This is a genomic window from uncultured Pseudomonas sp. (assembly GCF_913777995.1).
GTDB lineage: Bacteria > Pseudomonadota > Gammaproteobacteria > Pseudomonadales > Pseudomonadaceae > Aquipseudomonas.
Genome location: NZ_CAJYVE010000018.1, coordinates 1 through 57544, shown reverse-complemented (window position 1 = coordinate 57544; position 57544 = coordinate 1). Strand labels below are relative to the sequence as shown.

Genomic DNA, 57544 nt, shown 5'->3' with positions numbered 1-57544 from the left:
TGTACATCGCATTGGCCAGGCGCAGCGAGGGTGGTTGCTCGGTGTAGTTGCCGTTGTTCCAGGCCGGGTCTTGCTTGATCGACTCGACCAACAAGCGGCGCATCATCCAGTTGCGCGAGGACATGGCGGTGGGTTGCGACGCCATGGGCACCAAGGCGTCCATCATCTGCGGCCAGTTCTGGCCCCACATCCAGGTTTGCATGCCGCCCATTGAGTTACCGATGACCAGCCTCAGATGCTTGACCCCAAGCCCTTCGGTCACCAGACGGTATTGGGCTTGCACCATGTCGGCGTAGTTGTACGCCGGAAACTTCATGCGCAGGCCGTCAGAGGGCTTGCTGGATTTGCCGACGCCAATGCCATCGGTGGAAATGATGTAGTACTTGCTCGCATCCAGCGGCTGCCCCGGGCCGAACAACTCCCCGCCAAAATCCTTGCTCAGCACATCGCTGCCGGGCCGGTAAGTGCCGTGCAAGTAAAGAATGGCAGGGTTCTTCGGGTTGCCGAGGGTGGTGTAGTGCAGTTTGAGATTGTCGAGCTTTTCACCGGTATGGAAGGTGAACTGAGGGGCAACCCAGTCGCCTTCGGTCGCGGCTGGCAAGGAGGCGGCGCTGACGGCGGAACCCGTAAAGGCCAGCGCTAACGACAGCCCGAGCGCGGGCTTTGAACTGAATCTTTGCATGCGTAGGTCCTGTTTTTTGTTTTTCTAGCCTGACGCCAGGGTAGGCAGGCTTGGGTCATTGCAGGCAGATCGTCATACCTGTGGGTCGATCATGCTCTAATGAACAGGTTATGTGAAGATGCTTGCTCGTATAACATTATTTAACATCGCGCGGGGGGGCATCGCCGTATGTTCCTGCGTGAGGATGTTCAGTAGGGGACCTGCAAATCGGCGTCGCCCACTAATATCGGGGTCTCTGGTCAGGCTCAGGTATGGCGGGTCGGTACGAGCGGGTAGGTAAGGCATGTCGGCAACCCAGTCTTGCTCCGGCCTGGTCGCAACGGCCTGGCGCGGGCCGGGGTTGAGTAACTCGGGATGGCGGCAAAAGCGGTGAAAGCTTTGTGTTGTCTTGTGATAGGCCCGCTTGGGCAGCGCGAGCAAAGGGCGTTCTCCCAAGACCTGGAACAAGCTGTCTCGGCCGGCCTGGTTGGCACTGCTTGGCACTCTTTGCCATCAGCCGCTCGGTTGCGCCTGTAGTAATTGGACGCGGCAGACAGACGGCCGGATCCGTGACGCCTCGATCGAGCGCGAGGTCGAGAGCGGCACGAACCAAGAGCGGTACCAGAGCCACGCCCTGGACGTGGCCAACCACTCAACTGAGCAAGTCGGGGGGATTAAGCGCATCGACGCCCTGGGCGCGCTCAAGCTCAACTCTGCCGGCAGCGCGAGCCTGGCCGCGCTGGGTGACCAGGTCGTCACTGTCGGTGGAGACATGGCAGAGAAGATAGCAGGCCTGCGCGAGAGCGTGACCCAGGGTAGCCAGCGGTTGGTCGCTTCGAAGAACCACGTAGGTTCCGGCAACGTGAATATCTTCCAGGTCGTAGTCGACCTACTCGACTTGGTGCAGGAGATGAACACGCAGATCGCGGCGCATGTTCACCCGGCGCCGGGGCAGGTGCTGGTCAATGCTGCAGCGTTCACGGCAAATGCGGCCAAGGCTGCAGTGCTGTCGGCTATGTTGGGAAGCATAACGCTTTAATGCGAGCGACCTTAGCAACGCTACCGGTTGTCAGATATTTTCTGGCTGCCTGAGGCCAAACTGCCGCAGAGCCATAACAGGAAATCTACTTTTCCTGCATGACATTGTTCGGTGGGTGCCGAGGAAACTTGCCTTGACCATAGCACAAAAACGAAAAAACCCGCACGGGGCGGGCTTTTCGGCGGGGCTAGAGAGCAACTACTTTCTCCTTTCAAAAGCAGGATCATAGTCGTATTCTTCAAGCCACCACATCACAGCGGCATTACTTTGTTTCGGCAAATTCAGAGTATGCCGTTAATAACGGCACGTCAAACCCCTAGGGGTTCTGCCAGTGGTGTGGACGGTCGCCTACACGTAAGTAGGTAATCTCTAGCCATTGAGGCCGACTCCATGATTGCAATTCTAAATCGATTCATACCGGAAGAGCTGATTAGGGCGCTGCAAGCCGCTTACTGGTCGTTAAGACTTGCAAGGCTCGTCCAGCTGCTGTAGCAAGAACAGGGGCTTCGGCCCCTGTTTTCATATGGTCAACCACACTTGGCTCCGCGATATAGCTACCTGCAGTCTTTGGGATTGAATTACACATAAGTCAGCCTCAACGTGGGGATTGTTGCTCTCAAGGCTCCCCGTGTAGACAGGAAAACCAGCCGCACACACACGGGCCGTTGATTGAGCCTTTGTCAGTATCAGAATGCGGTTTTCTCTGAAAGATGGCGGACTTACGTTGCTCAGTGGTTGATACCTTCGTTTTTCCGGCCAAGATCCGGGCTCGACATTGGCCGATCAATGAGCTTGCGGCTACGTTTCGTTCCCTTATCCCCACCAGGGAAGCGGCTCATCACCCACGCTATCAAGAAGGGCCTACTCACCGAGGAAAATCGCTTCGGGTTGCATGACATGAAGCGGAGGGGTATCACGGATATGGCCGGGGAATCGGGCCGACGAGCAGGAGGCAAGCTGGTATAAAAATGCGTGCATTCTCGACGCCTATGACTTGAGCTTACCAGTTGTAGGCCTGTCGGGGTCATGAAGCCGGAGGGTTGAGGCCCTCTACTTCACCACTTGGGGTAACAAGAGTAAGGCTCAAGGCATTCGATAGCTGGCGGCTCAACCCTCGAGACACCTCCTTGTTAGGAAGAGCTTGGGCCGCGGAGTCGTACGGAAAAATTTCAGCGTGGTTGGGATTATTATTTGTGGGCTTCTCCCAAACCTCGAAGTGCACAGGCTTCTGATTAGCTCGGCCAATCTCCTTGATCTCATCCACAGTGATGACACCAACTGCCCGAACTACAACGTCGGATCCTGGCCTTTCAACATCACCTTTAAGGCGGGCAAGAAGCTGGGCGAAGCTCATATTTTTACTACGAGTCACGGACGTATTATTGCGCTTGAAGCATCCTGGAGATCCGCGGCGCACATTCTCATCCCATTCTGGAGGATAAAGCGCGCGCGCCACGGTCTCAGAGCCATCAACTGCGACAAGAACTGTCAAGCTCGGCGGATTCCCTTCACTCAAACGATCACCTAAACTCAGCCGAAATACTTGCTCGACAGCAAGGCGTATAGCTCAGGATCGTCGATGCCGAACTCAAGCTCTTCAGAATCGCTACACAGCTCAGCACGACCATCGAAGAAAGCCATATCAATCAGTTCGCCAGCCTTGGAGGTCCAGTTAATGAGGATTTCTCCCTCATAGCCCAGAAAAAAACCAAAGTCGCCTGCAAATTGGCCTGCGCGCTGGAAGAATGTTTGCAGAGACGCCAAGGAGTCGATTGACATCGCCTCTGCACCACTGCCGTCCCAGCCGTAGTCAGATTCAGCGAGGATGCGTAAACGATCGGCAGCCTGTTCATGTACAGCGCGGCCAATACTTTCGATGTAAACCTCTCTCGCTACAGCCTCATGAAGCTCAGCGATACCAAGCGTAGCTGCGGGTGATGCCATCCCGTAGGTTGGTCGGAAATAGAGATCGACACATTTTCCTTTCAGATGCTCAATCAAATCCTGAACATTTCGGAACGCCTCGGCACTACACGATGCGATCCATTCGATCAATGCTCTGTAATCAAATACAGACGCATTCACCGAGGTCCGTGAGGAGCTACTGAGTGACTGATACTTGGGGCTAAAGCTTGATGCTAGAGTCGCCATTTATGTACCCTCCGAAAGGCCCATCGCAGCATGGATGGGTCGCGTCAAATCTACAAAACTCTTATGAACTACAGCGCGAGCCTCATCCAGCGCTGCAAGCATCTGCTCAACATTCGCTTCGTGACTGGCAGCTATGGTAACCGCATTATCCATTAGGAAAACTGGCTCCCCTTGCAATTCGCCTTCGGCAATCTGGATCTGTAACGACCCAAAATCAAGCGGAATCACCATATGTATTAGCGGAATGATCGCCGACCCGTCCTTGGACAAATTCGTCAAGGCCTCTGGCACTTGTACCTGAATCCCCATCACCTCAGCGAGGAACTCCCTCAGAGATCTTCCGCCAGTAAGATGATCCTTGAAGGCATCAACGTACCTCAGAGCCAAATCGAAGCCGCCGCTCGTTGGGGGCTGCGCGGTGATTAAGGCTTCTAGCCCTTTTTGAACTACTGGCCGGAACTGCTCCCAACTCTTATATGGCTGGACTGCATTGATTGTGAATAGGCCCGCACCGGCCTGGAACAGGGTTGAGGCGCTATGGTCAAGAGATGATGCTTGCGACCCGCTTTTTTTATAGCGAAGCGCGGGAGCCTGCTTCATCAAAGGGAAGCCCGGTGGCGTCAATCGTTCAGAAGCACCATAACCAACTATAGCCAGCTCTGTCTGAAGGCGGCTGAAGAACTCTTCGGAGGTCTGGGCATTAGGACCTTGATAAAAAGGCATGCCAGGATCCATGGCAGCATCTACCGTCCAACGCACTTCAGCGATGAGCTCTATCAGTGGCGACGAATCGAAACGTTCAATCATCCTTGGACCCAGTCAAACCAGCCAAAAAGGGGTGCAAATTCTTTCACATCCATGTGACATGCGCCAGATGGCAAACGTTCGTACCACCAGCTTTTTCAGTCATGTAGCCACTATAGTGCACCGTCGGGATGCTCGCCTAGCACCACGTTCAAAAAGGACGCGGAGCCTGCGGGAGCTCTTCGCTCAGGATCTTGAGGCAAGCCCCGTTGTCGGCCTTTTGGCAATGAACCTGCAAGTTAGCAGTCCAGCGGAAAAAGAAACGGTGACCAAAACGGCGACCAAAAACCCCATAAACGAAAAAGGCCCACCTTGCGGTGAGCCTAAGTCGTTGTTTTGTATGGTGCCGGCACCAGGAGTCGAACCCGGGACCTACTGATTACAAGTCAGTTGCTCTACCAACTGAGCTATACCGGCAATGGCGGCTGAGTATATAGACTCTGGCGCGCTTGTAAAGCCTAGCTGCCTGATTCGCCTGGATAAATGGGCGGGGTGGGCCGTCCGTCGAGCGGTCGGGGCGGTGGGGCGTTCGGGGGGCTGAAGGTCTGGCGTTTCGGGCCGATACAGTGGGGTTGGCATGCGGCCATGGACCACAGGTGCAATGCAGAAGACCCTCACCCATTACGAGCAATTGAACGTTGCCCGCGATGCGTCGCCCGAGCAGATCAAGCAGGCGTATCGCAAGCTGGCGCAGCGGCTGCACCCTGACCGCAATCCGGCGGCGAATGCCGCGGAGCTGATGAGCCTGGTCAATGCTTCGCACTCGGTGCTGGCGAACCCGGAGAAACGCGCGCGCTATGACGCCGAGCTGGCCGATCAGGAGCGGCGTCAGCGCCAGGCCCAGGCTCAAGGCCAGGCAGTGGCCGGGCAGGCGCGTCAGGGGGCGGCGGTGTATGCGGCGGCGGCACGTCCGGCGCAGCCGGCAGCACAGCCGAAGCCCCAGCCTCAACCTCGCGCGGCCCAGGCGCGTGCGGCGTCGCGGCCCCAGGCCAAGGGCACTGCGCGGCGTCGGCGGCGTGGGCTGGTGCGCTGGGCGCTGCTGTTCATGACCTTCTGTGCGGCGGGTGCCTGGATGGGCTACGACCGCAATGCCAGCCTGTCCTACATGCCCACCGATGCCTTGCCGGCGCAGGCCCGCATCAAGGCCGAGCCGCCCTTGGTGCAGGCGGCGCTGCCGGCAGCGCAGCCCACTCCGGTAGAGGCGGAATGCAGTGTCCCGGCGCTGGACCCGACCGGCGCGCCGTGGCCCAGCGCGGCGGGGTATTTGTCGGGTATGCCGCTGCTGCGCCAGAACGGCTGGTCGCAGATCATCATCGACAACTCCGGTGGCGACTCGGCGGTGTACGCCAAGGTCACCGATGCGGTGGGGCGCAACGCCTACCGGCATGCCTACATCCCGCCCGGCGGGCAGTTCAGCTTCTCGCGCATGGACGCCGGTTACTACCTGCTCAAGTACCAGATGCTCAAGACCGGCTGTGCCTTCGCCTCCAGCCGCATCCTGCTGGAAGAAACGCCCATGGGCAGCCAGATCAAGTCCAGCGTCTACAAGCTCACCCTGCGCAAGTTGCAGAGCCAGGGCGTGCCGCCGGGGCGCCTCAAGCTCGATCAGTTCTGAGCCGCGCCGGGCCTTCTGCGCAGGCATGTTTGCGGCTTTATTCACAAGTTCCGTGAATCTGTATTTTTTCTGACGTGCGGAGGCCCGGCGGCCAGGCGGTCGCACGTAAATACGCGATCTAGAAGCTTATTGACTTTGCCGGCAGCGCGTTGCGGCGGCCCATTGGGGCGATTTCAGCGGGTGTTTTCCCCAGGCTGCGGATTTTCATCAACAGAGTTATCCACAGGTTGTGGATGCCTTTTGTCGGGCAATCAGCAGCAGGTTGCGGGGGGTTAGAGCGGTGGCGCAGAAGCTGCCCAGTTGCACGTCGTAGCCTCGTTCTTGCAGGTAAAGGGCGCGGTCGAGGACCAGCCACACTTCCAGCGGGCGGCGGAACAGGTTGCGCAATAGCTCGAGATTGCGGACTTCCGCCAGACGTTGCCATCCTTTTGCCTCTAGCTCGGGCCAGTCCTGCTCACCGAGGGCGGGCAGGTGCTTCAGCCGTGCCAGTTCCTGGCAGTAGTCGGCGTAGGGGCGGGCCAGCCAGGCGACGGGCAGCGAAGGGGTCGGCAGATAGTTGTCCACATTGCGCACGCGGCGTTGCAGCAGGTCGAAGCCCAGGCGCCGGGCCATGGACTGATCGCGCTGGCGACGCACCCGTGCCGGGGCGGTGACGGTTTCGCTGAGCGGCAGGCCCAGGTCGTCCTTGGTCAGTTGCAAGGCCGAGGCCTGCCCGGCGCGGGACAGCGCCTGGTAGTGCGCGGCGGTGGTGCGGTTGTAGCAGCACGGCGCGATGGCCAGCTGTGCACAACCCGCCTGGCTGGCCAGTTGCAGCAGCCGCACGTGCAGGTCGCCGCAGGCATGCAGCGCCACCGGGGTGTGCGAGGGAAGCAGTTGCCCGGCGCAATCGGCGGCCATCACGTCCTGCAGGTGGTGTTCGGCATCGATAGCATGGCGAGCGCTGAGGGCCTGGCCGGCCTCGACCAGCGCCGGGTCGTATTCCAGGCAGGTCAGGTGCTGGCCGGGTTGGGTCAGGCGGCGGCCCAGGTGGCCTTTGCCGGCACACCAGTCCAGCCAGTGGCTGGGGGCGGGCGTGAAGGCCAGGCGGCTGGCGAAGGCTTCGATCTGCTGCCACTTGCGGCCCGGCACGTCGACGCTCAGGCGCGGGGGCACCGGGGCCAGGGGCTGGGCGGGGAGTTCGTCGACCTGCGCCAGCGCCACGGCTTGCGCGGCCAGTTGTGGAAAAGGCGCGGGGGCGGCCAGCTGCTCGGGGTGGTTATGCGCGGCTTCGGCCTGTTCCAGGCTGCGGTTGCGCAGCCAGGTGGCGAGCTGTGGGTGCTGCTGCTCCCAGGCCAGTTCACGCTCGGTGAAGGGCTTGGGCCGCCACAGGTCCTGGTGCTCGCTCAGGAAGCGGTCCAGGGCCTGGAAGCGGCCGAGCAGGTCGCGGCTCACGGGGTGCCGTTCAGCGGCCTTGGGTCATGTCGACCCGCAGGGCTTTTTCCAGCAGCTTGAAGCCCTGCACCAGCACGAACGACATGAGCAGGTAGAACAGCCCGGCGGCGAAGAAGATCTCTACCGGCAGGTAGGTGCGGGCGATGATGGTGCGTGCCATGCCGGTCAGTTCCAGCAGGGTGATGGTGCTGGCCAGGGCGCTGGCCTTGAGCATCAGGATCACTTCGTTGCTGTACGCCGGCAGGCCGATGCGCACCGCGCGGGGCAGGATGATGTGCAGCAGCGCCTTGCGCTTGGACATGCCCAGCGCGCGGGCCGCTTCGATCTCGCCGGTGGGCACCGCCTGGATGGCGCCGCGCAGAATCTCGGCGATGTAGGCGGCGGTGTGCAGGGTCATGGTGATCACCGCACACCAGAACGGGTTGCGCAGGTAGGGCCACAGCACGCTCTGGCGCACGGCTTCGAACTGCGCCATGCCGTAGTACACCAGAAACAACTGCACCAGCAGCGGCGTGCCACGGAAGAAGAAGATGTAGGCGTAGGGCAGGGCGCGTACTGCCAGCAGCTTCGAGGCGCGGGCAATCCCTAAGGGAATGGCCAGGATCAGCCCGGCGATGACGGATATGGCCACCAGCTCCAGGGTCAGGGTCGCGCCCTGGGCCAGGCGCGGCAGCCATTTGATGATCACTTCCCAGTTCATCAGGCGCTCCTCGTCAGGCCGCGGGCGGCGCGTTTTTCCAGAAAGTACATCGCGGTCATGGCCACTACGGTCAGGCCCAGGTACATGAAGGCCGCCACCAGGTAGAAGGTGAAAGGCTCTTTGGTGAAGCCGACGGCGATCTGCGCGTGGCGCATGATTTCTTCCAGGCCGATCACCGACACCAGCGCGGTGTCCTTCATCAGGATCATGAACAGGTTGCCCAGGCCGGGCAGGGCGATGCGCCACATCTGCGGCATCACCACGCGGAAGAAGATCCGCGCGCGCGACAAGCCCAGGGCCAGGCCGGCTTCGCGATGGCCCTTGGGCACCGCCAGCAGGGCGCCGCGAAACACTTCGGTGGCGTAGGCGCCGAAGCACAGGCCCAGGGCGATGACCCCGGCGGCGAAGGCGTTGAGTTCCAGGTCGGGCATGCCCAACCAGCCACCCAGGGCGCGCATGCCGTTGACGGTGCCGAAGTAGATCAGCAGCACCCAGAGCAGTTCGGGTACGCCGCGCACCAGGGTCGAATAAGTACCGCCGAGCCATTGCAGGGCTCGGTTGGACGAGGTCTTGGCCAGGGCGCCGAGCAGGCCCAGCACCAGGCCGAGGCACAGCGCCGCAAGGGCCAGCTGCACCGTCATCAGCATGCCGGCAGCGAGCGCCGGGCCGAATCCGTGGAGTTCGATGTTCATGGGCAGGTGGTTTCAGGCAGCCGTCCGGCCAGCGCCGCCCCTCGGGGAGCGCTGGCCGGAGGGTGGATCAGAGAATGCTGAACGGGAAGTACTTGTCGTTGATCTTCTTGTAGGTGCCGTCAGCGATGATTTCCTTCAGGGCGGCGTTGAGCTTTTCACGCAGCGGGTCGTCGCCCTTGCGTACGGCGATGCCGACCTTGTCGTTCTCTTCGACCGGCTTGCCCTTGAACTCGAAGTTCTTGCCCGCGTCGCTCTTCAGCCACTCGTAGGAAACGTACTTGTCGGCCAGCAGGGCGTCGGTGCGGCCGGCAGAGAGGTCAAGGTAGGCGTTTTCCTGGGTGTCATAGAGGCTGACGTTGGCGTCGCTGCCCATGTTGTCTTCCAGCCAGGTGCTGGCCAGGGTTGCGCGCTGGGCACCGATGGTCTTGCCCTTCAGGGCTTCCTTCAGCTCTGCGGCGCTCTCGCCCTTCACCTCGGTGGTCTTCGGCGCGATGAACTGCAGCTTGTTGGAGTAGTAGGGGTCGGTGAAATCCACGGCCTGCTTGCGCTCGTCGGTGATCGACAGCGAAGAGATCAGGAAGTCGAACTTCTTGGCGTTCAGCGCCGGGATGATGCCGTCCCAGTCGGAGGTCACCGGCTGGCACTCGACTTTCATCTTGGCGCACAGGGCCTGGGCGATTTCATAGTCGAAGCCCACCACCTGGCCGCTGGCATCCTTGTTGTTGAACGGTGGGTAGGCAGCCTCGATCCCGAACTTCAGGGTCTCGGCGAACGCGTTGCCGGTGATTGCCAGAGTGGCGGCGGCGGCCAGCAGTAACTTCTTGTACGTCTGCATGGGTGTTGCTCCGTTAGCGATTGCTCGACATGAATTGTTGACACCGTACCGAACGCGGGGCCTCGAAGACTTGCTGGGGAGTGCCCTGTTCTTCGATCTGCCCCTGGTGCAGGAAGACTACTTCACTGGATACCTGCCGGGCGAAATTCATTTCATGGGTGACCAGCAGCATGGTCCGGCCTTCCTCGGCCAGGCCGCGAATGACGTTGAGCACTTCCTGGACCATTTCCGGGTCCAGGGCCGAGGTCGGCTCGTCGAACAGGATGACCTTGGGCTGCATGGCCAGGGTGCGGGCGATCGCCGCGCGTTGCTGCTGGCCGCCCGACAGCTGGGTGGGGTAGGCGTGGCGCTTGTCGGCGATGCCGACCTTGGCCAGCAGCGCCTCGGCCACTTCGGTGGCTTCGGCCTTGCTCTGCCCCAGCACCCGGCGCGGTGCCTCGATGATGTTGTCGAGTACGCTCATGTGCGGCCAGAGGTTGAAGTTCTGGAACACGAAACCGACCTCGCTGCGCAGGCGGTTGATCTGCGCGTTGTCGGCCGCGACCAGCTCGCCATTGCGCGCCGGCTTGAGGCGCAGCTCTTCGCCGTTCACCAGAATCTGGCCCTGGTGCGGGTTCTCCAGCAGGTTGATGCAGCGCAGCAGGGTCGACTTGCCGGAACCGGACGAACCGAGAATCGAGATGACATCGCCGTCACGTGCGGTCAGGGAAACGCCCCGCAGCACGTCGAGCTTGTCGTAGCGTTTGTGCAGGTTGCGGATTTCCAGGGCGGGCGTGGCCTCGGCCATGTGGGGTCCTCACAAAAATTGATGCGTGCGCGGGTTGGCGATCTGCCCGGCGCTGAGCATAGCCCTCTATTGGGGCGGCGCAGCCGCTTGCATGGGGGGCAGGGAGTGTCGCCGCAACGGCAACGGCCAGCGCGGAAAAGGCTCTCCAAGGCCGGCGGTTTGGCGCAAAAGGGCGCGATGTTGCCAGTTTTGCCGGGGGCTGAAAAGCATTTAGGGCCAAATGGCAGTCCATGTGTTGCACTTGTTTGGTGCTCGTTACGACAAAATGTTTCCGTGTGGTGCGTTTCATTGGGAAATTCTGAGGCGTTCGGTAACAAATCCTGCACGGGCTGTAAAAAATCCCTTTCAGCGATTCGTCTGTAAGCCGCGCATTCTCTACGCGACGTCGTTTTCAGGATGTTTCTGGCGCGGATCTTGCGTAAAGGATAAAGAACACCGCCGTAGCATTCTTTTTACGAGGGCGCGCCGGTGTGTATGGCTCGATTCGTAAAGGTGCTTTCCATGAGCAATTCCGCAAATTCCTCCACGCTTGATCAGGGCCTGAAACCTCGGCACATCACTATGCTGTCGATTGCCGGCGTCATCGGTGCCGGGCTGTTCGTCGGCTCCGGCCACGCCATCGCCGCTGCCGGCCCAGCCGTGCTGCTGGCCTACGCCGCTGCTGGCACCCTGGTCGTTCTGGTCATGCGCATGCTGGCTGAAATGGCCGTAGCCTCACCGGACACCGGGTCCTTCTCCACTTATGCAGACCGCGCCATCGGCCGCTGGGCCGGTTTCACCATCGGCTGGCTGTACTGGTGGTTCTGGGTACTGGTGATTCCGCTGGAAGCCAACGCCGCAGCGGCCATCCTGCATGCCTGGTACCCGCAGGTGTCGTTCTGGGTGTACTCGCTGGTCATCACCCTGCTGCTGACCGCCACCAACCTGTTCAGCGTGAAGAACTACGGCGAGTTCGAGTTCTGGTTCGCGCTCATCAAGGTGCTGTCGATCATCGCCTTCGTGGCCCTGGGTGTGGCCGCGATCTTCGGCCTGCTGCCGATCAGCCAGGTCAGCGGTGTCAGCCACCTGTTCGACACTGGCGGCTTCATGCCTAACGGCCTGGGCGCGGTGCTGGCAGCCATTCTCACCACCATGTTCTCGTTCATGGGCACCGAGATCGTCACCATTGCCGCTGCAGAATCCAAAGACCCCGCCAAGCAGATCACCAAGGCCACCAATTCGGTGATCTGGCGTATCTGCCTGTTCTACCTGGTGTCGATCTTCATCGTCGTGTCGCTGGTGCCATGGAACGACCCGAGCCTGGCGCAGGTGGGTTCCTACCAGACCGTCCTGGAGCGCATGGGCATTCCGAACGCCAAGCTGGTGGTGGACATCGTGGTGCTGATCGCCGTGACCAGCTGCCTGAACTCGGCGCTGTACACCGCCTCGCGGATGCTCTACTCGCTGGGCAAGCGCGGTGACGCGCCGGCCATGGCCAGCCGCACCACCGCCGCCGGTACGCCGCATTGGGCGGTGCTGCTGTCGACTGCCGCGGCCTTCCTGACTGTGATCGCCAACTACGTGGCCCCGGAAGCGGTATTCCAGTTCCTGCTGGCCAGCTCGGGCGCCATCGCGCTGCTGGTGTACCTGGTCATCGCCGTGTCGCAACTGCGCATGCGCCGCAAGCTGCTGGCCAGCGGTCAGCCGCTGACCTTCCGCATGTGGCTGTTCCCCTGGCTGACCTGGGCGGTGATCCTGTTCATCTCGGCCGTGCTGATCACCATGCTGTTCATGGAGAAGCACCGCATGGAGATCGTCGCCACGGCGCTGCTGAGCATCGGCGTGATCGCCACCGGCCTGCTGACCTCGCGCCGCCGCAAGGCAGCCGCACAGCAGGGCGCTACCGTTCTGAACTGATGCAAAAAGGCCGCTCCAGCAGGAGCGGCCTCAACCGCGAAAGATTCACCACCGTCATCCCGGCTGAAGCCGGTCCTACCGGTCTTTCGTCGGCCTGGTGGGAGCGGCTTCAGCCGCGAAGGGCTTTTCACCGTCATCCCGGCTGAAGCCGGTCCTACCGGTCTTTCGTCGGCCTGGTGGGAGCGGCTTCAGCTGCGAAGGGTTTGCCACCGTCATCCCGGCTGAAGCCGGTCCTACCGGGGCATCCGGTCAACCGCGCAGCAGGGTCTTCCAGGCTTTGGTCTGGGCCACGGTCAGGGCCTGGCGTACGCGCTGCTCGAGCAGCTCGTCGCTGATGTGCGCGTGGGCCAGTTCTTCCAGCTTGTTCAACTCGCCATACAGTTGGTCGACCTCAGGCAGTTCCAGCACGTCGCGGGCCCAATGCATCCAGGCCTGGATGCGTTCGATGCGCGGCAGTTGCTCGGCCAGGTCTTCAGGCTGCTGCTGGTAGCGGTCCAGCTGCAGGGCGGTGGCTTCCGCTTGCAGCAGGGTCGGCAGCCAGTTGCCCAGCGGTACCGCGCCCAGGCGTTCGCCGCGCTTGTTGCGCTCGACCGTCCAGCTGCGCGCCAGCAGCCAGCGCGAAGTGTTCAGCGAGAACTCGCCCCAGCGGGTGTCCTGTAGCTCTTCGAGGAACTGCTCATGGGCGGCGGCGCGCACGTCGGCGTCGTCCTGGCCAGCCTGCACCAGCGGGCGCCAGTCTTCGAGCAGGGCGTCCAGCGCCTTGCGCAGGCTGGCGGTGGTGGTGCGTGGCGCGCACTGGCCCAGGCTGGCGGTCAGGGCGCGCAGTTCAGCCAGGCGCTCGACCCAGTCCTTGAGCAACCGCCAATGGCCATTGAAGCGATACTGCTCGGCCAGCCGCTGGCTGCTGCCCAGCAGGTGCCAGGCCAGGGCCGTGTAGGCATCGTCCAGCGGCAGTTCGGCGTGCAGTGCCGGGGCCTTGAAGCTCAGCGAATAGCTGTCGGCATCGAACAGACGGTAGCCACGCTCGGCCTTGCTGATGTCGCAGGGCATCAGCGGCAGGCTGGTGGCCAGTTCGGCGGCCAGTTCCAGCAGGGCATCCGGCTCGCCTTCGCGCAGTTCCAGCTCCAGCTCGCAGATTTCTTCCTTGTGCTTGCCGGCCACCACCTGGCCCAGGTCCAGGGCGGCTTCGATGACCACCTTGGCCTTGCCACGACCCCAGGCGATTTCGGCCTTTTCACGCACGAAATCGGTGGTGAACAGCGGCTTGATGGTTTTCTTGTCCAGCTCGGCCAACTGCTCGGGCCAGCATTGGCCGTCGAGTTTCTTCAGGTCCAACTTGGCCTTGGGGATGTCCCAGTTGAATTCGTTGCGCTCGGACAGGCCGGCGACGCTCTGGCCACGGGTCTTGAGGGTCTGGATGAGCTGCTCGCCGTCGCGGCGGATGCGCAGCGCGACCTTGGCGCGGGCCAGGTCACGTTCCGGGGTGTCGAAATACTGGTTGGTCAGCTCCAGGCGTTCCCAGCCGCTCTTGTTGCGCTTTTTCAGCAAGGGGTGCTCGCGCAGGGCGGCAAGGGTCTCGCGGCTGACGCGGAGTTTAATTTCGGTTTCTTTCTGCATGGCCGGGGCGATCCAAACGCGGGGGGTACGGGTGAACGGGCAGCCGCACGGGCTGCATGGAGCGGCAGTCTACAGGACATGGGCGGTTTATTCCTGGCGCGTTATGGCCCTATGATGGTCGCTCAGCCCGCGAGGAGCCGTTGCCCATGCCGTTGCCGTCCTTGAAGGAGCAGTTCGCTGCCCTGATCGCCACCCCCTCGGTGAGCTGTACCCAGCCCGCGCTGGACCAGTCCAACCGCCCGGTCATCGACCTGCTGGCCGGCTGGCTGGGCGACCTGGGGTTCAGTTGCGAGATCCAGACCATTTCCCCTGGCAAGTTCAACCTGCTGGCCAGCTACGGCAGCGGCCCCGGCGGCCTGGTGCTGGCCGGTCACAGCGACACCGTGCCCTACGACGAAGCGCTGTGGCAGAGCGACCCGTTGAAGCTCACCGAAGTCGATGACCGCTGGGTCGGCCTGGGCAGCTGCGACATGAAGGGCTTTTTCCCGCTGATCATCGAGGCCGTACGGCCACTGCTCGACCAGCCGTTCAAGCAGCCGTTGTTGATTCTCGCCACCTGCGACGAAGAGTGCTCCATGGCCGGTGCTCGCGCCCTGGCCGAGGCCGGGCGCCCGCTGGGCCGCGCGGCGGTGATCGGCGAACCCACCGGGTTGCGGCCGATCCGCCTGCACAAGGGGGTGATGATGGAGCGCATCGACATCCTCGGGCGCAGCGGCCATTCCTCCGACCCGAGCCTGGGGCACAGCGCGCTGGAAGCCATGCACGACGTCATCGGCGATCTCAAGGTCCTGCGGGCGCAGTGGCAGGCCGAGTACCGCAACCCGCAGTTCAGCGTGCCGCAGCCGACCCTCAACCTGGGCTGCATCCACGGTGGCGACAACCCCAACCGCATCTGTGGCCAGTGCTCGCTGGAGTTCGACCTGCGCCCGTTGCCGGGCATGGACCCGGAAATTCTCCGCGGGCTGATTCGTCAGAAGTTACAACCACTGGCCGAACGGCATCAGGTGAGCATCGACTACCGGCCTCTGTTCCCCGATAGCTCGCCGTTCGAGCAGCCGGCCGATGCGGAACTGGTGCGCCTGGCCGAGCGTCTGACAGGCCATACGGCCGAAGCGGTGGCATTTGGTACCGAGGCGCCTTATCTTCAACGCCTCGGTTGCGAGACCCTGGTGCTGGGCCCCGGCGATATCGCCTGTGCCCATCAGCCGGGCGAATACCTCGAAATGTCACGTTTGCAGCCTACCGTGCGTCTGTTGAGGCAACTGATCGAACACTACTGCCTGAGCCCGCAATGAGCGGGCCGGCCCTATCACTCAGCCCAAGGAGACCGCGCGTGTTGCCAGGCCTGTTCCGACGATGACCGCCACCATGTCGTGAGTGTGTTTCTGTCTTTCGTCCACTTCCACACAGGCTTTTGCGTTCATGCCCGAATACGTCAACTGGCTTCGCCACGCTTCTCCTTACATCAACGCCCACCGCGACTGCACCTTCGTGGTCCTGCTGCCGGGCGATGCCATCGAACACGCCAACTTCGGCAACATCGTCCATGACCTGGTGCTGCTGCACAGCATGGGCGTGCGCCTGGTGCTGGTCCACGGTACCCGCCCGCAGATCGAAAACCGCCTGGCGCAGCGTGGCCTGCAGCCGCGTTTCCACCGCGACCTGCGAGTGACCGATGCGGAAACCCTGGAGTGCGTCATCGACGCCGTGGGCGGCCTGCGCATCGCCCTGGAAGCCAAGTTGTCGATGGACATCGCCAACTCGCCGATGCAGGGCTCGCGCCTGCGCGTCACCGGCGGCAACCTGGTCACTGCACGGCCCATCGGCGTGCTGGATGGCGTCGACTACCTGCACACCGGCGAAGTGCGTCGCGTCGACCGCAAGGGTATCAACCGCCTGCTCGACGAGCGGCACATCGTGCTGATGTCGCCGCTGGGTTACTCACCCACCGGTGAGGTGTTCAACCTGGCCTGCGAGGACGTCGCCACCCGCGTGGCCATCGACCTGGGCGCCGACAAGCTGCTGCTGTTCGGCGCCGAGGCCGGTCTGCTCGACGAGAGCGGCAAGCTGGTGCGTGAACTGCGTCCGCAACAGGTGCCGGCGCACCTGCAGCGCCTGGGCATGAGCAACTACCAGGCCGAGCTGCTCGACGCCGCCGCCGAAGCCTGTCGCGGTGGCGTAGGCCGCAGCCATATCGTCAGCTACGCCGAGAACGGCGCGTTGCTGGCCGAGCTGTTCACCCGTGACGGCAGCGGCACCTTGGTGGCCCAGGAGCAGTTCGAGCGGGTCCGTGAGGCTGGCATCGAAGACGTCGGCGGGCTGATCGACCTGATCACCCCGCTGGAAGAGCAGGGCATTCTGGTGCGCCGCTCGCGGGAAGTGCTGGAGCGCGAGATCGAGCAGTTCAGCGTGGTCGAGCGCGAAGGCATGATCATCGCCTGCGCCGCGCTGTACCCCATTGCCGACTCCCAGGCCGGTGAGCTGGCCTGCCTGGCGGTGAACCCGGAATACCGCCACGGTGGCCGGGGCGATGAACTGCTCGAACGCATCGAAGACCGCGCCCGCGCCTTGGGCATCACCACGCTGTTCGTACTCACCACGCGCACCGCGCACTGGTTCCGCGAGCGTGGCTTCGAGCCCAGCAGCGTCGACCGCCTGCCCAGCGCCCGCGCCTCGCTGTACAACTACCAGCGCAATTCGAAGATCTTCGAAAAGGCGCTTTGAGGTTTTTTGTTGAGCGAGCTTGCTGCGATCAAGTCGCCACGTTCTCCGCAGCGGGGGCGACTTTGCCCGCTTTTCGCGAGCAAGCTCGCTCCCACAAGCCAGCATGAGTTCAACCGATCAGTAGCGCTTCACCATGAGGCCCTGCCACTTCTGCCAGTGTCTTGCGCCGTGGCTTTCCCGCACCCTGGCGATGCACGCGGTGCGGCGGGAGGCAGCCATGGCCACAGTCTTTTATCGCTACGACGCCCTGGACCGGGTGGCTCGTCGCTTCGGCGCCAAAGCCGAGGCCAGTCGGCGGCCGCACCAGGGGCTGCGTCGGCCCGCCGGTTTCAACGGCGAGTATGCCGAGCCGTTCACCAGCCATTACCTGTTGGGCAACGGCTACCGCGCCTACAGCCCGGTGCTGATGCGTTTCAACAGCCCGGACAGCCTGAGTCCGTTTGGCGAGGGCGGCCTGGGTGCCTATGCCTATTGCCAGGGCGACCCGCTCAATCGCCGCGACCCGAGCGGGTATTTCGATATTGGCGATCTGTTTCGTGAAGCCTTCCCCTACGTGGTGCTGGTCGGCTCGCTGGCCAGCTCGGCAATGATGTACAAGCTGACCAAGCCCAGGTTTGCCAAATGGCGTGCAGGCAGCGGCTCCAGGGCTGACAAGGTCATGTCGGTGGGCGCCGTCGGCTTCATGGCCTCGGCGGCAGTGGCGGGTGCCGGCGGCGTAGCGAGGATCGCCGATCCGCAATCCGATGCCGGCTATGTGCTGGGCGTACTGGGGGTCATTGCCGGCATTGCCTTTCAGGGCGTGCGTTACACCGGCTACAAGATGAACAAACCGGTGCCAAGGCCTGTGCCGAAGGGCCTGCCGGTCAGGCGTAGCCTGGTCGAGCGGCCGCTTGTCGAACCCCGCTTGCCACGCCAACTGCGCGGTTTACCGGTGCGCAACAGCCTGGTTCATCGATCCACCTCGAATGCCACTTCGATCCGCCAGTCACAGGCTTGAGGGCGGGCGCTCGGTTTCACCCTGTAGCGCAAGGAACCCTTGCCCACCCCTCGCAGTCGCATATTCACATCATCCCGTTCCATTCCCGTTTTCCCGGCGTCCGCTAAGGAGTCTGCATGCCCGTTGTCCCTGCAAGGCTGGTCGGCGCAGGTCTGGCTGTCGTGTTGTCGATGGCCGGCTGCAGCCAGGAGCAGCCTGAGGCGCCCAAGCTGCCGCGTGTCTTCGTACAGGCCGTACAGCCGACCGAGTTCGCCGCCAGTGTGGCGCTGACTGGCGACATCCAGGCACGGGTCCAGACACCGCTGTCGTTTCGGGTGGGCGGCAAGATCATCGAGCGCCATGTGGATGTCGGCGACCGCATCAGCGCCCGCCAGGTGCTGGCACGTCTGGACCCCAAGGACCTGCAGGTCAATGTCGACTCCGCCCAGGCGGCGGTGGTCGCCGAGCAGGCGCGGGTGACTCAGGCCAAGGCCGCATTCTGGCGCCAGCAGCATTTGCTGCCCAAGGGCTACACCAGCCAGAGCGAATACGACGCCGCCCAGGCTCAGCTGCGCGGCAGCGAAAGCGCGCTGAAGGCGGCCCAGGCGCAGTTGGCCAATGCTCGTGAGCAACTGGGTTATACCGCGCTGGTCGCCGAGGCACCCGGCGTCATCACCGCGCGCCAGGCCGAGGTCGGGCAGGTGGTGCAGGCCACCCAGCCGATCTTCCAGCTGGCCCGCGACGGCGAGCGCGACGCGGTGTTCAACGTCTACGAGTCGCTGTTCGTACAGCCGCCAGGCGACCAGCCGGTGCAGGTCAGCCTGCTGGAGAATCCGCAGATCAAAGTGCTGGGCAAGGTGCGTGAAGTGACCCCGGCGGTGTCGGCGCAGACTGGCACGCTGCAGGTGAAGATCGCCCTCGAGCCGCTGCCGCCAGGCATGGACCTCGGCTCGGTGGTCAGCGTGGCGCTCAACCCGCCGGCCCGGCCTCGGGTCGAGCTGCCGTGGGCGGCGCTGACCAAGAATATCGGCCAGGACATCGGCCAGCCGGCGGTGTGGGTGGTGGATGCCGACGGCAAGGCGCAGCTGCGCACGGTCAAGGTCGCGCGCTACCTCACCGGCAAGGTGATCCTCGATGACGGCCTGCAGGCCGGCGAGAAGGTGGTCACCGCCGGCGGCCAGCTGCTGCATCCGGACATGCAGGTGGAAATCGCCGAGCCCAAAGGCACCGCCAAGGGAGGCCAGCCATGAAGCCTTCGTTCATGCTGCTGCTCTGTGCCGCGCTGCTGGCCGCCTGCGGCAAGGACGAGCCGCCCGCCGAAGCGGTGCGGCCGGTGGTGTCGGTGCGGGCCGAGGCCGAGTCGCAAGCGGATTTTGGTCGTTTCGCCGGTAACATCCAGGCGCGCTACCAGAGTGTGCTGGGCTTCCGGGTGCCGGGGCGCATCGCCCAGCGTGCGCTGGACGTCGGCAGTGAAGTGCAGCAGGGCCAGTTGCTGGCACGCCTCGACCCCACCGACCAGCAGAACACCCTGCGCAACCGCGAGAGCGACCAGGCGCGGGTCGAGGCGCAGTACATCAATGCCCAGGCCAATGCGCGACGCCAGCAGATGCTGTTCGACCGGGGTGTCGGCGCGCAGGCGCAGCTGGACAACGCGCTCACTGACCTGAAGACCAGCCAGTCGTCACTGGACCAGGCCCGTGCCGCCGCGCAGCAGGCCCGCGATCAATTGAGCTACAGCGAACTGCGCGCCGACCACGATGCGCTGATTACCGAGTGGAAGGCCGAAGTCGGCCAGGTGGTTACCGCTGGCCAGGAGGTGGTGACCCTGGCCCGGCCTGACGTCAAGGAGGCGGTCATCGACCTGCCTGCCGACTTGCTCGACCAGCTGCCGCCCGACGTGCGTTTCATCGTGGCCAGCCAGCTCGACCCCAGCGTCAGCACGGCGGCGACCCTGCGGGAAATCGAACCGCAGCCCGACCCTTCGACCCGCACCCGGCGTGCGCGCCTGAGCCTCGCCGAGCAGCCGCCGGCGCTGCGCCTGGGTACGGCGATCAGCGTGACCCTGACCTCACCCATCACCCCGCGCGTGCGCTTGCCGCTCAACGCCCTGCAGCAAGCCGACGGCCAAAGCCGCGTGTGGGTGGTGGATGCCGCCAGCCAGACCGTCAATCCACGGCCGGTGCAGGTCGTCAGCCGCGACGACGACAGCGTTCTGCTACGCGACGGGGTCAAGCCCGGCGAGCAGGTGGTCAGCGCCGGGGTGAACAGCCTCAAGCCGGGGCAGAAAGTCAAAATCGATAAGGACGCGCCACGATGAAGGGCAGCTTCAACCTCTCGGAGTGGGCGCTGCGGCACCAGTCCTTCGTCTGGTACCTGATGTTCGTCGCGTTGCTGATGGGCGTGTTCTCGTACATGAAGCTGGGGCGCGAGGAAGACCCTTCGTTCACCATCAAGACCATGGTCATCCAGACCCGCTGGCCCGGCGCGACGGTGGACGAAACCCTCAACCAGGTCACCGACCGCATCGAGAAGAAGCTCGAAGAGCTGGACTCGCTGGACTACGTGAAGAGCTACACACGCCCCGGCGAGTCGACCATCATGGTGTTCCTGCGCGACACCACCGACGCCGCGGCGATTCCACAAATCTGGTACCAGGTGCGCAAGAAGGTCGACGACATTCGTGGGCAGTTTCCCCAGGGCCTGCAGGGCCCGGCGTTCAACGACGAGTTCGGTGACGTCTACGGCTCGATCTACGCCTTCACCGCCGACGGTTTCAGCATGCGCCAGCTGCGCGACTACGTGGAGCAGGTGCGCGCCGAGATCCGCGACGTCGAGGGCCTGGGCAAGGTCGAGATGGTCGGCCAGCAGGATGAAGTGCTGTACCTGAATTTCTCGACCCGCAAGCTGGCTGCCCTGGGCCTGGACCAGCGCCAGGTGATGCAGAGCCTGCAATCGCAGAACGCCGTGACGCCCGCCGGGGTGATCGAGGCCGGGCCAGAGCGCATCTCGGTGCGCACCTCGGGGCAGTTCGCCTCGGAGAAGGACCTGGCCGCGGTCAACCTGCGCCTCAACGACCGCTTCTACCGGCTCAGCGACATCGCCGACATCGAGCGCGGCTTCACCGACCCACCGGAGCCGTTGTTCCGCTACAACGGCCAGCCGGCCATCGGCCTGGCCATCGCCATGCAGGATGGCGGCAACATTCAGGAATTCGGCAAGGCCCTGCACGCGCGCATGGACCAGGCCACCGCCAACCTGCCGGTTGGCATTGGCGTGCACAAGGTTTCCGACCAGGCCGAAGTGGTGGACAAGGCGGTGGGTGGCTTCACCAGCGCGCTGTTCGAGGCGGTGGTGATCGTCATGCTGGTGAGTTTCGTCAGCCTGGGCATTCGTGCCGGCCTGGTGGTGGCCTGCTCGATTCCGCTGGTGCTGGCGCTGGTCTTCGTGTTCATGGAATACAGCGGCATCACCATGCAGCGGATTTCCCTCGGTGCGCTGATCATCGCCCTCGGCCTGCTGGTGGACGACGCGATGATCACCGTGGAAATGATGGTCACGCGCCTGGAACTGGGCAAAAGCAAAGAAGAGGCGGCGACCTACGCCTACACCTCCACGGCCTTTCCGATGCTCACCGGCACCCTGGTGACGGTGGCCGGCTTCGTGCCCATTGGCCTGAACAACAGCTCGGCGGGCGAGTACACCTTCACCCTGTTCGCGGTAATCGCCGTGGCCATGCTGGTGTCGTGGATCGTCGCGGTGCTGTTCGCGCCGGTGATCGGCGTGCACATTCTTGGCAACCATGTGAAGAAGGGCAATGACGAGCCGGGGCGTATCGGTCGCGCGTTGAATGCCAGCATGCTGTGGTCCATGCGCCATCGCTGGCTGGCCATCGGCTTCACCATCCTGTTGTTCGCCCTGGCGCTGTTCTGCATGCGTTTCGTGCAGAACCAGTTCTTCCCGGCCTCGGACCGCCCGGAAATCCTCGTCGACCTGAACCTGCCGCAAAGCGCCTCGATCAACGAGACGCGCCAGGTGGTCGACCGCCTGGAAGCGACCCTCAAGGACGACCCGGACATCCTGCGCTGGAGCACCTACATCGGCCAGGGCGCGCTGCGTTTCTACCTGCCGCTGGACCAGCAACTGCAGAACCCGTTCTATGCCCAGCTGGTGATCGTCAGCAAGGACCTGGAGGCCCGTGGTGCGCTGACCGAGCGCCTGCAGAAGCGCCTTCGCGAGGACTTCGTCGGCGTCGGCACCTTCGTGCAGCCGCTGGAGATGGGGCCACCGGTGGGGCGGCCGATCCAGTACCGGGTCAGCGGCCCGGACGTCGACCGTGTGCGCCAGCACGCCATCGAACTGGCCGCGCTGCTGGACCGCAATGATCACATCGGCGAGGTGGTGTACGACTGGAACGAGCCGGGCAAGGTGTTGCGCGTGGAAATCAACCAGGACAAGGCCCGGCAACTGGGCTTGTCGTCCGAAGACGTGGCCTCGGTGATGAACAGCGTGGTCAGCGGCACCACCGTGACCCAGGTACGCGACGGGATCTACCTGATCGACGTGGTGGGGCGTGCCGAGGACGCCGAGCGCGGCTCGCCGGAAACCTTGCAGAACCTGCAGATCGTCACCCCGCAGGGCACTTCGATTCCGCTGCTGGCGTTCGCCAACATCGACTACGAGCTGGAGCAGCCGCTGGTCTGGCGTCGCGACCGCAAACCGACCATCACGGTGAAGGCGGCAGTGCGCGACGAGATCCAGCCCACCGACCTGGTGGCGCAGCTCAAGCCAGAGATCGAAAAATTCAGCGGTGGGCTGCCCAGCGGCTACTCGGTGGCCACCGGCGGCACTGTCGAAGAAAGCGGCAAGGCCCAGGGGCCGATCGCCCAGGTGCTGCCCCTGATGCTGTTCCTCATGGCGACCTTTCTGATGATTCAACTGCACAGCGTGCAGAAGATGTTCCTGGTAGCCAGCGTGGCGCCGCTGGGGCTGATCGGTGTGGTGCTGGCGCTGGTGCCCACCGGCACACCGCTGGGCTTCGTGGCGATTCTCGGGGTGCTGGCGCTGGTGGGCATCATCATTCGCAACTCGGTGATCCTGGTGACCCAGATCGACGCCTATGAGCAGGCCGGCTACCTGCCGTGGGACGCGGTGGCCGAAGCCACCCGCCACCGCCGCCGCCCCATCCTGCTGACGGCGGCGGCAGCGAGCCTGGGCATGATCCCCATCGCCCGCGAGGTGTTCTGGGGACCGATGGCCTACGCGATGATCGGTGGCATCGTGGTTGCCACGCTGCTGACCTTATTGTTCCTGCCCGCCCTGTACGTGGCCTGGTACCGCATCAAGGAACCCTCCGAACAGCAGCGGCGCGAAGCCCGGGTCGATGCTGACGATGCCGAGGGGGCGCGGCCAGATCAGGCCTGACCGCCCGCATGCGCGGTCAGGCTCAGCTTGCCGATGCGCGCCGGGGTCAGGCTGGCCTGTACCTCGCTGCCCTCGGCGGTATGGCCCTGGACTGCCGGCCGGGGGGTGGCCACGTTCAAGAAGCACTGGGTCAGAGGCTTGCTGAAAAACAGGCGGGCCACGAAAGCCTGCCATTCACGGGTCAGCGCCACCATGACGGGTGACACCTGCATGTAACCCTCGGCATTCAGGCCACCCACGCTGACCGTGACGTAGGGAAAGTCGGCGTCTTCCAGCGCCTTGGCCTCGAAGCGGAGGACCAGTGTCTGCCCGCTCAGGTCGGGCAATTGCTGGGAAATGAACGCGTCGACGGGCAGCAGCACGCTGTTGCCGGTGTCATGGGGTTCGAGTTTGGGGTCGAAGTCGCTGGGGCCCCAGCCGCTGAAACCTTTCTTGAAGTAACCATTGGTGATGAGTTCATTGCTCATGATCGTTTCCTTGATAGATGGGTGTGTGCCCACTGAGCGGTGGCCGCTTGGCGGCTGAGCGGGCATCGATGTGCCTGGCCACGTCCATGTGGCGACAGGTATCGACGGCTGCCGGAATGGACAGCCGGGGTGCACGTAATCGGCAGGACCCGATGATGTCAAGAGCAGGGAGAGAGGCGGCGTGTGGCGGGGCTCAGCCGCGCCGCCACACGCTGGCCAGCCACGGCTGCTGGTCGCGGGGCAGGCCGGCGGGGCGGTAGTAGTGTTCCAGCTCGCTGAAGCCCGCGCCGGTCATCGCCTCGCGCCAGGCCTCCAGGTCATGCCAGGCACCGTAGCGCGGGCCGCTCCAGCCCTCGCGATTGTCACCCCGCGGGTTGGAGCTGAACAGCACCCCCGCGGGCTTGAGGCAGTCGTGCAACTGGCGCAGTACACGGGGCAGCTCCTGGCTGGGTACATGGAACAGCGAGGCGTTGGCGAAGATGCCGTCGAAGCGTTGCGCTGGCAGTTGCAGGGCCAGGAAGTCCTGGTGCCAGACCTCGCAGCCGCTGTCGGCACGGGCCATCTCGACGAAACGCTGGCTGCCGTCCAGGCCCACGGCTACGTGCCCCAGGCGGGTGAAGGTTTGCAGGTCGCGGCCGGGGCCGCAGCCGAAGTCGAGGATCTGCCAGGGGGCCGGCGCCTGGATGTGGCGCAGCAGGGCTTCGATGTTCTGGCTCACGTCGTGGTCGCGCGTGCCTTCGCGGAAACTCTCGGCACTCTGTTCATAGTGGGCGAGCGTGCCGCGGGTGATCTGGTCGAGGTCCTGGGGGGCAAGTTTCATGAAGGGCGGTCCGGCAGGCTGAGGATGCGCCACTATAGCCTGTGGGCCGATGTGTGTGGCGCGGCCGCTCAGTCGTCCCCGTCATGCAGCGGTATTTCCCGGGGCGGCGCCCAGGATGAATTGTTGCCGACCCGGTCGATGATGCAGTAGGTCGCCTCCAGCGACGGCTCATCACCCGTTTCACGCAGCAGCGCGGGGGGGACCACGAACTCCACTGGCTCACCGATTTCCTCGACCCGCAAGGGCGGCAGGTCCATGCGCGTGTCGCCCCAGCGCAGGGTGATCTCGTCGTGGGGCGCCATGTTCGGATAGGGCTCGATGCTCAGCGGCAGGCCGCTGTCGCGATGCCTGGCGGTGATGCCGCAGCGCAGCACCGAGGCGGGCAGCGACAGTGGCGCCAGGCCCTGGTTTTCCGCCTCGTCAGGGCCGAGCAAGGCGCCGCCCGGCGCGTCGAGCTTGACCCACAGCTTGCGGCAGGCAGAGGCCTGCGGCGTGCCACCGACTTTCATCACCCGGTAGCTGGCGCGTGCCTTGCCGTTCTGCAGGAAGCTTTCCGGCACGCGCAGCGCCACCGGCTGGTGCAGGTCGCTGGCACTGAGAATCTTCGAGGCGACGTAGCAGTCGTTCCAGAACAGTTCGATCAGGTCGCCTTCGTCCATGCCCGGGTACACCGGGATCTGCACCAGCAGGCGTGGGGCCAGGCGAATGCCGATGCCATGCCGGCAGGTCTGGGGAATGTCGGGAGCGGCCAGCTTCGGCTGACCGTAGATGCAGCTGGGGTGGCTCATATACAGGTACTCGCAGGTTCAAGTCAGGCGACCGGGCCATGGGATACGGCGCACGGATCGTGCTCTGGCCCTCGCTGGCACAGGCCCGTGATACGAGAGGTGAGAGCATGCCGAATGTCGTGTTGCGGTCGAGATAATGAGCTTTGCCGAGGGGTGTCAACACGGCGGGAGGCGGGTTGGCGGCGTTTCTGGAAAATCAGAAACGTCCTACAAAGGCGCGGTAGGGCTTATGCCTGGCACGGTCTCGACTGGCTGACCCTGGCCGGTAACCGCGAGAAGCGCGGCGCCGGTTGGCGCCGCCGAAGATCAGAAGCGGCTGCGTTCCAGGAACTGCCGGGTGCGTTCCTGCTGCGGGTTGGCGAACACCGCCTTGGCCTCGCCCTGTTCGACGATCACGCCCTTGTCGATGAAGATCACCCGATTGGCGACATCGCGGGCGAAGCTCATTTCATGGGTGACGATGACCATGGTGCGCTGTTCTTCGGCCAGCGCCCGGATGGTGTTGAGCACTTCGCCGACCAGCTCCGGGTCCAGCGCCGAGGTCGGTTCGTCGAAGAGGATCACCTGTGGTTCCATGGCCAGCGCCCGGGCGATTGCCACCCGTTGTTGCTGGCCGCCGGACAGGCGGCGCGGGTAGGCATCTTCCTTGCCCGCCAGGCCGACCTTGGCCAGCAGCTGGCGGGCCAGGGCGATGGCTTTCTCGCGGGCGACCTTCTTGACCACCACCGGGCCTTCGATGACGTTCTCCAGCGCGGTGCGGTGCGGGAACAGGTTGAAGTTCTGGAACACGAAGCCGACCTGCTGGCGCAATTGGCGGATCAACCCCTGCTGCTGGCTCATCGGCCGGTTGGCGTCGATGTGGATATCGCCGACCTGCAGGCTGCCGCCGGAAGGCTCTTCGAGCAGGTTCAGGCAGCGCAGCAGGGTGGTCTTGCCCGAGCCGCTGGGGCCGATGATCGCCACCACTTCGCCGGTTTCGATGCGCAGGTCGATGCCCTTGAGCACCGTCTGGCCCTTGAAGGCCTTGGTCAGGCCCTTGATTTCGATCATGCGTCAGGACTCCAGGTCATGGCGGTTGACCCGGGCTTCCAGGCGGTTCTGCAGGTGCGACAGCAGGGTCGCCAGCACCCAGTAGATCAGCGCCGCAGCCAGGTACATGGTGAAGATCTCGAAGGTCCGCGCGGTGATCAGCTGCGCCTGGCGGAACAGCTCCGGCACCTGGATGGTGGCGGCCAGTGCGGTGTCCTTGACCAGCGAGATGAAACTGTTGCCCAGCGGCGGCAGGGCGGTGCGCGCGGCCTGTGGCAGGATGGCGCGGCGCAGGGTCTGCCAGCGGGTCATGCCGATGCTGGCGGCGGCCTCCCATTGCCCGCGTTCCACCGCACCGATGGCGGCACGCAGAATTTCGCAGGCGTAGGCGGCCATGTTCAGAGAAAAACCGATCAGCGCCGCCGGCAGCGGGTCAAGCTCCAGACCCAGTTGCGGCAGGCCGTAGTAGATCATGAACAGCTGCACCAGCAGCGGCGTGCCGCGGAAGAACGACACGTATAGGCGGGCCAGCCAGCTCACCGGCTTGATCAGCGACAGGCGCATCAGGGCCAGGGCGAAGCCCAGGATCAGCCCGAAGAACATGCCGCCCAGGCTGAGTACGACCGTGTAGTACGCGCCCTTGAGCAGAAAGGGCGCGGACTCGATCGCGAGATTGAGGCTCTCTTCGATCATTTCGTGACGTCAGCCCCGAAGTACTTCTCCGAGAGCTTGGCCAGGGTGCCGTCGGCGCGCAGCTTGGCCAATGCGTCATCGACCGCCTTGAGCAGCTCGGGCTCGCCCTTGCGCAGTGCCACGCCGGACTCCTGGCGAGAGAAGGGTTCGCCGGTCACCGCCAGGGAGTCCTTGGTTTTCTTCACCAGCTCCAGGGCGGCCAGGCGGTCGACCAGAATCGCGTCGATACGGCCTACGCGCAGGTCCTGGTACTTGGTCGGATCGTCGTCATAGGTCTTGACCACGGCGGCCGGAACATTGGCCTTCAGCCACTGCTCGTAGTTGGTGCCCAGGCCGACGCCGACCTTCTTGCCGGCCAGGTCTTGCGCGGTCTTGATGCTGCCGGCGTCCTGCTTGCGGGTCAGGGCCTGGATGCCGGAGACGGTGTAGGGGGTCGAGAAGTCGTATTTCTTCTTGCGCTCTTCGGAGATGGTCACCTGGTTGACCACCACGTCGAGGCGCTTGGACTCCAGTGCCGCGAGAATGCCGTCCCATTTGGTCGGCTGGATCTTCGCCTTCACGCCCAGTTCCTTGGCCAGGGCTTCGGACAGCTCGACCTCGAAGCCGGTGAGCTTGCCGTTTTCATCCACGAAGCTGAACGGTGGATAAGTGCCTTCCAGGCCCACGTTCAGGGTGCCGCTGTCCTTGATTTTCTGCAGTTGCTCGCCGGCCATGGCCTGCCCGGCCAGGCCGGTGCCCAGTGCCAGAGTCAGTGCAGAGAGAAGCAGGGTACGACGAATAGCGGAGATGTTCATGCAAGCCCCTTGTGTTGGTGCGGTAGCGGACAGGAATCAGACCGCGCCCCGCCTGGCGAAGTGCCGTAGATGCGGGAGTCTACAGGCACTGGCGCAGTGGAGCACGTCTGCTGGAGCGGCACTATAGGAGACGTGCCTTATTGTTAAAAATATTAAATTCCGAGCTTTATATGCGTTTTTGCTCTATCTGGCGGGCACGCCGCGCTTAGCCGCTGAACGCCTGCGAATAAGCGAACAGCGCCGGGGCGCCACCGGTGTGCAGGAACAGAATCGGCCCCTCGTCGAAGCGCTGCCGACCGATGCCATCGAGCAGCCCGGCCATGGCCTTGCCGGTGTACACCGGGTCGAGCAGCAGGCCTTCCTGGCTGGCCACCAGCTTGATCGCCGCCAGGGTGCCGGCATTCGGCTCGCCATAGCGCGGCGCGTAGTACTCGTCCCAGAGGTGCACCTTGAAACGTTCCGGCAGCGCCATGCCCAGCAGCTCGGCGGTGCGTTCGGCCAGGCCTTGTACCTTGGGCAGTTGCGCTTCTTCACTGCGCGACACGGTGACGCCGATCACCGGCAGCTCGGGCAACTGGTCGGCCAGGGCCAGCGCCAGGCCGCTGTGAGTACCGGCACTGCCGGAGGCGGTGACCACGGCGGCGAAGGTTTCGCCGCTGGCGGTGATCTGCTCGGCCAGCTCCAGGCCGGCGCGTACATAGCCCAGCGCACCCACCGGGCTGGAGCCGCCAATCGGCACCAGGTAGGGCTTCTTGCCGCTGGCGTGCAGGCGCACGGCCAGGGCCTGCAACTGTTCGTCGGCGTTATCCAGGCTTTCGACCAGCTCGACGCGGGCATCGAACAGGTCAAGCAGCAGACGGTTGCCGTTGTGCAGGTAGTTGGGGTCTTCGCTGGCGATGGGGTTTTCCAGCAGGGCCACGCAGCCCAGGCCCAGGCGCGCGGCAAGGGCGGCGGTCTGGCGGACGTGGTTGGACTGGATGGCGCCGGCGGTGATCAGCGTATCGGCACCCTGGGCCAGGGCGTCGGCGGCCAGGTATTCGAGCTTGCGCACCTTGTTGCCGCCCAGCGCCAGTGTGGTGGTGTCATCGCGCTTGATGTAGATGTCGCGGCCGACCCAGGCGGAGAGGCGTTCGAGCTTTTCCAGCGGGGTAGGGGCGCCGATCAGGTCCAGACGGTTGAAACGGTCGAGCTGTTTCTTGAGCATGGGGTCGAAGGTATCCCTATAAACATTCGGTGGACTATAGGCAGACGCTTCCTGCACGGCAACCGATCTAGTCTTATGCCTCTGACGGCGTTTTCCTACCGAAATTGGTATTTTTTCAGGCCGATCATTTGCCGTAGAGTGGGCGCCGAGGCGGCTGCGGCGGTGCCGTCCGCGTCCTTGACCAGCAGGAGAGTCCAGCGTGAGCGATATTCCAAAGGGTTCGGCCGAGGGCCGCACCAGCCACTGGCAGTTGCAACGTATCGTCGGCCAGCTGCGCGAGGCGCGGGACGATTGGCGCACCCGCAACCGGCGGGTCAGTGGTGAACACGGCGGCCGCGAGCTGCCGTCGCGCGATGCCATGGGCGAGATCCTCGAAGCCCTGGCCGGTGCGCTGTTCCCCATGCGGCTGGGCCCGGTGGACCTGCGCGAGGAAAGCGAAGACTTCTACGTCGGCCACACCCTGGACGTCGCCCTCAACGCCCTGCTGGCGCAGGCGCGCCTGGAGATGCGCTACGTCGCCCACCAGCAAGGCGCGAGCATCGAAGGTGTGGACCAGAAGGCCCTGGAACTGATCCAGGATTTCGCCAGCGCCCTGCCGGGCATCCGCCGCCTGCTGGACACCGATGTACTGGCCGCCTACCAGGGCGACCCGGCGGCGCGTAACGTCGACGAAGTGCTGCTGTGCTACCCCGGCATCCTGGCGGTCATCCACCACCGTCTGGCCCACCACCTGTACCGCGCCGGTCTGCCACTGCTGGCGCGTATCAGCGCAGAGATCGCGCATTCCGCCACCGGTATCGACATTCACCCTGGCGCGCAGATCGGCCCGAGCTTCTTCATCGACCATGGCACCGGCGTGGTGATCGGCGAAACCGCGATCATCGGCGAGCGGGTGCGCATCTACCAGGCGGTGACCCTGGGCGCCAAGCGCTTCCCGGCCGACGAGGACGGCAACCTGCACAAGGGCCACGCGCGCCACCCGATCGTCGAAGACGACGTGGTGATCTACGCCGGCGCCACCATTCTGGGGCGCATCACCATCGGCCAGGGCTCGACCATCGGCGGCAACGTGTGGCTGACCCGCAGCGTGCCGGCGGGCAGCAATCTGACCCAGGCCAACCTGCTGCAGCACGACGACGGCACCCAGAAGTAACGCTGATCCGCGTAGGAGCGGCTTCAGCCGCGAAGTCCTCATGTTCACTGCAAATGCAGTGAACTTGCGGCCCATTCGCGGCTGAGGCCGCGCCTATCGGCTGGCCGCAAAAGCCGCTGCAGCGCTGCGCGCCGGGGTTACGGAACGTTTCACTGTTCGCTTGCGTCCTACTGGTGATCCGGGCAATTCCTACCACCTCGATTGGTCATTTCCGGCCTTATCGTGTTTAAATTGAACGTTCAATCAAATTTGAACGGTGGTTCGCTGCCCGCTCACAACAGGAGGCCAACCCTTGCACTATCCATGTTTCGTCGCCGTTTCACGGACCCTGGAGGCGCATCCCGCATGAACGTCGCCACCTCTTCCTCGACCAGCCCGGTGCGCATGAATGGCCCGGTGTTCTATTTTGCCGCGACCTTCATTCTGCTCTTCGGCATCATCGTCATCAGCTTCCCCGAAGCTGCCGGCCAGTGGCTGCTGGCCGCACAGAACTGGGCCGCCAACACGGTCGGCTGGTACTACATGCTGGCCATGACGCTGTATCTGGTCTTCGTGGTGGTCACCGCCTTGTCCGGCTATGGCCGGATCAAACTCGGTGCCGACCACGACGAGCCCGAATTCAGCTACCTGTCCTGGGCCGGCATGCTGTTCGCTGCCGGTATCAGCATCACGCTGTTCTTCTTCTGCGTCTCTGAACCGCTGACCCACCTGATGCAGCCGCCGCAAGGCGAGGCCGGTACCGCCGATGCGGCGCGCCAGGCCATGCAGCTGCTGTTCCTGCACTGGGGCCTGCATGGCTGGGGCGTGTTCGCCTTCGTCGGCATGGCCCTGGCCTACTTCGCCTACCGCCATAACCTGCCGCTGGCACTGCGCTCGGCGCTGTATCCGCTGATCGGCAAGCGCATCAACGGCCCGATCGGCTATGCAGTCGATGGCTTCGGCATCATCGCCACCATCTTCGGCCTGGGGGCCGACATGGGCTTTGGCGTACTGCACCTGAACTCCGGCCTCGACTACCTGTTCGGGGTCGCCCACACCCACTGGGTGCAGGTCACCCTGATCGTGCTGATGATGGGCGCGGCAATCGTTGTGGCGGTGTCTGGCGTGGAGAAGGGCGTGCGGGTCATGTCCGACATCAACATGCTGCTGGCCTGTGCGCTGCTGCTGTTCGTGCTGTTCGCCGGACCCACCCAGCACCTGCTCAATACGCTGGTGCAGAACATCGGTGACTACCTGGGTGCGCTGACCACCAAGAGCTTCGATGTGTATGCCTACAAGCAGCAGGCCGACGGCTGGCTGGGCGGCTGGACCGTGTTCTATTGGGCCTGGTGGATCGCCTGGGCGCCGTTCGTGGGCCTGTTCATTGCGCGTATCTCGCGTGGCCGCACCATCCGTGAATTCGTCTTCGGTGTGCTGTTCATTCCGCTGGGCTTCACCCTGGCGTGGATGTCGATCTTCGGCAACAGCGCCATCGAGCAGGTGCTGGCGCACGGCATGAGCGCACTGGGCCAGTCGGCCATCGACGACCCGTCCATGACCCTCTACCTGCTGCTGGAAACCTACCCGTGGAGCAAGGTGGTCATCGGTGTAACGGTGTTCATCAGCTTCGTGTTCTTCGTCACCTCGGCAGACTCCGGCACCGTGGTGCTGTCCACCCTGTCGGCCAAGGGCGGCAGCGCCGACGAGGACGGCCCGAAATGGCTGCGGGTGTTCTGGGGCGCAGCCACCGCGCTGGTGACCAGCGGCCTGCTGTTCTCCGGCAGCATCGACGCGCTGAAGTCGGCGGTGGTGCTGACCTCGCTGCCGTTCTCGCTGATCCTGCTGACCATGATGTGGGGGCTGCACAAGGCCTTCTACATGGAGTCGCAGCGTCAGCTGGCGCAGCTGTACTCCCTGGCCCCGGCCTCCGGCGCACGTCGTGGCGGCTGGCGCCAGCGTCTGAGCCAGGCGGTGCATTACCCCTCGCGTGACGAGGTGTACCGGTTCCTCGACCAGACCGTGCGCCCGGCCATCGACGAGGTGACCGCCGTATTCGTCGAGAAGGGCCTGAGCGTGACGAAGCCGGACGATCCCGCACCGGATTCGGTGAGCCTGGAAATCGGCCACGGCGAAGAGCGGCCGTTCATCTACCAGGTGCGCATGAAGGGCTACTTCACCCCGTCGTTCGCCTTGAGTGGCATGGGCTCGCGGCACCTGAACAACCGCCGCTACTACCGCGCCGAGGTGCACCTGAGCGAAGGCAGCCAGGACTACGACCTGGTGGGCTACACCCGCGAACAGGTCATCAACGACGTGCTCGACCAGTACGAGCGGCATATGCAGTTCCTGCATCTGGTGCGCTAGTCACGTCATCGACAGCGCTGCATCTCGCCGATGCAGCGCCGTTCAGCTCGGCTCCCGACGTCGATCTTCCCGGGGGCAGCGGGTAAACCGCGCCCGGTAGCGGCGGGTGAAATACGACGGTGACTCGAACCCGCAGGCAATACTCACCTCCAGCACGCTCATGTCGCTCTGGCGCAGCAGCTTGCGGGCTTTTTCCAGGCGCAGGCCCAGGTAGAAGTTGCTGGGCGTGTCGTTCAGGTGCAGGCGGAACAGGCGCTCCAGCTGGCGCCGGGTGACCTTGATGCTTTCCGCGAGGGCCAGGGTGCTCAAGGGCGGCTCGGTGTGTTGTTCCATCTCGCCGATCACCTGCACCAGCTTGCGGTTGTTGATGCCGTAGCGGGTGGCGATCTGCATGCGCTGGTGGTCCTGGCGCGGACGAATGCGGCTGATCACGAACTGTTCGGACACCTGAATCGCCAGCTCCGGGCCATGGGCCTGAGCGATCAGGTCGAGCATCAGGTCGATGCAGGCCGTACCGCCGGCACAGGTGATGCGTCGGCGGTCGATCTCGAACAGCTCCTGGGTCACGGTGAGCTGTGGATAAGACTCCTTGAAGGCGTCGATGGCTTCCCAGTGCAGGGTCAGGCGATGGTCACCGAGCAGTCCGGCTTCGGCCAGCAGGCAGGCCCCGGTGTCGATGGCGCCAAGGGTCACGCCTTCATGGTCCAGGCGCCGCAGCCAGTGCATCAGTGCCGGAGTGGCGAACTGCAGCGGCTCGAAGCCGGCCACCACCAGCAAGGTGGCGCCTTTTTTCAGTGGCTCCAGGGCGGCGTCGGCGTTCACCGACAGGCCGTTACTCGCCACCACCGCGCCGCCGTCGCTGCTCAGCACGTGCCAGCGGTACAGCTCACCACGAAAGCGGTTGGCCACCCGCAGCGGTTCCACCGCGCAGGTGAAGCCCATGGCCGAGAACCCCGGCATCAGCAGAAAGTAGAAATCCCGAGACATGGTGGCGCTCTGGCAGGGTGGGCGGCATGGCGCTGTGATACTCCCGTTCAGGGGCAGATTCAAGAGGCCAGGTCGACGCAGTGCAAGAGTGCGTCGCCGCCGTGCGTGTTGGCAGCCCCCCAGGAACGTAACGTGGTGCCACGGTGCACAAAGACACCGGTCCCCACAATAGTGACCTGCCGAGGGATCCACCATGAATCCACTGATCAGCCGCTGCGTGCTTGCACTCGGTGCCAGCGCCATCCTCAGCACCCCTGTCATGGCCGCCGATGCCGCTGCCTGCCAGAACGTGCGCATGGGTGTAGTGAACTGGACCGATGTCATCGCCACCAGTGCCATTACCCAGGTCCTGCTCGATGGCCTCGGCTACCAGACCAAGCAGACCAGTGCCTCGCAGCAGATCATCTTCGCCGGCATCCGTGACCAGCGCCTGGACCTGTTCCTGGGCTACTGGAATCCGCTGATGACCCAGACCATCACGCCGTTCGTGGAGGCCGGGCAGGTCAAGGTGCTGGACAAGCCCAGCCTGGAAGACGCCCGTGCGACCCTTGCCGTGCCCACCTACCTGGCCGACAAGGGCCTGAAGACCTTCGCCGACATTGCCAAATTCGAAAAAGAGCTGGGCGGCAAGATCTATGGCATCGAGCCGGGTTCGGGGGCCAATGCGCAGATCAAGGCGATGATCGCCAAGAACCAGTTCGGCCTGGGCAAGTTCCAGCTGGTGGAGTCCAGCGAAGTCGGCATGCTCGCCGCTGTGGAGCGCTCGGTACGCCGCAAGGAGGCGGTGGTGTTCTTCGGCTGGGCGCCGCACCCGATGAACGTCAACATCGCCATGACCTACCTCTCAGGCAGTGATGACGCCCTGGGCCCGAACGAGGGCAAGGCCAGCGTGTGGACGGTGACCGCGCCCGACTATGCCCAGCAATGTCCCAACGTGCACAGGCTGCTGAGCAACCTGACCTTCAGCGTCGCCGACGAGAGCCAGATGATGCAGCCGCTGCTGGACCACAAGGACCCCCTGGAGTCGGCCCGGCAGTGGCTCAAGGATCACCCGCAGGACCAGGCTCGCTGGCTGCAGGGTGTGACCACCTTCGACGGCAGGCCCGCCGCCCAGAACCTGCAACTCAGCGACCGATAAGCCCCGTTTTCATCAGCCCTTCGCAGCCTTGAGCGGCTGCGAAAGGCACCCTCACGCCTGTAAGGAACCGCCACATGAACAACGACGTCATCATCACCTGCGCACTCACCGGTGCTGGCGACACCACCGCCAAGAGTCCGCATGTACCGGTCACCCCCAAACAGATCGCCGCCGCCGCCGTGGAAGCCGCCAAGGCCGGCGCCACCGTGGTGCATTGCCATGTGCGTGACCCACAGACCGGCAAGTTCAGCCGCGACGTGGCGCTGTACCGCGAAGTGATGGAGCGCATCCGCGAGTCCGGCGTCGACATCATCGTCAACCTCACTGCCGGGATGGGCGGCGACCTCGAGATCGGCGAGGGCGAAGCGCCGATGGCGTTCGGCCCTGGCACCGACCTGGTCGGCCCGCTGACCCGCCTGGCGCATGTCGAAGAACTGCTGCCGGAAATCTGCACCCTGGATTGCGGCACGCTGAACTTTGGCGACGGCAACAGCATTTACGTGTCGACCCCGGCGCAGCTGCGTGCCGGGGCCAAACGCATCCAGGAGCTGGGCGTCAAGGCCGAGCTGGAAATCTTCGACACCGGCCACTTGTGGTTCGCCAAGCAGATGATCAAGGAAGGCCTGCTCGACAACCCGCTGTTTCAGCTGTGCCTGGGCATCCCGTGGGGCGCGCCGGCCGACACCACCACCATGAAAGCCATGGTCGACAACCTGCCCAGCGACGCGGTGTGGGCTGGCTTTGGCATCGGTCGCATGCAAATGCCGATGGCGGCTCAGGCGGTGCTGCTGGGCGGCAACGTGCGGGTCGGCCTGGAAGACAACCTGTGGCTGGAAAAAGGCGTGCTGGCCACCAATGGCCAGCTGGTGGAGCGCGCCGTTGAAATCATCAGCCGTCTGGGCGCCAGGGTTCTGACCCCGGCGCAAGGGCGCCTCAAGATGGGCCTGACCCCACGTGGCTGACCCCACCGATCAACGACCCCCAAAGGAACGTCGCCATGAGCTTCATCACTGAGATCCAAACCTTCGCGGCCCTGGGCTGCGGCGTCATCGGCAGCGGCTGGGTGTCGCGGGCCTTGGCTAACGGCCTGGATGTGGTCGCCTGGGACCCGGCACCGGGTGCCGAGGCAGCGCTGCGCAAGCGCGTGGCCAACGCCTGGAGCGCCCTGGAAAAACAGGGCCTGGCTCCCGGCGCCTCGCAACAGCGCCTGCGCTTTGTCGCCACCATCGAAGAGTGCGTGGAAAACGCCGACTTCATCCAGGAAAGCGCGCCGGAGCGCCTGGAACTGAAACTGCAGCTGCACAGCACGATCAGCGCGGCGGCCAAGCCTGAGGCGCTGATCGGTTCGAGCACCTCCGGGCTGTTGCCCAGCGAGTTCTACCAGCGGGCGACCCACCCGCAGCGCTGCGTGGTCGGCCACCCGTTCAACCCGGTGTACCTGCTGCCGCTGGTGGAAGTGGTGGGCGGCGAGCACACCGCCCCCGCAGCGATCGAGGCGGCGATCAAGGTGTATGAAGCGCTGGGCATGCGCGCACTGCATGTGCGCAAGGAAGTCCCGGGATTCATCGCCGACCGCCTGCTGGAGGCGCTGTGGCGTGAGGCGTTGCACCTGGTCAACGATGGTGTGGCGACCACCGGTGAAATCGACGACGCGATTCGTTTTGGCGCCGGCTTGCGCTGGTCGTTCATGGGCACCTTCCTGACCTACACCCTGGCCGGTGGCGATGCCGGCATGCGCCACTTCATGGCGCAGTTCGGCCCGGCCTTGCAGTTGCCCTGGACCTACCTGCCGGCCCCGGCGCTGACCGACAGGCTGATCGACGACGTGGTCGAAGGCACCCGTGAACAGCTGGGCAGCCACAGTATTGCTGCCCTGGAGCGCTATCGCGACGATTGCCTGCTGGCGGTGATGGACGCTGTGAAGGCCACCAAGGCCCAGCATGGCATGAGCTTCAACGAGTAACCCCTGGGCGCCTTTCCGAACGAGTATTGCACCATGCCTGCACTGACCACCTACCGCACCGAGATATCGCCCGACTGGGTCGATTACAACGGCCATCTGCGCGACGCGTTCTACCTGTTGATCTTCAGTTATGCCACCGATGCGCTGATGGACACCCTGGGCCTGGACAGCGCAAACCGCGACGCCAGCGGTCACTCGCTGTTCACCCTTGAACTGCACCTCAACTACCTGCACGAAGTGAAGCTCGGCGCCGAGGTCGAGGTGCACACCCAGCTGATCGGCTACGACGCCAAGCGCCTGCACCTGTTCCACAGCCTGCACAGGGTGGGGGACGCGACGCTGCTGGCCGGTAATGAGCAGATGCTGCTGCACGTCGACCTGGCCGGCCCGCGTTCAGCGCCGTTTACCGAAGCCACGCGGCAACGGCTGGCTGCGCTCAGCGCCGAGCAGGCCGAACTGCCGAGGCCTGAGCTGCTCGGCCGGGTCATCGGCCTGCCGTAGGTTTTGTACGAAAAGTGCCTGCGCTCGGCCATGCTGCGTTAAAAACAGGCTCGGAATGCTCATTTACACCAGTAAAGTCGCCCGCGACTCCGACCGTTCCTCGCCTGTTTTGACTCGCTGGCGCTCGCCCTTCGGGTCAGCCTGCGGCTGTTACTCGCTTTGCTCGTTGCGCCTTGCCTGACCTTCGCTCGCCGACTTTTCTTACAAAACCTAGGGTATCGCTCAGGCCAGGCCGCCGTTGGCGCGCAGCACCTGGCCGTTGATCCAGCCCGAATCCGGCCCGGCGAGAAAGGCCACCACGCCGGCGATGTCCTCGGGCTGGCCGAGGCGTTGCAGCGGCGGCAGGCTGGCGAAGTGCTGGATCTGTTCTTCGCTCTTGCCAGCCAGGAACAGCTCGGTGGCCACCGGACCAGGGGCGACGGTGTTGACGGTGATGTTGCGCCCGCGCAGCTCTTTGGCGAACACCGGGGTCATGGCTTCCACCGCCGCCTTGCTGGCGTTGTAGATGGCGTAGCCAGGCAGCTTCAGGGCCAGGGCGGTGGTGGAAAAGTTGATGATCCGCCCGCCGTCGTTGAGGCGGTTGGCGGCTTCGCGCAGGGTGTTGAACACGCCACGGGTGTTCACCGCGAAGGTCTGCTCGAACAGCTCGTCGCTGGTTTCGGCCAGCGGCAGGGTCTTGAGGATACCGGCGTTGTTGACCAGCACGTCAACCTTGCCCAGGTGGTGTTCGGTGGCATCGAACAGGCGGCGCACGTCACTGGCGTTCGACACGTCGGCCTTCAGCGCAATGGCATGATGGCCGGCGCCCAGCAACTGTTCGACCAGGGCGTCGGCTTCGGTGGCGCTGTTGGCGTAGTTGATGACCACGGCGAAACCGTCGGCGGCCAGGCGCTGGGCGATCTCGGCACCGATGCCGCGCGAGGCACCGGTGACGATGGCGACTTTGCGAGAAGTCATGAGGCGTTTTCTCCTGTCAGGTTGGCAAGGTTGGGCCAATACCGTTCGATCAAGCGCTTTGCTTTTGTGGGAGCTTGCTCGCGAAAAGCGGGCAAAGTTGTTGAGTTTGCGGTGAACGTGACGCCGCCTTCGCGAGCAAGCTCGCTCCCACGGTCCGATCAGTATTGAACATTTGGCGCATCTGGTTGAGCAGGCGCTGGCTGGCACCCTGTAGCGGTGACAGAGCTTAGCCCTGGGTACTCTCTCGTTCGATCACCCGACAGTCCAGCCGGTTCAGGTGCCGGATGCCGTCTTCATCGAGCGGTAACATCTCCAGGCTTTGCAATACCCGCTGCGCCGCCAGTACGCCGATTTCCAGTGCCGGCGGCTTGATGGTACTCAGGCTGGGCAGCAGCATCTCGGCGAAGGCGTAGTCGCCGAAGCCCATCACGGCGCAGTCTTCGGGAATCCGCAGCCCGGCACGCTGGCCGGCGAGCAGGCCGCCGGCAGCCAGGTTGTCGTTGGCGAAGAAGATCGCGTCCGGGCGCTGCGGGCCGCTCATCAGGGCATGCATGGCCTGCTTGCCGGCTTCGAAGGGTGCCAGCCCGGTCTGTGGGGTAAACACCCACGGGGCCAGGCCGAGGGCCTGCACGGTGTCGCTGTAGCCCTGGCAGCGCTCCTGAGCGCTCAAGTCGCCGGCCATGCTGTTGAGCACGAAAGCGATGCGTCGGTAACCCTTGTCGTGCAGGTAGCGGGTGGCGGTGACCCCTACCTGATGGTGGGAAAAGCCGATCTGGATCGGCGCGCGCTCAGGCTGGTAGTCCCAGGTCTCGATCACCGGCATGTCGGCCTGGGCGATCATGCGTTCCGTGGCCGGAGTGTGGAAGCGGCTGGTCAGCACCAGAGCGGCCGGTGACCAGCCGAGGAATGCGCGTACTGCGCTCTCTTCCTGTTCGGGAGAAAAGTAACTGGAAGCCAGCAGCGGCTGCAGGCCGTGCTGGCTCAAGGTGTCGCTGAAGCCCTGGATGGTGTTGGCGAAGATCGGCCCGGAGATGTTCGGCACCACCATTGCCACGACCTTGCTGCGCGCCGAGGCCAGCCCGCCCGCCACCTGGTTGGGCACGTAGCCCAGAGCCTCGACCGCCGCCGCAATGCGCTCGCGCAGTTCGGGCGAGACCTGCCCAGGCTGATTGAAGTAGCGGGAAACCGTGATCGCCGATACGCCGACGTGCCGGGCCACGGTGTTCAACGTCACCCGTCCGGCACCGCGGCGTTTACGCGGTGGGCTGAATTCATCGTTCATGAATGCGGGCGCCTTAATAGCTTTAATGCATATAAAAGTAATTTTTCAGTATTGGACGCTCTATAGGGAGCTTCCTGATACTGGCGATGTTAGCGCTAACGTCCAGGGCTGTCTGCTACTCGCCGCCGCGAATGCCGAACCCGGTTAGCCCGACCTTCAAGCATCGGTGCGTGGGGCACCGATACCACTCGGCATATTTCAGGCAGGCACGCAGATGCACAGCACACTTGGCGGCGGCACCACACACTCTCTTCTGGCTACGGCGATCGGCCAGGCCAACCGCACCACGCAGCGTCGCTGCGCCTGGCTGCTGCTGGGCTTGAGCAGCCTGCCGCTGGCGCCTGGCGTGGCGCTGGCCGAGACCGGCAGCAACGCCAGCGAGGCGCCGGTGCTCAACGCCGTGACGGTTACCGCCACGCGCCGCGAAGAGTCGCTGCAGAAAGTGCCCGTGGCGGTGTCGGTGGTCGACGGCGAACAGCTCGAGCGCGACAACCGCAACGGCGTCGCCAGCCTGGTGCAGCAGGTGCCGACCCTGAACTACCGCACCGGCGCCTCGAACAAGGACACCTCACTGTTCATTCGTGGCGTGGGCACCATTTCCACCTCGCCGGGCGTCGAGCCTACCGTGGCCACGGTGGTCGACGGCGTGGTGCTCGGCCGCCCCGGCCAGGCCACCCTCGACCTGCTCGACCTGGAGCGCATCGAGGTGCTGCGTGGCCCGCAGGGCACGCTGTTCGGCAAGAACGCCTCGGCAGGTGTGTTGAATATCGTCACCAAGGCGCCCAGTGAAGAAACCCACGGCTACATCGACCAGTCGTGGTACACCGGCAACGAAAGCCGCACCCGCTTCGGCATTGGCGGTGCGCTGATTCCTGGCACCCTCAAAGGCTCGGTCACCACGCTGTTCGGCAGCTACGACGGCAATGTCGACAACAAGCTCAACGGCCAGGAGGTCAACGGCTACAACCGCAAGGGCGTGCGCGGCAAGCTGCAGTTCACTCCGAATGACGACATCACCTTCACCCTGATCGGCGACTACCAGCAGGCCCACGACGATGCACCCAATGGCGTGGTCAGCAAGGCGCTGACGCCAGCCTTCGCCAACGCCCTGGCACCGGTACGTGCCAGCAACGACAACCGCGACGTGGTCAGCGACTACCGCAGCCATGTCGACGACGTGAACAAAGGTCTGTCGGGGCAACTGGATTGGCAACTGGGCGACTACACCCTGACCTCGATCACCGCCTGGCGTGGCTGGGACAACACTCAGTACCAGGACGGCGACCGCCTGGGCACCATCACCGCGGCGTTCCCCGGCACCGAGGACAAGGGCCAACTGGAGTACAACCAGTATTCCCAAGAACTGCGCCTGGCCTCGCCCAAGGGCGAGTTCGTCGAGTACGTCGGCGGGCTGTTCTACATGCATGGCAAGAGTGACGAAACCTACCGCCGCACCTTGATTACCCCGACCAGCCAGGACCGGGGCGTGGCCGACTACAGCACCACCAACGACAGCTACTCGGTGTTCGGTGAAACCACCTTCAACTTCACCTCCGACCTGCGCGCCATCGCCGGCCTGCGCTGGACCCACGACGACCTGAAATACGATCACCGCCGCGTATCGACCTCGGCGGTGACGGTCAGCGGCATCCAGCCGGGCACTGCCAGTTCCGGCTCGGTGGACGAGGAGGGCAAGTCCGGGCGCCTGGGCCTGCAGTACGACCTCAGCGACAGCGTGACCACCTACCTGACCTACTCGCGCGGCTACAAGGGCCCGGCCTACAACGTGTTCTTCAACATGCAGCCGCGTGACACCAACGCGCTCAAGCCGGAGACCTCCAACACCTGGGAGGCGGGTATCAAGGCCAGCGCCTGGAACAACCGGCTGACCACCAACCTGGCGGTGTTCCACAGCGACTACGACAACTACCAGGCCAACTTCTTCGACAGCGTGGCGGGCCAGGTGGTGACCCGCCTGATCAACGCCGGCAGCGTCAAGACCGAAGGCGTGGAGCTGGACTACGCCCTGCAGGTGACCTCGCAGCTGAAGCTCTCCGGCGCGCTGGCCTACACCAGGGCGCGCATCGACAGCTTCGCCTGCCCGGCCGGTGCGGCGGCATCCTGCAACGTCGACGGCAAGCCGCTGCCTTACAGCCCGGACTGGAAAAGCTACGTGCGGGCCGACTACAGCATCCCGCTGGACAACGGTCTGGATGTCGAGCTGAGCACCGATTACAGCTGGCAGAGCGAAGTGCAGTACGACATCAGCCAGAACCCGGACACCCAGCAGGGCGCCTATGGCATCTGGAACGCCAGCGTGGCCCTGGCCGATTACAACGCCGGCTGGCGCGTGGCCCTGCTGGGCAAAAACCTCGCCGACAAGTCCTACTCACCCATGCTGGCCACCGGCGGCAACTACGTGTACCGCGCCGTACCCCGTGATGACGAGCGTTACTTCGGCGTCCAGCTGCGCAAGGATTTCTGAGCCATTGCGTGCAACAACCTCAGACACCTTCAAGGAGTGGTAACCATGAGCACACCCGCTCGCCAACTGAAACTGGGCGCATTCCTGATGGCCACCGGGCACCACGTCGCGGCCTGGCGTCATCCGCAGGTGCCCGCCGACGCGGGGCTGGACTTCAAGCACTACCGGCACCTGGCGCAGGTGGCCGAGGCCGCGTGCTTCGACACCCTGTTCGTGGCCGACAGCGTGGCGGCGGCCAGCGGCGACATCGCCAGCCGCATGGCCCGCTCCGATCACTTCGAGCCGCTGACCCTGCTCTCGGCACTGGCGGCGGTGACCGAACGCATCGGCCTGATCGCCACGGCCACCACCACCTACAACGAGCCCTACCACGTGGCGCGCAAGTTCGCCTCTCTGGATCACCTGTCCGGCGGCCGCGCCGGCTGGAACCTGGTGACCTCGGACGCCGCCGCCGAGGCGCAGAACTTCGGCCGTGACGAGCATGTGGGGCATGCCGAGCGCTACAGCCGGGCCAAGGAATTCCACGAGGTGGTCACCGGCCTGTGGGACAGCTGGACCGACGACGCCTTCAGCCGTGACAAGGTCAGTGGGCAGTACTACGACCCGGCCAAGCTGCACGTGCTGGATCACCAGGGCGAGCACTTTCGGGTCAAGGGGCCGCTGAACGTGGCGCGCTCGCCCCAGGGCCAGCCGGTGGTGGTGCAGGCTGGCTCTTCGGAGATTGGCCGCGACCTGGCAGCGCGCACTGCCGAAGTGGTGTTCACCGCGCAGACCTCGCTGGCCAGTGCCCAGGCGTTCTACGCCGACCTCAAGGGGCGCCTGGCGGCCTACGGGCGCCGTGCAGATTCGTTGAAGATCATGCCCGGCGTGCTGATCGTCGTGGATGAGAGCGAAGCGCTGGCCCGCGGCAAATTCGAAGCCTTCCAGGACCTGGTCGACCCCCAGGTGGGCGTGGCCCTGCTGGGGCGCATGCTGGGCAACTTCGATTTGTCGGGCTACCCGTTGGACGGCCCGTTGCCCGAGCTGCCGCTGACCGACAGCGGTCAGCGCAGTCGCCAGGCGCTGCTCACCGAACTGGCGGCCCGGGAGCAGCTCAACCTTGGGCAATTGGGCCGACGCATCGCCGGTGGGCGAGGGCACTACAGCCTGGTCGGCACCCCCACGCAGATCGCCGATGAACTGCAGAACTGGTTCGAGAACGGCGCAGCCGACGGCTTCAACGTGCTGGTGCCGCACCTGCCCGGCGGCCTGGAAGACGTCGCGCGGCTGCTGGTGCCGGAGCTGCAACGACGCGGGCTGTTCCGTACGGCCTATGAGGGCACCACCCTGCGTGAACACCTGGGCCTGCAGCGGCCGGCCAACCGTTTCCAATCCACCGCATCCTTCCGGCAGGAGGGGTGAACCCATGACAGGACTGAGCATGAAACCACTGGCATTGTTCGCCGCCGCGCTGGCGTTCTGCGGGCTGATCGACACCGCCGCAGCCGACCCGGACACCTTGCGCATCGGTTACCAGAAGGGCTCGATTCCCCTGGTGCTGGCCAAGGAACAGGCGCTGCTGGAAAAGCGCTTCCCACAGACACAGGTGAAATGGATCGAATTCCCTGCCGGGCCGCAGATGCTGGAGGCACTGAACATCGGCAGCCTGGACATCGCCTCGACCGGTGACATCCCGCCGATCTTCGCCCAGCTTGCGGGCGCCGACCTGGTCTACATCGGCGCCGAGCCGGCCAAGCCGGCTGCCGAGGTGATTCTGGTGCGCCAGGACAGCCCGCTGCACAAGGTCGAAGACCTCAAGGGCCGCAAGGTCGCCCTGCAGAAGGGTTCCAGCGCCCACAACCTGGTGTTGCGTGCGCTGCTCAAGGCCGGGTTGGCCTTCAAAGACATCCAGCCGGTGTACCTCAGCCCCGCCGATGCCCGTGCCGCGTTCGAAAATGGCAGCGTCGACGCCTGGGCGATCTGGGACCCGTACTACTCCATCGCCCTGGTCGAAGGCCACAGCCGCCTGCTCGCCGACGGCACCGGCCTGGGCCTGTCCGGTCCGGTGTACACCGCACGGCGCCGCTTCGCCGAGCAGTACCCGGCGTTCGTGCAGCAGGTCCTCGACCAGTTGACCGGTGCCGACGAGCTGACCCGCAGCCAGCGCGCGCAGAGCATCGAAATCCTCAGTCGCAGCATGGGCCTGCCCGCCGAGGTGATCGGCCTGTACATCGACCATCGTCCGGTATCGCCGAGCCTGCCGATCAGTGCGCAGATCATCCAGGCCCAGCAGGCCACCGCCGACCTGTTCTTCGACAATCGCCTGCTGCCCAAAAAAGTGGATATCAGCCAGGCGATTTGGCAGCCCGCAAGCCGGTAGGAGCGGCTTTAGCCGCGAAAGCGTCAGAAAACTCACTGCATCTGCTGCGAACATGCGGTCGCTTCGCGGCTGAAGCCGCTCCTACTCTGCCTTCATGAGGTAACACGCAATGACCTACATCGCTGCACCCAACCGCTACGACGACATGCTCTACCGCCGCACCGGAACCAGTGGCCTGCTGTTGCCGGCGCTGTCGCTGGGGCTGTGGCACAACTTCGGTGACGCCACGCCCATCGACACCCAGCGCGCCATGTTGCGCACCGCCTTCGACCTGGGCATCACCCATTTCGACCTGGCCAACAACTATGGCCCGCCCTACGGCAGCGCCGAGGTGAACTTCGGCCGCCTGTTGCGCGAGGATTTCCACGCCTACCGCGACGAGCTGATCATCTCCACCAAGGCCGGCTGGGACATGTGGCCCGGGCCGTACGGCCAGGGTGGCGGGTCGCGCAAGTACGTGCTGGCCAGCCTTGACCAGAGCCTCAAGCGCCTGGGCCTGGATTATGTGGATATCTTCTATTCGCACCGCTTCGACCCCGACACGCCACTGGAGGAAACCGCCAGTGCCCTGGCCACCGCCGTGCAGCAGGGCAAGGCACTGTACATCGGCATTTCCTCGTACTCCGGGGCCAAGACCCGGCAGATCGCCGAGCTGCTCAAGCAATGGCGGGTGCCGCTGCTCATTCATCAGCCGGCCTACAACCTGCTCAACCGTTGGGTGGAAAAGGACCTGCTGGACACCACCGGCGAGCTGGGTGCCGGCGTCATCGTGTTCACCGCCCTGGCCCAGGGGCTGCTGTCAGACAAATACCTTCAAGGTGTCCCGGAGGATGCCAGGGTCAACCGGCCGGGCGGCGGCTCGCTGAGGGCCGAGCACCTGTCGGAGCAGAACCTGGCGCACGTGCGCCAGCTCAACGAGATCGCCCGCCGCCGTGGCCAGAGCCTGGCGCAGATGGCCCTGGCCTGGACGCTGCGCGACCCGCGCGTCACCTCGGCGCTGATCGGTGCCAGCCGCCCGGAGCAGATCGTCGAGAACGTCGCGGCCCTGCAGAACCTGGCCTTCAGTGCCGAGGAGCTGGCCGAGATCGACCGCTACGCCGTGGAAGGCGGTATCAACCTGTGGGCCAGGCCATCCTTGGCGCAGTGATTGCCGAAGCGGCGCTGGCCAGGCGCAGCAAGGGCGCGCTGTCATGGTATTGCGGGTAGTGCGCCTGGAAATCCAGGGCGGCCTGCACCAGCGCCGCATCGCTCAGGTGCGGCCCGCAGAACGCCGCGTTCAGCGCCCCCGCGTCGGCGTTCAGGCCCACCGGGAACGTGACCATCGGCCAGCCCGGCAGGTTCGGCAGCCGGCCGCCCTGGGGCAGCAGCAGGATGAAGTCCAGCGCCTGTTCCGCCAGCACCGCGTCCCAGCTTTGCGGATGGGCGGCAAGCTCGACCAGTTGTGCGCCCAGTTCGGCCAACTGGGCGTACAGGCGTTGCAGGATCTGCTCGGTGAACAGCGCGCCGAGCGTATCGGTCGGGCAGGGCACACCGATCCTTACGGCTGTGAGTGGGCGGGCCTGCTCGCGGGCGCTCACCGGCCAGCGCACCGGCGCGGTACTGGCCGGGCTGCCGGTGATGGCTTCCAGCACCAGGGCGGCGTCGCGCACCGAGCGGGCGATGCTGCCCGGTACGTCCCAGCCCATCGCCAGCCCCAGCGAGGGCTTGATGCCGCTGGCGCCATGCGCGGCGGTGGGAATCATGAACGCCTCGTCGGCGGTTTCGCCCAGTGCCGCTGCACACAGCCGTGCGACAGGCGAAATGGCGCTCAGGCCGGCAGCATTGCCTTCGGCGTGGGTCGGGTCACGCAGCGGACCCAGCAGTACCGCACCTTGGTCCAGCAGGCGTGTGGCCAGAGACGAGTCGGCCAGGCGCCAGGGACTGTTGCGCCGTGCCGGTACCGCCAGCGATTCGCGGATGCCCAGCACGATGCCGCACAGCACCGGGGCCGGGCCGCGTGGGTCATCGGGGTTGTTCAGCCATTGATCGGCCAGCCGCGCGCGGGTCAGCGCCTGCTGGGCGTCGATGTGCAGGGTCAGGCAGTAGCCCTGGTCGGCACCACAGGCGCGCAGGCGGTCTTCGAATTCGTAGAGGCGCGCCAGGTAGGCGATGGCCAACTGTTCGGCACTCAGCTCACCGGTGCGCAGCAGCACGGCCATTTCGGCCAGCTCGTAGTCCACCACGCGATCACGCTGGCGCAGCGAGGCGCGTGGCGGCAGGCAGGGAGGCAGGTGGCGGCAGCCACCGGGCGCAAGGCGTGGGTCCATCGCAGTCGGCTCCGTTTGGCCTTGCCGGGCAAGGCCTTGAACCGGAGCTAATCAGCGAATACCAGGGGCGTAAACTGACAGAAATGACAGCGCAGGCTGCCAGCCCTTGAGGGCCGGGCCTGCCCTTTCGTCAGCTCTCTTCGCCGTCGTCGTCGTCGCTGCCGTCGACCTTCATGCCCAGTTCCTTGATCTTGCGGGTCAGGGTATTGCGGCCCCAACCGAGCAACACGGCGGCATCGCGACGGCGACCGGCGGTGTGCTTGAGGGCCGTCTCGATCATGATCCGCTCGAAGGCCGGCACAGCGCTGTCCAGCAGGCTGGACTGGCCGCGCGACAGCGCCTGGTCGGCCCATTGGCGCAGCGCCTGCTCCCAGTTGGTAACCGGCGCGGCGTCCTGCGGCACGTTGAGCAGTTCCGGCGGCAGGTCGCTGATGTGCACCTCGCGGCCCGAGGCCATGACGGTGATCCAGCGGCAGGTGTTCTCCAGTTGCCGCACGTTGCCCTGCCAGGGCAGGTGCTTGAGGTACTCCTCGGTCTCGGCCTTGAGCAGCTTGGGCTCCACGGCCAGTTCCTGGGCGGCGCGGCTGAGGAAGTGACGCGCCAGGGTCGGAATGTCCTCGCGACGGTCGGACAGCCGCGGGATGTGGATGCGGATGACGTTCAGGCGGTGGAACAGGTCTTCACGGAACTTGCCGGCGTGCACCAGGCCTTCGAGGTTCTGGTGTGTGGCGGCGATGATGCGCACGTCGACCTTGACCGGGGTATGGCCACCTACGCGGTAGAACTCGCCGTCGGCCAGTACGCGCAGCAGGCGGGTCTGGGTGTCGGCAGGCATGTCACCGATTTCGTCGAGGAACAGCGTGCCGCCGTCAGCCTGCTCGAAGCGCCCGCGCCGCAGGTTGGCCGCGCCGGTAAAGGCGCCTTTCTCATGGCCGAACAGCTCGGACTCCATGAGGTCCTTGGGAATCGCCGCCATGTTCAGGGCAATGAAGGGGGCGATCGAGCGCGGGCTGTGGCGATGCAGGGCATGCGCCACCAGCTCCTTGCCGGTACCGGACTCGCCGTTGATCAGCACGGTGATGTTGGAATGGCTCAGGCGGCCGATGGCGCGGAACACCTCCTGCATCGCCGGTGCTTCACCGATGATCTCCGGGGTGCGGGCCATCGCCGGTGGCGTGTCGAGGCCCTGCTGTTCCTGAGCGTGCTGGTTGGCACGCTTGACCAGCGACACGGCTTCGTCGACGTCGAATGGCTTGGGCAGGTACTCGAAGGCGCCGCCCTGGTAAGAGGCCACGGCGCTGTCGAGGTCCGAATGCGCGGTCATGATGATGACCGGCAGGCGCGGGTGCTGCTCGCGAATGCGTGCCAGCAGGTCCAGGCCGCTGGCGCCGGGCATGCGGATGTCGGAAATGATCACGTCCGGCTGTTGCCGCGCCAGGCGACTCATCACGCCATCGGCGCTGTCGAAACTCTGGGTGGTCATGCCTTCCTGTTGCAAGGCCTTCTCCAATACCCAGCGGATGGAACGATCGTCATCGACGATCCAGACAGTTTCGCTACGGCTCATGTCGAGGCGGCTCCTTGTTCCAGCGGCAGGAAGATCGAGAAGGCCGTGTGGCCGGGATGGCTTTCACACTCGATCAGGCCCTGGTGCTGGCTGATGATGTTCTGGGTAATGGCCAGGCCCAGCCCGGTACCGTCGGGGCGGCCGCTGACCATCGGATAGAAAATGGTGTCCTGCAGTTCGGGCGGGATACCCGGACCGTTGTCGATGATTTCCACCTTGGCCACCAGGCGATGCCGCACGTGGCCGATGGTGAACTGGCGAATGGCCCGGCTGCGCAGGGTGATGCGCCCCAGGCGCAGTTCGTTCTGCGTGTTGATCGCCTGCATGGCGTTGCGCACGATGTTGAGCACCGCCTGGATCATCTGCTCGCGGTCGATGAGCACGTCGGGGATGCTCGGGTCGTAGTCGCGCACCAGGATGATGCGTCCCTGGCTCTCGGCTTCTACCAGGTTGCTGACCCGCTCCAGTACCTCGTGGACGTTGGTCATGGCCAGCGATGGCAGTTTGTTGGAGCCGAGCATGCGGTCGACCAGGTTTCGCAGGCGGTCGGCCTCTTCGATGATGACGTTGGTGTAGTCCTTGAGGCTTTCCTCGGGCAGCTCGCGGGCCAGCAGTTGCGCCGCGCCACGGATACCGCCCAGGGGGTTCTTGATTTCGTGGGCCAGGCCGCGCACCAGCATCTTGGTGGTTTCCTGCTTGGACAGCTGCGCTTCTTCCTTGGTGATGCGCAGCAGCCGGTCACGCGGGTGGATCTCCAGCAGCAGCAGGGTCTCGCCCTTGCTGAGGATTGGCGTGACGGCGTAGTCGACGGTCAGGGTCTGGCCGGCCAGCGCGGTGAGCATGGCCTCGCGCTTGGTGAACGGGTGGGCCTGCTCCACGGCCTGGCGCAGCGAACTGAGCGCTTCGGCAGACTCGGTGAACAGCTCGCTGATGAACTGCCCGTGGCTGCGCTGGCCGCTGATGGCCAGGAGCATTTCCGCGGCGGGGTTCATGTACTCCAGGCGCAGGTCGGCATTGAGCAGAATCGTCGCAGTGGTCAGGTTGTCGAGTAACAACCGGTGCAGCGCATCGCTGATAGTCATGAATCCGGGTGACCTCTTCTGGCACTTTTCATCGTGTGGCATGGGCGTCGGGTGACGTCCTTGGCATCGGCACGATCATGGGACAGTGCTTGGCAGGGTGCTGTGCCGGTCAAGGTTGCAAGAACCAAACCAAGGCTCCGAAAAGAAGCGTATGGCGCATGAAAACCGGGCTTTTTTTGTGCCGTTGTGGCCTCACAGCGACGCACGATTGTCTACTTTGACCCGAAGTGGGGCCGATCAAGCCAAGATAGGATGAGTTGTGCACCAGCTTAGTGCATTGTGGCGCCGGGGTGGGCACCTGCCCCAAATACAGGCACTTTGCCTGCCCTGATTAGAGGAACGGCACCCAGCTGCGCTTTTCTTCCGGTTTGTCCTTGAGCGGGCACTCGGGACGCACGCCGTACTCTTCGGCCTTGCAGGGGTTGGCCAGGCGCTTCTGGTTCAGTGAGATGCGTTGCAGGTGGAAAGGCTGGTTGGGGGTCTTTTCCAGCAGGCGGCCCAGTTCGTCGTAGATCTCCACGGAGATCTGGTGCGTGCCGCGATCGAGGTTGTCCAGGGCGAACACCGGGCTGCGCCCTGGCGCGCCCACTGGCTGGCCATCGAGCAGCAGAAGGTAGCGATGGCCGTCCTGCAGGGCCGGGTCGCTGCTGACCGTGACGATCACCTTGCCTTCGCCGCTGCGTATCGTGCTGTCCGGCTCCGGCACCAGGATGCGCAGCAACTGGTAATGGAACATGGGCTTTTTAACCGGTTGTGCAGGGCCGATCTTGACGTCCCGGGTGCGCGGCGTGCTGCTCATGTTGTTGGTGGGGGCCACGTCCAGGCGCTTGGCGTTCTTGCGCGGCTGGTCGGTGAAGACCCGATTGCCCTCGGCATCGATGTAGGTGTAGATCGGCGTGGCCACGGCGGGCAGCGCCGCCAGCAACAGGCACGACAACAGGGCGCGCAGGCTGGGCATCTCAAGGCCTTCCTGCGGCGGCGCGCAATACGGTCAGGGTCACGGTCGGGCTCTGCTGGATGACCCGGCGCACATCATGCACCAGCACCGCGAAGCGGTGCTCGCCGCGGTCGAGATTCACCACCTGCAATTGCGGCACATTGGTGGGCTGGCCGTAGGGGGTGCCGTCTACCAGCAATTGCAGGCGATGGCCGGGCTGCAGCTTGGGCACGATCTTCACGCCGATGCTGAAGGTGCCGTCATTGGCACGGATGGCGCCCTCTTCCGGCAGGCCGGTCAGGGCCAGCTCCTGATAGGTGAAGGTTTCGGCCGCTGCTGGCGGCGCGGGCTGCGCGGCAGATGATGGCGATGAAGCGGTCGGGGCAGGTGGCGTGGGGATGCTGTTGAGCGGTTTAAGCTCCACCGACTCTGCACGTGTGCCGTCGGGGGGCTGGTTACTGTAGGCGGTGTTGCCGTTGGCGTCGGTGTACTTGTAGATCTGCGCCATGGCGGGCAGGCAGATCAGCAACGACAGGCAGGCAAGGCGACGGCGCATGGGAGTCTCTAAAAGCGGGCAGGCGATGGAGCCTCAGCATAATGCAGATCGCCTGCCGTTGCCTGGCGGGGTGTCAGTAATCGCGTACCTGGTCGAACCACGCTTGCGCCCGTTCGGCGCTGACCCCCAGGCGCATGGCATGTTCGCTCTGGCTGAGTTGCCAGATGGCCTCGCCCAGGTCATCGCGCTCGCTGCTCTCGATGCCCTTGAGCGAGTTGAAATGTCGGGCGAAGGCGCTGAATGCCGCTTCTGCCTGTACCGCGTCTGCGGCCAGTGCCAGGCTGGCCAGGGCCTGGTCGTAGGCACCGTTGGCGATCTTGGCCAGGCGCTTGGGCCAGGCGGAGAATGGCCGGCCGTACTCGGCCTCCCACCAGAGCGGCTTGCGCAGCTGGCTGACCGAGGCGTGGCCGCTCCAGCCCCGCACCCGACCCCGTGCCTTGACCTGCTGGCGCAGACGCTTGCCGGTGGCTTCCTCGACATTGAAGGCGATGAAGCGCTCCAGGGCCGGCCAGCTGTCCAGTGCCGGCAGGCCCTGCAGGTCGGGCATGAAGCGTAACTCCAGGGCTTCGAGCCGCGGGTGGCGGGCCAGCTCCTGCAGGTCGCAAAAATGCCCCCACAGGTCGAGGCTGCGCAACTGGGTGAAGCGCCGCAGGCACTTGAGCGAAACCGGCTGGGCCATCGGGCCGTTCTGCAGGGCCAGGTGTTCGACCTGATGCAGGATGCCCAGGTCTGGCAGTTCGAAGGGCGGCCCCTGACGGCGCGGGCTGGTGCGCGGTGCCAAGGCCAGTGACCAGGGCAGGTCGCCCTCGGCCACGAAGCGTGACAGTTCGCCGTGGAGGCTGAGATGCCGGTAGGCCCAGGTGGTGTGGCTGGGCAGGGTCATGCGCAGGCGGCTGGTTGCAGGCACCAGGTGGATCGCCAGGCGGTGCAGGGCGGCCTGGCTGGCATCGACCCAGGTGTCTTCGGCCAGTACCGGCGTCCAGACCATTTCCTCGATGGAGCGCTGGCTGGCCCAGTTCACGAAGCCGGTGTCACCACCGGTATAGCTGAGAAAGCGTGGCCAGGGTGAACCGGCCTGAGTGGCGAAAGGATCGAAGGCGTTCCACGCGAGCCGCTCGTGGGCCTCGGCGTGCAGGTCGGCCTTCTTGCCGAGCGCCGCCGGGCCAATGCGCAGGCTGCCGACCCCAGGCTCCATGAACAGGGTGTGGCTGCGGGGTCCGGTAAGGTCGATGACATGCCGCCCTTCAGGGTGCACGGACACGGGGGCGTCGATGGCGGGGTCGTGGTGGCTCATGCTGAACGTGGTATTTCCCTGTCTGAATCGTTCCTGTGCCGGTGCGCAGCCCTGGCGGGGAATGATTTTGCCATCAGATGCGGAACAAGGCGGCGCTGATTTTCGACTATTTGCAGGCCGCCTGAGTGTTGCCCGGTCACCCTGCTAGCGGGCGCAAAGGCTGGCAGTAGCCTGGTGCCAGGCCTGCAGGTACGAGGCGTCGCCCTGAACCTGGCGTTGCCGATCGGCGAGCCATTGCCGACAGGCGCCATCGGCGCGATACGGCGCAAAGTGCGCCATGTCCTGGAGCATGCGTTCCTGCAGGTCATCCAGGGCCGGGCGAATCTGTGTGGCGAGGTTCAGGCGTGGGGCCTGCGGTGCTTGGCCCTGGCGTTTCCAGGCGTCGAGACTGGCGTGCTGGCTGATCTTGCTGGCTTCGATCTGGTCGGCGAACAGTTGCCGTGCCCAGGTCGGGTCGACCTGCCACTCGCGGGCGCGCTCGGCGGCCCGGTCAATCACCTGGCGCTCGCGGGGGCGGTCTTCGACCGGCTGGCCGCTGTCCCATTTGCTCAGCGCCACGGGGGTAGCCAGCGCCAGGCGCTGCTCGATATCGCCCAGCAGCGGTGCCAGGGCTTCGGGGGGATGGCGGGTGCTGGTACAGGCTGTCAGCAGGCTGAGCAGTGCCAGTGCGGCAAAACCCAGGCGGGAAGGGCGCGGCAGGCAGGACGAAAGCATGGAGAACCTCCAGGAAATCGGAACGGCGATGCAGCATGGCACAGCCGGATGACGGGTGTGCGATGAATATCTATTGGTCGCCTCCCGGCCCTTGCGCGGGTAAAGCCGCGTAAGGCCAAGATGCCCAGCTGTTCAGGCAGGACCGGCTGCGGCAGGGCAAAAAAAAGGCCACCCGAAGGTGGCCTCTCGATGCGCCGGCAGGCGACGCAACAGGAATCAGCAGCTGTAGTACAGCTCGTATTCCAGAGGGTGTACGAAGGTACGGACCTTGATTTCTTCTTCCGACTTCAGCTCGATGTAGGCATCGATGAAGTCGTCGGAGAACACGCCGCCCTTGGTCAGGAACGCACGGCCTTTGTCCAGCTCTTCCAGGGCCTCTTTCAGGCTGCCGCACACTTGCGGGATTTCCTTGGCTTCTTCTGGTGGCAGGTCGTACAGGTTCTTGTCGGCGGCATCGCCTGGGTGGATCTTGTTCTGGATACCGTCCAGGCCAGCCATCAGCAGGGCGGCGAAGGCCAGGTATGGGTTGGCAGCCGGATCCGGGAAGCGGGCTTCGATGCGGCGGGCGCGTGGGCTGGAAACGTATGGAATACGGATCGAGGCCGAGCGGTTACGGGCCGAGTAGGCCAGCATCACCGGAGCTTCGAAACCTGGGACCAGACGCTTGTAGGAGTTGGTCGACGGGTTGGTGAAGCCGTTCAGGGCCTTACCGTGCTTGATGATGCCGCCGATGAAGTACAGGGCGGTGTCGGACAGGCCGGCATAGCCTTCGCCGGCGAAGGTGTTCTTGCCGTCTTTGGCGATGGACATGTGCACGTGCATGCCCGAGCCGTTGTCGCCGTACAGAGGCTTCGGCATGAAGGTCGCGGTGCGGCCGTAGGCGTCGGCAACGTTGTGGACCACGTATTTCAGGGTCTGTACTTCGTCAGCCTTCTTGACCAGGGTGTTGAACTTCACGCCGATTTCGTTCTGACCGGCGGTGGCCACTTCGTGGTGGTGAACTTCGACGACCTGACCCATCTCTTCCAGTGCGTTGCACATGGCAGTACGGATTTCGTGGTCGTGGTCGACCGGTGGAACCGGGAAGTAGCCGCCCTTGATGCCTGGACGGTGGCCCTTGTTGCCGCCTTCCACGTCCTGGTCGGTCATCCACGAGCCTTGCTCGGAGAAGATCTTGAACATGGAGCCGGAGATGTCGGACTTGTACTTGACCGAGTCGAAGATGAAGAACTCAGGCTCCGGGCCTACGAATACGGTGTCACCGATACCGGTGCTCTTCAGGTATTCCTCGGCGCGGTGGGCGATGGCGCGTGGGTCGCGATCGTAGCCCTGCATGGTGGACGGCTCGATGATGTCGCAGACCAGGATCAGGGTCGGCTCTTCGGTGAACGGGTCCAGTACGGCGGACTCGTCGTCCGGCAGCAGGATCATGTCGGAGGCTTCGATGCCTTTCCAGCCGGCGATGGAGGAACCGTCGAACATCTTGCCGATTTCGAAGAAGTCGTCGTCCAGCGCATCGCGTGCCGGCATGGTGACGTGCTGCTGCTTGCCTTTGGTGTCAGTGAAGCGCAGATCAATCCATTTAACGTCATGATCTTTGATGAGTTGAACCGACTTCGACATAGTGTCCTCCGGGTGGGTTGAGGCCGATGCTTTTGTAGGGGCCTCTGAATTTGGGTGATGCCGGCGCAAAATACTCTGCCATGGCTACCTGCCTCACAAGGGAGCAATTTGCATGCCAGTGCCCCGAGATGGGCTGGCCGCCCCAAATACAAGCGTTTACGTCGCATCCACGAAATTCCTGGAAAAATATTGCACCTTATTGATGCTTATTTTTCCGAGATTGACCCTTTTTGGTGCGCTGACAATCGGATGTACGATAGTTGGTCAAAGCTTGAGCAATTTCCGCTATAATCCGCGCCCCTCTTTTTTTGTCGGCCCTTCACGCACTGTTTCCATGAAGCTCATCGTCAAAGTTTTCCCAGAAATCACTATCAAAAGCCCGCCGGTGCGCAAGAAGTTCATCCGCCAGCTGGCCAAGAACATCCGCACCGTGCTGCGCGAGCTGGACGAAAACATTGTCGTGGGCGGCGTCTGGGACAACCTGGAGGTCGAGACCCGGGAAACCGATCCGAAGATCCTGCAGGGCATCACCGAGCGGCTGAGCTGCATGCCCGGCATCGCCAACTTCCTGCAAGTGGCCGAATACCCGCTGGGCGACCTCGACGACATCGTCGCCAAGTGTCGGCAGCATTACGCCGACCTGCTGCCCGGCAAGATCTTCGCGGTGCGCTGCAAGCGGGCCGGCAAGCATTCCTTCAGTTCCATGGACGTCGAGCGCTACGTCGGCAGCCAGTTGCGTCGCGAGTGCGGTGCCGCCGGCATCGACCTGAAGAATCCCGAGCTGCTGGTGCGCATGGAGATCCGTGACGACCGCCTGTTCGTGGTGCACAGCCAGCACCAGGGCCTGGGTGGCTACCCGCTGGGTGCACTGGAACAGACCCTGGTGCTGATGTCCGGTGGCTTCGACTCCACCGTGGCGGCCTACCAGATCATGCGTCGTGGCCTGATGGCGCACTTCTGCTTCTTCAACCTCGGCGGCCGTGCCCATGAATTGGGCGTGATGGAAGTCGCGCATTTCATCTGGAAGAAGTACGGCAGCTCGCAGCGCGTGCTGTTCATCAGCGTGCCGTTCGAAGAAGTGCTGGGCGAAATCCTGCAGAAAGTCGACGACGGTCATATGGGTGTAGTGTTGAAGCGTATGATGTTACGCGCAGCCTCGGCGATGGCCGAACGCCTGGAGATCGACGTGCTGGTCACCGGCGAGGCGATTTCCCAGGTGTCGAGCCAGACCCTGCCGAACCTGGCGACCATCGACTCGGTGACCGACAAGCTGGTGCTGCGTCCGCTGATCGCCACCGACAAGCAGGACATCGTCAACCTGGCGACCCAGATCGGCTCGGCCGATTTCGCCCGGCACATGCCCGAATATTGCGGGGTGATCTCGGTCAACCCGAAGACCAGCGCCAAGCGCTACCGCGTCGAGCACGAAGAGACGCGCTTCGACATGGCGGTCCTGGACCGTGCCCTGGAGCGCGCCAGGCTGGTGGCGATCGACCGGGTGATCGACGACCTCAGCCAGCAGGTCGCGGTCGAAGAAGTCCACCAGGCCCTGGCCGGCCAGGTCATCCTCGATATCCGCCACCCGGATGCCCAGGAAGACCAGCCGCTGGACGTGCCTGGCGTTGAAGTACAAGCCGTGCCGTTCTATGCACTGAACAGCCGCTTCAAGGAACTGGATGGCAACCGCCAGTACCTGCTGTATTGCGACAAAGGCGTCATGAGCCGCCTGCATGCTCACCACCTGCTCAGTGAGGGGCATGCCAATGTGCGCGTATATCGACCGAGCTAAACGCCCGGGGCTGTTTGCCTGTGGCTTGCGTCACCGGCCCCCCGACGCTGTCACGGCCGTACCTGAAGATTTCCAACGTTAATCGCCGCCCGCGTCCGGACGGCAGACCGAATCCTCTGATCGAGATACACAAGTGATCGAAAATCTCCGCAACATCGCCATCATCGCGCACGTTGACCACGGTAAAACCACTCTGGTCGACAAGCTGCTGCGTCAGTCCGGCACTCTGGAGCGCAACGAGCTCAACGACGAGCGCGTGATGGACTCCAACGACCAGGAAAAAGAGCGCGGCATTACCATCCTGGCGAAGAACACCGCCATCCGCTGGAACGACTACCGCATCAACATCGTCGACACCCCCGGCCACGCCGACTTCGGTGGTGAAGTAGAGCGCGTGATGTCGATGGTCGACTCCGTGCTGCTGCTGGTCGACGCCCAGGACGGCCCGATGCCACAAACCCGCTTCGTGACCAAGAAGGCCTTCGAAGCCGGTCTGAAGCCAATCGTCGTGATCAACAAGGTCGACCGTCCAGGCGCGCGTCCTGACTGGGTTCTGGACCAGATCTTCGACCTGTTCGACAACCTCGGCGCCACCGAAGACCAGCTGGACTTCCAGGTCGTCTACGCCTCGGCCCTGAACGGCATCGCCGGTCTGGACCACACCGCCATGGGCGAAGACATGACCGCGCTGTACCAGGCCATCGTCGACCACGTTCCGGCGCCAAGCGTCGACGTCGACGGCCCGTTCCAGATGCAGATCTCCGCTCTGGACTACAACAGCTTCCTGGGCATCATCGGCGTGGGCCGTATCGCCCGTGGCCGCGTCAAGCCGAACACCCCGGTGATCGCCATCGACACCGAAGGCAAGAAGCGCAACGGTCGTATCCTCAAGCTGATGGGTCACCACGGCCTGCACCGCGTCGACGTCGAAGAAGCCACCGCTGGCGACATCGTCTGCATCAGCGGCTTCGAAGAGCTGTTCATCTCCGACACCCTGTGCGACATGAACAACGTCGAGGCCATGAAGCCCCTGACCGTCGACGAGCCAACCGTTTCGATGACCTTCCAGGTCAACGACTCGCCGTTCTGCGGCAAGGAAGGCAAGTTCGTCACCAGCCGTAACATCAAGGAACGTCTGGACAAGGAACTGCTGTACAACGTGGCCCTGCGCGTTGAAGAAGGCGACTCGGCCGACAAATTCAAGGTTTCCGGCCGTGGTGAGCTGCACCTCTCGGTTCTGATCGAAACCATGCGCCGTGAAGGCTTCGAGATGGCCGTGGGCCGTCCTGAAGTGATCATCCGCGAAGTCGACGGCGTCAAGCAGGAGCCGTTCGAGAACGTCACCATCGACATCCCTGAAGAAT

General features: G+C 64.3%; 48 protein-coding genes, 1 tRNA gene and 2 pseudogenes (1 of these 51 cut by a window edge). 21 read left to right on the top strand and 30 right to left on the bottom strand.

What is annotated here, in order from left to right:
- Positions 1 to 682, bottom strand: partial view of an alpha/beta fold hydrolase gene (locus tag QZ497_RS07765; protein WP_295472829.1) — the 5' portion only. It extends 389 nt beyond the left edge of the window; the window shows 682 of its 1071 coding nt (coding positions 1-682); it begins with the start codon at positions 680 to 682; the stop codon falls past the left edge of the window.
- A 240-nt stretch (positions 683 to 922) separates the two neighbouring features.
- Positions 923 to 1141 (bottom strand): annotated as a pseudogene (locus tag QZ497_RS07760) (IS3 family transposase); the annotation flags it as partial.
- A gap of 58 nt (positions 1142 to 1199) precedes the next feature.
- Here QZ497_RS07760 and QZ497_RS07755 point away from each other — a divergent pair.
- Positions 1200 to 1700 (top strand): annotated as a pseudogene (locus QZ497_RS07755) (hypothetical protein); the annotation flags it as partial.
- Positions 1701 to 2724: 1024 nt separating this feature from the next.
- Here the strand turns inward: QZ497_RS07755 and QZ497_RS07750 are convergent.
- The 4 genes from QZ497_RS07750 to QZ497_RS07735 all read right to left on the bottom strand — a co-directional run bounded on the left by QZ497_RS07750 (position 2725) and on the right by QZ497_RS07735 (position 5072).
- Complete coding sequence (locus QZ497_RS07750) at positions 2725 to 3192, bottom strand: hypothetical protein (RefSeq protein WP_295472827.1); 468 nt, start codon at positions 3190 to 3192, stop codon at positions 2725 to 2727.
- A 38-nt stretch (positions 3193 to 3230) separates the two neighbouring features.
- Complete coding sequence (locus QZ497_RS07745) at positions 3231 to 3851, bottom strand: hypothetical protein (protein ID WP_295472825.1); 621 nt, start codon at positions 3849 to 3851, stop codon at positions 3231 to 3233.
- Complete coding sequence (locus QZ497_RS07740) at positions 3852 to 4658, bottom strand: TIGR04255 family protein (RefSeq protein ID WP_295472823.1); 807 nt, start codon at positions 4656 to 4658, stop codon at positions 3852 to 3854. It abuts the gene before it with no gap.
- A 338-nt stretch (positions 4659 to 4996) separates the two neighbouring features.
- Positions 4997 to 5072 (bottom strand) — tRNA-Thr (locus QZ497_RS07735).
- A 184-nt stretch (positions 5073 to 5256) separates the two neighbouring features.
- Here QZ497_RS07735 and QZ497_RS07730 point away from each other — a divergent pair.
- Positions 5257 to 6270 (top strand): J domain-containing protein, encoded by a 1014-nt coding sequence (locus QZ497_RS07730; RefSeq protein WP_295472821.1) that lies wholly within the window; start codon positions 5257 to 5259, stop codon positions 6268 to 6270.
- Between the two features lie 216 nt (positions 6271 to 6486).
- On the opposite strand, the gene QZ497_RS07725 is transcribed toward QZ497_RS07730, so the two are convergent.
- The 5 genes from QZ497_RS07725 to QZ497_RS07705 form a co-directional block, all read right to left on the bottom strand.
- Positions 6487 to 7701, bottom strand: a complete 1215-nt coding sequence (locus tag QZ497_RS07725; RefSeq protein WP_295472819.1) for a methyltransferase — start codon at positions 7699 to 7701, stop codon at positions 6487 to 6489.
- A gap of 10 nt (positions 7702 to 7711) precedes the next feature.
- Positions 7712 to 8401 (bottom strand): ABC transporter permease, encoded by a 690-nt coding sequence (locus QZ497_RS07720; protein WP_295472816.1) that lies wholly within the window; start codon positions 8399 to 8401, stop codon positions 7712 to 7714.
- Entirely contained in the window at positions 8401 to 9093 is a 693-nt protein-coding gene (locus tag QZ497_RS07715) for an ABC transporter permease subunit (protein WP_295472815.1), read from the bottom strand. Before QZ497_RS07715 ends, QZ497_RS07720 begins: the two co-directional genes overlap by 1 nt.
- Positions 9094 to 9160: 67 nt before the next feature.
- Complete coding sequence (locus QZ497_RS07710; protein WP_295472813.1) at positions 9161 to 9928, bottom strand: ABC transporter substrate-binding protein; 768 nt, start codon at positions 9926 to 9928, stop codon at positions 9161 to 9163.
- Positions 9929 to 9941: 13 nt separating this feature from the next.
- Positions 9942 to 10715, bottom strand: coding sequence for an ABC transporter ATP-binding protein (locus QZ497_RS07705; RefSeq protein ID WP_295472811.1), 774 nt, complete (start codon positions 10713 to 10715; stop codon positions 9942 to 9944).
- Between the two features lie 501 nt (positions 10716 to 11216).
- On the opposite strand from QZ497_RS07705, the gene gabP reads away from it, so the two are divergent.
- Positions 11217 to 12611: a GABA permease gene (gene gabP / locus QZ497_RS07700; RefSeq protein ID WP_295472809.1), complete on the top strand. Its 1395-nt coding sequence runs from the start codon at positions 11217 to 11219 to the stop codon at positions 12609 to 12611.
- Positions 12612 to 12860: 249 nt separating this feature from the next.
- On the opposite strand, the gene QZ497_RS07695 is transcribed toward gabP, so the two are convergent.
- Entirely contained in the window at positions 12861 to 14228 is a 1368-nt protein-coding gene (locus QZ497_RS07695; RefSeq protein ID WP_295472807.1) for a CYTH domain-containing protein, read from the bottom strand.
- Positions 14229 to 14374: 146 nt separating this feature from the next.
- Here QZ497_RS07695 and argE point away from each other — a divergent pair, with 146 nt between their 5' ends.
- The 6 genes from argE (at position 14375) to QZ497_RS07665 (ending at position 23349) form a co-directional block, all read left to right on the top strand.
- The gene (gene argE / locus QZ497_RS07690) at positions 14375 to 15523 is read left to right on the top strand and encodes an acetylornithine deacetylase (protein ID WP_295472805.1); all 1149 of its coding nucleotides are present in this window, start codon (positions 14375 to 14377) and stop codon (positions 15521 to 15523) included.
- Between the two features lie 127 nt (positions 15524 to 15650).
- Entirely contained in the window at positions 15651 to 16952 is a 1302-nt protein-coding gene (gene argA / locus QZ497_RS07685; RefSeq protein ID WP_295472803.1) for an amino-acid N-acetyltransferase, read from the top strand.
- A gap of 217 nt (positions 16953 to 17169) precedes the next feature.
- Entirely contained in the window at positions 17170 to 17949 is a 780-nt protein-coding gene (locus QZ497_RS07680) for an RHS repeat-associated core domain-containing protein (RefSeq protein ID WP_295472802.1), read from the top strand.
- Positions 17950 to 18065: 116 nt separating this feature from the next.
- The gene (locus QZ497_RS07675) at positions 18066 to 19178 is read left to right on the top strand and encodes an efflux RND transporter periplasmic adaptor subunit (protein ID WP_295472800.1); all 1113 of its coding nucleotides are present in this window, start codon (positions 18066 to 18068) and stop codon (positions 19176 to 19178) included.
- Positions 19175 to 20245: an efflux RND transporter periplasmic adaptor subunit gene (locus QZ497_RS07670; RefSeq protein ID WP_295472799.1), complete on the top strand. Its 1071-nt coding sequence runs from the start codon at positions 19175 to 19177 to the stop codon at positions 20243 to 20245. The genes QZ497_RS07675 and QZ497_RS07670 overlap by 4 nt, the downstream gene beginning before the upstream one ends.
- Entirely contained in the window at positions 20242 to 23349 is a 3108-nt protein-coding gene (locus QZ497_RS07665; RefSeq protein WP_295472797.1) for an efflux RND transporter permease subunit, read from the top strand. Before QZ497_RS07670 ends, QZ497_RS07665 begins: the two co-directional genes overlap by 4 nt.
- Here QZ497_RS07665 and QZ497_RS07660 read toward each other — a convergent pair.
- The 7 genes from QZ497_RS07660 to QZ497_RS07630 all read right to left on the bottom strand — a co-directional run bounded on the left by QZ497_RS07660 (position 23340) and on the right by QZ497_RS07630 (position 29144).
- Positions 23340 to 23816, bottom strand: a complete 477-nt coding sequence (locus QZ497_RS07660) for a hypothetical protein (RefSeq protein ID WP_295472795.1) — start codon at positions 23814 to 23816, stop codon at positions 23340 to 23342. The two genes, QZ497_RS07665 and QZ497_RS07660, sit on opposite strands and share 10 nt — an antisense overlap.
- 193 nt (positions 23817 to 24009) lie before the next feature.
- Positions 24010 to 24636, bottom strand: coding sequence for a class I SAM-dependent methyltransferase (locus QZ497_RS07655; RefSeq protein WP_295472793.1), 627 nt, complete (start codon positions 24634 to 24636; stop codon positions 24010 to 24012).
- A gap of 68 nt (positions 24637 to 24704) precedes the next feature.
- Positions 24705 to 25424, bottom strand: a complete 720-nt coding sequence (locus tag QZ497_RS07650) for a hypothetical protein (RefSeq protein ID WP_295472791.1) — start codon at positions 25422 to 25424, stop codon at positions 24705 to 24707.
- A gap of 306 nt (positions 25425 to 25730) precedes the next feature.
- Positions 25731 to 26474 (bottom strand): L-cystine ABC transporter ATP-binding protein TcyN, encoded by a 744-nt coding sequence (tcyN, locus tag QZ497_RS07645; RefSeq protein WP_295472789.1) that lies wholly within the window; start codon positions 26472 to 26474, stop codon positions 25731 to 25733.
- Positions 26475 to 26477: 3 nt separating this feature from the next.
- Positions 26478 to 27146, bottom strand: a complete 669-nt coding sequence (gene tcyL / locus QZ497_RS07640) for a cystine ABC transporter permease (protein ID WP_295472787.1) — start codon at positions 27144 to 27146, stop codon at positions 26478 to 26480.
- Entirely contained in the window at positions 27143 to 27940 is a 798-nt protein-coding gene (gene tcyJ / locus QZ497_RS07635; RefSeq protein ID WP_295472785.1) for a cystine ABC transporter substrate-binding protein, read from the bottom strand. Before tcyJ ends, tcyL begins: the two co-directional genes overlap by 4 nt.
- A gap of 205 nt (positions 27941 to 28145) precedes the next feature.
- Positions 28146 to 29144 carry a D-cysteine desulfhydrase gene (locus tag QZ497_RS07630; RefSeq protein ID WP_295472783.1) on the bottom strand — a complete coding sequence of 333 codons (999 nt, stop codon included), beginning with the start codon at positions 29142 to 29144 and terminating at the stop codon, positions 28146 to 28148.
- Positions 29145 to 29343: 199 nt separating this feature from the next.
- On the opposite strand from QZ497_RS07630, the gene epsC reads away from it, so the two are divergent.
- Positions 29344 to 30297, top strand: coding sequence for a serine O-acetyltransferase EpsC (epsC, locus tag QZ497_RS07625; RefSeq protein WP_295472781.1), 954 nt, complete (start codon positions 29344 to 29346; stop codon positions 30295 to 30297).
- Between the two features lie 384 nt (positions 30298 to 30681).
- Complete coding sequence (gene betT, locus QZ497_RS07620) at positions 30682 to 32640, top strand: choline transporter BetT (protein WP_295472859.1); 1959 nt, start codon at positions 30682 to 30684, stop codon at positions 32638 to 32640.
- 42 nt (positions 32641 to 32682) lie between these two features.
- Here betT and QZ497_RS07615 read toward each other — a convergent pair whose 3' ends face one another.
- Positions 32683 to 33627 carry a GlxA family transcriptional regulator gene (locus QZ497_RS07615; RefSeq protein ID WP_295472780.1) on the bottom strand — a complete coding sequence of 315 codons (945 nt, stop codon included), beginning with the start codon at positions 33625 to 33627 and terminating at the stop codon, positions 32683 to 32685.
- A gap of 193 nt (positions 33628 to 33820) precedes the next feature.
- Here QZ497_RS07615 and QZ497_RS07610 point away from each other — a divergent pair, with 193 nt between their 5' ends.
- The 4 genes from QZ497_RS07610 (at position 33821) to QZ497_RS07595 (ending at position 37229) form a co-directional block, all read left to right on the top strand.
- Entirely contained in the window at positions 33821 to 34765 is a 945-nt protein-coding gene (locus QZ497_RS07610) for a choline ABC transporter substrate-binding protein (protein ID WP_295472779.1), read from the top strand.
- A 74-nt stretch (positions 34766 to 34839) separates the two neighbouring features.
- Positions 34840 to 35727: a 3-keto-5-aminohexanoate cleavage protein gene (locus tag QZ497_RS07605; RefSeq protein ID WP_295472778.1), complete on the top strand. Its 888-nt coding sequence runs from the start codon at positions 34840 to 34842 to the stop codon at positions 35725 to 35727.
- Positions 35728 to 35762: 35 nt separating this feature from the next.
- Positions 35763 to 36728, top strand: coding sequence for an L-carnitine dehydrogenase (locus tag QZ497_RS07600; RefSeq protein WP_295472777.1), 966 nt, complete (start codon positions 35763 to 35765; stop codon positions 36726 to 36728).
- Positions 36729 to 36761: 33 nt separating this feature from the next.
- Positions 36762 to 37229, top strand: coding sequence for a thioesterase family protein (locus tag QZ497_RS07595; RefSeq protein WP_295472775.1), 468 nt, complete (start codon positions 36762 to 36764; stop codon positions 37227 to 37229).
- A 222-nt stretch (positions 37230 to 37451) separates the two neighbouring features.
- Here QZ497_RS07595 and QZ497_RS07590 read toward each other — a convergent pair whose 3' ends face one another.
- Together QZ497_RS07590 and QZ497_RS07585 are read right to left on the bottom strand one after the other, a co-directional pair.
- Complete coding sequence (locus QZ497_RS07590) at positions 37452 to 38186, bottom strand: SDR family oxidoreductase (protein ID WP_295472773.1); 735 nt, start codon at positions 38184 to 38186, stop codon at positions 37452 to 37454.
- 226 nt (positions 38187 to 38412) lie between these two features.
- Entirely contained in the window at positions 38413 to 39468 is a 1056-nt protein-coding gene (locus QZ497_RS07585; RefSeq protein ID WP_295472772.1) for a LacI family DNA-binding transcriptional regulator, read from the bottom strand.
- Positions 39469 to 39682: 214 nt separating this feature from the next.
- Between QZ497_RS07585 and QZ497_RS07580 the strand changes: the two genes are divergently transcribed.
- The 4 genes from QZ497_RS07580 to mgrA all read left to right on the top strand — a co-directional run bounded on the left by QZ497_RS07580 (position 39683) and on the right by mgrA (position 45459).
- Complete coding sequence (locus tag QZ497_RS07580; protein WP_295472771.1) at positions 39683 to 41953, top strand: TonB-dependent receptor; 2271 nt, start codon at positions 39683 to 39685, stop codon at positions 41951 to 41953.
- Positions 41954 to 41998: 45 nt separating this feature from the next.
- A complete protein-coding gene (locus tag QZ497_RS07575; RefSeq protein ID WP_295472770.1) occupies positions 41999 to 43354 on the top strand; it encodes an LLM class flavin-dependent oxidoreductase in 1356 nt (451 codons plus the stop codon).
- Between the two features lie 19 nt (positions 43355 to 43373).
- Positions 43374 to 44312, top strand: a complete 939-nt coding sequence (locus QZ497_RS07570; RefSeq protein ID WP_295472769.1) for a sulfonate ABC transporter substrate-binding protein — start codon at positions 43374 to 43376, stop codon at positions 44310 to 44312.
- A gap of 109 nt (positions 44313 to 44421) precedes the next feature.
- Complete coding sequence (gene mgrA / locus QZ497_RS07565) at positions 44422 to 45459, top strand: L-glyceraldehyde 3-phosphate reductase (protein ID WP_295472768.1); 1038 nt, start codon at positions 44422 to 44424, stop codon at positions 45457 to 45459.
- On the opposite strand, the gene QZ497_RS07560 is transcribed toward mgrA, so the two are convergent.
- From QZ497_RS07560 to glnA, 8 genes are all read right to left on the bottom strand, one after another.
- Positions 45425 to 46618 carry an amidase family protein gene (locus QZ497_RS07560; protein WP_295472767.1) on the bottom strand — a complete coding sequence of 398 codons (1194 nt, stop codon included), beginning with the start codon at positions 46616 to 46618 and terminating at the stop codon, positions 45425 to 45427. The two genes, mgrA and QZ497_RS07560, sit on opposite strands and share 35 nt — an antisense overlap.
- Before the next feature lie 130 nt (positions 46619 to 46748).
- Complete coding sequence (gene ntrC / locus QZ497_RS07555) at positions 46749 to 48185, bottom strand: nitrogen regulation protein NR(I) (RefSeq protein ID WP_295472766.1); 1437 nt, start codon at positions 48183 to 48185, stop codon at positions 46749 to 46751.
- On the bottom strand, positions 48182 to 49267 hold the full coding sequence (glnL, locus tag QZ497_RS07550; RefSeq protein ID WP_295472765.1) for a nitrogen regulation protein NR(II): 1086 nt from the start codon (positions 49265 to 49267) through the stop codon (positions 48182 to 48184). Before glnL ends, ntrC begins: the two co-directional genes overlap by 4 nt.
- Positions 49268 to 49598: 331 nt before the next feature.
- Positions 49599 to 50225, bottom strand: a complete 627-nt coding sequence (locus QZ497_RS07545; protein WP_295472764.1) for a DUF4124 domain-containing protein — start codon at positions 50223 to 50225, stop codon at positions 49599 to 49601.
- A gap of 1 nt (position 50226) precedes the next feature.
- The gene (locus QZ497_RS07540) at positions 50227 to 50760 is read right to left on the bottom strand and encodes a DUF4124 domain-containing protein (protein WP_295472763.1); all 534 of its coding nucleotides are present in this window, start codon (positions 50758 to 50760) and stop codon (positions 50227 to 50229) included.
- 73 nt (positions 50761 to 50833) lie between these two features.
- Entirely contained in the window at positions 50834 to 52054 is a 1221-nt protein-coding gene (locus tag QZ497_RS07535; protein WP_295472762.1) for a hypothetical protein, read from the bottom strand.
- Positions 52055 to 52198: 144 nt separating this feature from the next.
- On the bottom strand, positions 52199 to 52768 hold the full coding sequence (locus QZ497_RS07530; protein WP_295472761.1) for a chorismate mutase: 570 nt from the start codon (positions 52766 to 52768) through the stop codon (positions 52199 to 52201).
- Between the two features lie 216 nt (positions 52769 to 52984).
- Positions 52985 to 54391: a glutamate--ammonia ligase gene (gene glnA / locus QZ497_RS07525; protein ID WP_295472760.1), complete on the bottom strand. Its 1407-nt coding sequence runs from the start codon at positions 54389 to 54391 to the stop codon at positions 52985 to 52987.
- A gap of 334 nt (positions 54392 to 54725) precedes the next feature.
- Between glnA and thiI the strand changes: the two genes are divergently transcribed.
- Both thiI and QZ497_RS07515 read left to right on the top strand, forming a co-directional pair.
- Positions 54726 to 56180, top strand: a complete 1455-nt coding sequence (thiI, locus tag QZ497_RS07520; protein WP_295472759.1) for a tRNA uracil 4-sulfurtransferase ThiI — start codon at positions 54726 to 54728, stop codon at positions 56178 to 56180.
- Positions 56181 to 56313: 133 nt separating this feature from the next.
- The coding region (locus tag QZ497_RS07515; RefSeq protein ID WP_295472758.1) for a GTP-binding protein at positions 56314 to 57544 on the top strand (1231 nt) is incomplete at its 3' end.

Coding starts and splice junctions, on each gene's coding strand:
- QZ497_RS07745 (WP_295472825.1), bottom strand. CDS start 3,851: ATGGCGACTCTAGCATCAAGCTTTAGCCCCAAGTATCAGTCACTCAGT.
- QZ497_RS07740 (WP_295472823.1), bottom strand. CDS start 4,658: ATGATTGAACGTTTCGATTCGTCGCCACTGATAGAGCTCATCGCTGAA.
- QZ497_RS07730 (WP_295472821.1), top strand. CDS start 5,257: ATGCAGAAGACCCTCACCCATTACGAGCAATTGAACGTTGCCCGCGAT.
- QZ497_RS07720 (WP_295472816.1), bottom strand. CDS start 8,401: ATGAACTGGGAAGTGATCATCAAATGGCTGCCGCGCCTGGCCCAGGGC.
- QZ497_RS07715 (WP_295472815.1), bottom strand. CDS start 9,093: ATGAACATCGAACTCCACGGATTCGGCCCGGCGCTCGCTGCCGGCATG.
- QZ497_RS07710 (WP_295472813.1), bottom strand. CDS start 9,928: ATGCAGACGTACAAGAAGTTACTGCTGGCCGCCGCCGCCACTCTGGCA.
- QZ497_RS07705 (WP_295472811.1), bottom strand. CDS start 10,715: ATGGCCGAGGCCACGCCCGCCCTGGAAATCCGCAACCTGCACAAACGC.
- gabP (WP_295472809.1), top strand. CDS start 11,217: ATGAGCAATTCCGCAAATTCCTCCACGCTTGATCAGGGCCTGAAACCT.
- QZ497_RS07695 (WP_295472807.1), bottom strand. CDS start 14,228: ATGCAGAAAGAAACCGAAATTAAACTCCGCGTCAGCCGCGAGACCCTT.
- argE (WP_295472805.1), top strand. CDS start 14,375: ATGCCGTTGCCGTCCTTGAAGGAGCAGTTCGCTGCCCTGATCGCCACC.
- argA (WP_295472803.1), top strand. CDS start 15,651: ATGCCCGAATACGTCAACTGGCTTCGCCACGCTTCTCCTTACATCAAC.
- QZ497_RS07680 (WP_295472802.1), top strand. CDS start 17,170: ATGGCCACAGTCTTTTATCGCTACGACGCCCTGGACCGGGTGGCTCGT.
- QZ497_RS07675 (WP_295472800.1), top strand. CDS start 18,066: ATGCCCGTTGTCCCTGCAAGGCTGGTCGGCGCAGGTCTGGCTGTCGTG.
- QZ497_RS07670 (WP_295472799.1), top strand. CDS start 19,175: ATGAAGCCTTCGTTCATGCTGCTGCTCTGTGCCGCGCTGCTGGCCGCC.
- QZ497_RS07665 (WP_295472797.1), top strand. CDS start 20,242: ATGAAGGGCAGCTTCAACCTCTCGGAGTGGGCGCTGCGGCACCAGTCC.
- QZ497_RS07660 (WP_295472795.1), bottom strand. CDS start 23,816: ATGAGCAATGAACTCATCACCAATGGTTACTTCAAGAAAGGTTTCAGC.
- QZ497_RS07655 (WP_295472793.1), bottom strand. CDS start 24,636: ATGAAACTTGCCCCCCAGGACCTCGACCAGATCACCCGCGGCACGCTC.
- QZ497_RS07650 (WP_295472791.1), bottom strand. CDS start 25,424: ATGAGCCACCCCAGCTGCATCTACGGTCAGCCGAAGCTGGCCGCTCCC.
- tcyN (WP_295472789.1), bottom strand. CDS start 26,474: ATGATCGAAATCAAGGGCCTGACCAAGGCCTTCAAGGGCCAGACGGTG.
- tcyL (WP_295472787.1), bottom strand. CDS start 27,146: ATGATCGAAGAGAGCCTCAATCTCGCGATCGAGTCCGCGCCCTTTCTG.
- tcyJ (WP_295472785.1), bottom strand. CDS start 27,940: ATGAACATCTCCGCTATTCGTCGTACCCTGCTTCTCTCTGCACTGACT.
- QZ497_RS07630 (WP_295472783.1), bottom strand. CDS start 29,144: ATGCTCAAGAAACAGCTCGACCGTTTCAACCGTCTGGACCTGATCGGC.
- betT (WP_295472859.1), top strand. CDS start 30,682: ATGAATGGCCCGGTGTTCTATTTTGCCGCGACCTTCATTCTGCTCTTC.
- QZ497_RS07615 (WP_295472780.1), bottom strand. CDS start 33,627: ATGTCTCGGGATTTCTACTTTCTGCTGATGCCGGGGTTCTCGGCCATG.
- QZ497_RS07610 (WP_295472779.1), top strand. CDS start 33,821: ATGAATCCACTGATCAGCCGCTGCGTGCTTGCACTCGGTGCCAGCGCC.
- QZ497_RS07605 (WP_295472778.1), top strand. CDS start 34,840: ATGAACAACGACGTCATCATCACCTGCGCACTCACCGGTGCTGGCGAC.
- QZ497_RS07600 (WP_295472777.1), top strand. CDS start 35,763: ATGAGCTTCATCACTGAGATCCAAACCTTCGCGGCCCTGGGCTGCGGC.
- QZ497_RS07595 (WP_295472775.1), top strand. CDS start 36,762: ATGCCTGCACTGACCACCTACCGCACCGAGATATCGCCCGACTGGGTC.
- QZ497_RS07590 (WP_295472773.1), bottom strand. CDS start 38,186: ATGACTTCTCGCAAAGTCGCCATCGTCACCGGTGCCTCGCGCGGCATC.
- QZ497_RS07585 (WP_295472772.1), bottom strand. CDS start 39,468: ATGAACGATGAATTCAGCCCACCGCGTAAACGCCGCGGTGCCGGACGG.
- QZ497_RS07580 (WP_295472771.1), top strand. CDS start 39,683: ATGCACAGCACACTTGGCGGCGGCACCACACACTCTCTTCTGGCTACG.
- QZ497_RS07575 (WP_295472770.1), top strand. CDS start 41,999: ATGAGCACACCCGCTCGCCAACTGAAACTGGGCGCATTCCTGATGGCC.
- QZ497_RS07570 (WP_295472769.1), top strand. CDS start 43,374: ATGAAACCACTGGCATTGTTCGCCGCCGCGCTGGCGTTCTGCGGGCTG.
- mgrA (WP_295472768.1), top strand. CDS start 44,422: ATGACCTACATCGCTGCACCCAACCGCTACGACGACATGCTCTACCGC.
- QZ497_RS07560 (WP_295472767.1), bottom strand. CDS start 46,618: ATGGACCCACGCCTTGCGCCCGGTGGCTGCCGCCACCTGCCTCCCTGC.
- ntrC (WP_295472766.1), bottom strand. CDS start 48,185: ATGAGCCGTAGCGAAACTGTCTGGATCGTCGATGACGATCGTTCCATC.
- glnL (WP_295472765.1), bottom strand. CDS start 49,267: ATGACTATCAGCGATGCGCTGCACCGGTTGTTACTCGACAACCTGACC.
- QZ497_RS07545 (WP_295472764.1), bottom strand. CDS start 50,225: ATGCCCAGCCTGCGCGCCCTGTTGTCGTGCCTGTTGCTGGCGGCGCTG.
- QZ497_RS07540 (WP_295472763.1), bottom strand. CDS start 50,760: ATGCGCCGTCGCCTTGCCTGCCTGTCGTTGCTGATCTGCCTGCCCGCC.
- QZ497_RS07535 (WP_295472762.1), bottom strand. CDS start 52,054: ATGAGCCACCACGACCCCGCCATCGACGCCCCCGTGTCCGTGCACCCT.
- QZ497_RS07530 (WP_295472761.1), bottom strand. CDS start 52,768: ATGCTTTCGTCCTGCCTGCCGCGCCCTTCCCGCCTGGGTTTTGCCGCA.
- glnA (WP_295472760.1), bottom strand. CDS start 54,391: ATGTCGAAGTCGGTTCAACTCATCAAAGATCATGACGTTAAATGGATT.
- thiI (WP_295472759.1), top strand. CDS start 54,726: ATGAAGCTCATCGTCAAAGTTTTCCCAGAAATCACTATCAAAAGCCCG.